The sequence below is a fragment of the Sulfuricurvum sp. genome (assembly GCF_041651515.1).
In the GTDB taxonomy this organism is placed as follows: Bacteria; Campylobacterota; Campylobacteria; order Campylobacterales; family Sulfurimonadaceae; genus Sulfuricurvum.
Genome location: NZ_JBAZJF010000002.1, coordinates 115344 through 172382, shown reverse-complemented (window position 1 = coordinate 172382; position 57039 = coordinate 115344). Strand labels below are relative to the sequence as shown.

General features: G+C 44.7%; 62 protein-coding genes and 1 tRNA gene (2 of these 63 running past the window's edge). 41 read left to right on the top strand and 22 right to left on the bottom strand.

The window, feature by feature from the left end; translation table 11 throughout:
* The 3 genes in view from WC407_RS03990 to WC407_RS03980 are tightly spaced (at most 43 nt apart) and all read right to left on the bottom strand, a layout consistent with a single transcriptional unit that may run on beyond the window.
* On the bottom strand, window positions 1-542 hold the 5' portion of the coding sequence (locus WC407_RS03990) for a phosphatidate cytidylyltransferase (protein WP_373021281.1). It extends 217 nt beyond the left edge of the window; the window shows 542 of its 759 coding nt (coding positions 1-542); the start codon lies at window positions 540-542; its stop codon lies beyond the left edge, outside the window.
* A gap of 43 nt (window positions 543-585) precedes the next feature.
* Window positions 586-891 carry a hypothetical protein gene (locus tag WC407_RS03985; protein WP_373021279.1) on the bottom strand — a complete coding sequence of 102 codons (306 nt, stop codon included), beginning with the start codon at window positions 889-891 and terminating at the stop codon, window positions 586-588.
* A gap of 10 nt (window positions 892-901) precedes the next feature.
* Window positions 902-2227 (bottom strand): NFACT family protein, encoded by a 1326-nt coding sequence (locus tag WC407_RS03980; protein ID WP_373021277.1) that lies wholly within the window; start codon window positions 2225-2227, stop codon window positions 902-904.
* A 63-nt stretch (window positions 2228-2290) separates the two neighbouring features.
* Here WC407_RS03980 and WC407_RS03975 point away from each other — a divergent pair, with 63 nt between their 5' ends.
* From WC407_RS03975 to WC407_RS03875, 21 genes are all read left to right on the top strand, one after another.
* Complete coding sequence (locus WC407_RS03975) at window positions 2291-3868, top strand: methyl-accepting chemotaxis protein (protein ID WP_373021275.1); 1578 nt, start codon at window positions 2291-2293, stop codon at window positions 3866-3868.
* A 46-nt stretch (window positions 3869-3914) separates the two neighbouring features.
* Complete coding sequence (locus WC407_RS03970; RefSeq protein ID WP_373021273.1) at window positions 3915-4160, top strand: hypothetical protein; 246 nt, start codon at window positions 3915-3917, stop codon at window positions 4158-4160.
* Window positions 4118-6031 (top strand): TonB-dependent receptor plug domain-containing protein, encoded by a 1914-nt coding sequence (locus WC407_RS03965; protein WP_373021270.1) that lies wholly within the window; start codon window positions 4118-4120, stop codon window positions 6029-6031. The genes WC407_RS03970 and WC407_RS03965 overlap by 43 nt, the downstream gene beginning before the upstream one ends.
* A 22-nt stretch (window positions 6032-6053) precedes the next feature.
* Complete coding sequence (locus WC407_RS03960; protein WP_373021269.1) at window positions 6054-6398, top strand: DUF4430 domain-containing protein; 345 nt, start codon at window positions 6054-6056, stop codon at window positions 6396-6398.
* Window positions 6389-7216 (top strand): ABC transporter substrate-binding protein, encoded by an 828-nt coding sequence (locus WC407_RS03955; protein ID WP_373021268.1) that lies wholly within the window; start codon window positions 6389-6391, stop codon window positions 7214-7216. The genes WC407_RS03960 and WC407_RS03955 overlap by 10 nt, the downstream gene beginning before the upstream one ends.
* Window positions 7200-7913 (top strand): ATP-binding cassette domain-containing protein, encoded by a 714-nt coding sequence (locus WC407_RS03950; RefSeq protein ID WP_373021267.1) that lies wholly within the window; start codon window positions 7200-7202, stop codon window positions 7911-7913. The genes WC407_RS03955 and WC407_RS03950 overlap by 17 nt, the downstream gene beginning before the upstream one ends.
* On the top strand, window positions 7897-8853 hold the full coding sequence (locus WC407_RS03945) for a FecCD family ABC transporter permease (protein ID WP_373021263.1): 957 nt from the start codon (window positions 7897-7899) through the stop codon (window positions 8851-8853). The genes WC407_RS03950 and WC407_RS03945 overlap by 17 nt, the downstream gene beginning before the upstream one ends.
* On the top strand, window positions 8853-9656 hold the full coding sequence (locus WC407_RS03940; RefSeq protein ID WP_373021262.1) for a phosphotransferase: 804 nt from the start codon (window positions 8853-8855) through the stop codon (window positions 9654-9656). Before WC407_RS03945 ends, WC407_RS03940 begins: the two co-directional genes overlap by 1 nt.
* Entirely contained in the window at window positions 9653-11347 is a 1695-nt protein-coding gene (cobT, locus tag WC407_RS03935; RefSeq protein WP_373021261.1) for a nicotinate mononucleotide-dependent phosphoribosyltransferase CobT, read from the top strand. Before WC407_RS03940 ends, cobT begins: the two co-directional genes overlap by 4 nt.
* Window positions 11344-11835: a bifunctional adenosylcobinamide kinase/adenosylcobinamide-phosphate guanylyltransferase gene (locus WC407_RS03930; RefSeq protein WP_373021259.1), complete on the top strand. Its 492-nt coding sequence runs from the start codon at window positions 11344-11346 to the stop codon at window positions 11833-11835. The genes cobT and WC407_RS03930 overlap by 4 nt, the downstream gene beginning before the upstream one ends.
* Window positions 11832-12839, top strand: a complete 1008-nt coding sequence (locus tag WC407_RS03925) for an aminotransferase class I/II-fold pyridoxal phosphate-dependent enzyme (protein WP_373021255.1) — start codon at window positions 11832-11834, stop codon at window positions 12837-12839. The genes WC407_RS03930 and WC407_RS03925 overlap by 4 nt, the downstream gene beginning before the upstream one ends.
* On the top strand, window positions 12824-13687 hold the full coding sequence (gene cbiB / locus WC407_RS03920; protein ID WP_373021253.1) for an adenosylcobinamide-phosphate synthase CbiB: 864 nt from the start codon (window positions 12824-12826) through the stop codon (window positions 13685-13687). The genes WC407_RS03925 and cbiB overlap by 16 nt, the downstream gene beginning before the upstream one ends.
* Window positions 13684-15024: a cobyric acid synthase gene (locus tag WC407_RS03915; RefSeq protein WP_373021252.1), complete on the top strand. Its 1341-nt coding sequence runs from the start codon at window positions 13684-13686 to the stop codon at window positions 15022-15024. The genes cbiB and WC407_RS03915 overlap by 4 nt, the downstream gene beginning before the upstream one ends.
* A complete protein-coding gene (locus WC407_RS03910) occupies window positions 15014-15454 on the top strand; it encodes a hypothetical protein (protein WP_373021251.1) in 441 nt (146 codons plus the stop codon). The genes WC407_RS03915 and WC407_RS03910 overlap by 11 nt, the downstream gene beginning before the upstream one ends.
* Window positions 15429-16175: an adenosylcobinamide-GDP ribazoletransferase gene (locus WC407_RS03905; RefSeq protein WP_373021250.1), complete on the top strand. Its 747-nt coding sequence runs from the start codon at window positions 15429-15431 to the stop codon at window positions 16173-16175. The genes WC407_RS03910 and WC407_RS03905 overlap by 26 nt, the downstream gene beginning before the upstream one ends.
* The gene (locus WC407_RS03900) at window positions 16166-16711 is read left to right on the top strand and encodes a histidine phosphatase family protein (protein WP_373021249.1); all 546 of its coding nucleotides are present in this window, start codon (window positions 16166-16168) and stop codon (window positions 16709-16711) included. Before WC407_RS03905 ends, WC407_RS03900 begins: the two co-directional genes overlap by 10 nt.
* Before the next feature lie 28 nt (window positions 16712-16739).
* A complete protein-coding gene (locus WC407_RS03895; RefSeq protein ID WP_373021248.1) occupies window positions 16740-18434 on the top strand; it encodes an autotransporter assembly complex family protein in 1695 nt (564 codons plus the stop codon).
* Window positions 18431-21259 carry a translocation/assembly module TamB domain-containing protein gene (locus tag WC407_RS03890; protein ID WP_373021247.1) on the top strand — a complete coding sequence of 943 codons (2829 nt, stop codon included), beginning with the start codon at window positions 18431-18433 and terminating at the stop codon, window positions 21257-21259. The genes WC407_RS03895 and WC407_RS03890 overlap by 4 nt, the downstream gene beginning before the upstream one ends.
* A gap of 73 nt (window positions 21260-21332) precedes the next feature.
* Window positions 21333-21767 (top strand): hemerythrin domain-containing protein, encoded by a 435-nt coding sequence (locus WC407_RS03885; protein ID WP_373021246.1) that lies wholly within the window; start codon window positions 21333-21335, stop codon window positions 21765-21767.
* On the top strand, window positions 21764-22003 hold the full coding sequence (locus WC407_RS03880) for a DUF2249 domain-containing protein (protein ID WP_373021245.1): 240 nt from the start codon (window positions 21764-21766) through the stop codon (window positions 22001-22003). Before WC407_RS03885 ends, WC407_RS03880 begins: the two co-directional genes overlap by 4 nt.
* A complete protein-coding gene (locus tag WC407_RS03875) occupies window positions 21996-23264 on the top strand; it encodes a hypothetical protein (protein ID WP_373021244.1) in 1269 nt (422 codons plus the stop codon). Before WC407_RS03880 ends, WC407_RS03875 begins: the two co-directional genes overlap by 8 nt.
* 64 nt (window positions 23265-23328) lie before the next feature.
* Here WC407_RS03875 and dinD read toward each other — a convergent pair whose 3' ends face one another.
* The 4 genes from dinD to WC407_RS03855 form a co-directional block, all read right to left on the bottom strand.
* On the bottom strand, window positions 23329-24183 hold the full coding sequence (gene dinD / locus WC407_RS03870; RefSeq protein WP_373021243.1) for a DNA damage-inducible protein D: 855 nt from the start codon (window positions 24181-24183) through the stop codon (window positions 23329-23331).
* Window positions 24184-24254: 71 nt separating this feature from the next.
* A complete protein-coding gene (locus WC407_RS03865) occupies window positions 24255-24482 on the bottom strand; it encodes a hypothetical protein (RefSeq protein WP_373021242.1) in 228 nt (75 codons plus the stop codon).
* Window positions 24479-24904 (bottom strand): hypothetical protein, encoded by a 426-nt coding sequence (locus WC407_RS03860; RefSeq protein ID WP_373021241.1) that lies wholly within the window; start codon window positions 24902-24904, stop codon window positions 24479-24481. The genes WC407_RS03865 and WC407_RS03860 overlap by 4 nt, the downstream gene beginning before the upstream one ends.
* A 69-nt stretch (window positions 24905-24973) precedes the next feature.
* On the bottom strand, window positions 24974-26383 hold the full coding sequence (locus tag WC407_RS03855; protein ID WP_373021240.1) for an SDR family oxidoreductase: 1410 nt from the start codon (window positions 26381-26383) through the stop codon (window positions 24974-24976).
* A gap of 106 nt (window positions 26384-26489) precedes the next feature.
* Between WC407_RS03855 and WC407_RS03850 the strand changes: the two genes are divergently transcribed.
* The 7 genes from WC407_RS03850 (at window position 26490) to WC407_RS03820 (ending at window position 33995) form a co-directional block, all read left to right on the top strand.
* Entirely contained in the window at window positions 26490-27740 is a 1251-nt protein-coding gene (locus WC407_RS03850) for an MgtC/SapB family protein (protein ID WP_373021239.1), read from the top strand.
* A gap of 34 nt (window positions 27741-27774) precedes the next feature.
* Window positions 27775-28788 carry a tRNA 2-selenouridine(34) synthase MnmH gene (gene mnmH, locus WC407_RS03845; protein ID WP_373021238.1) on the top strand — a complete coding sequence of 338 codons (1014 nt, stop codon included), beginning with the start codon at window positions 27775-27777 and terminating at the stop codon, window positions 28786-28788.
* An 85-nt stretch (window positions 28789-28873) separates the two neighbouring features.
* Window positions 28874-29908, top strand: coding sequence for a selenide, water dikinase SelD (gene selD / locus WC407_RS03840; protein WP_373021584.1), 1035 nt, complete (start codon window positions 28874-28876; stop codon window positions 29906-29908).
* A gap of 4 nt (window positions 29909-29912) precedes the next feature.
* Window positions 29913-31004, top strand: coding sequence for a transglutaminase-like domain-containing protein (locus WC407_RS03835; RefSeq protein WP_373021237.1), 1092 nt, complete (start codon window positions 29913-29915; stop codon window positions 31002-31004).
* Window positions 31001-31612, top strand: coding sequence for a mercuric transporter MerT family protein (locus tag WC407_RS03830; RefSeq protein WP_373021236.1), 612 nt, complete (start codon window positions 31001-31003; stop codon window positions 31610-31612). Before WC407_RS03835 ends, WC407_RS03830 begins: the two co-directional genes overlap by 4 nt.
* Window positions 31600-31857 carry a heavy metal-associated domain-containing protein gene (locus WC407_RS03825; RefSeq protein ID WP_373021235.1) on the top strand — a complete coding sequence of 86 codons (258 nt, stop codon included), beginning with the start codon at window positions 31600-31602 and terminating at the stop codon, window positions 31855-31857. The genes WC407_RS03830 and WC407_RS03825 overlap by 13 nt, the downstream gene beginning before the upstream one ends.
* A 272-nt stretch (window positions 31858-32129) precedes the next feature.
* The gene (locus tag WC407_RS03820) at window positions 32130-33995 is read left to right on the top strand and encodes an EAL domain-containing protein (RefSeq protein ID WP_373021233.1); all 1866 of its coding nucleotides are present in this window, start codon (window positions 32130-32132) and stop codon (window positions 33993-33995) included.
* 347 nt (window positions 33996-34342) lie between these two features.
* Here WC407_RS03820 and WC407_RS03815 read toward each other — a convergent pair whose 3' ends face one another.
* The 3 genes from WC407_RS03815 to rpmB all read right to left on the bottom strand — a co-directional run bounded on the left by WC407_RS03815 (window position 34343) and on the right by rpmB (window position 36860).
* Window positions 34343-35272 carry a ribose-phosphate pyrophosphokinase gene (locus tag WC407_RS03815; RefSeq protein ID WP_373021232.1) on the bottom strand — a complete coding sequence of 310 codons (930 nt, stop codon included), beginning with the start codon at window positions 35270-35272 and terminating at the stop codon, window positions 34343-34345.
* A 67-nt stretch (window positions 35273-35339) separates the two neighbouring features.
* Window positions 35340-36527: a bifunctional glutamate N-acetyltransferase/amino-acid acetyltransferase ArgJ gene (argJ, locus tag WC407_RS03810; protein ID WP_373021231.1), complete on the bottom strand. Its 1188-nt coding sequence runs from the start codon at window positions 36525-36527 to the stop codon at window positions 35340-35342.
* Window positions 36528-36671: 144 nt separating this feature from the next.
* On the bottom strand, window positions 36672-36860 hold the full coding sequence (gene rpmB, locus WC407_RS03805) for a 50S ribosomal protein L28 (RefSeq protein WP_015652778.1): 189 nt from the start codon (window positions 36858-36860) through the stop codon (window positions 36672-36674).
* A gap of 143 nt (window positions 36861-37003) precedes the next feature.
* Here rpmB and WC407_RS03800 point away from each other — a divergent pair, with 143 nt between their 5' ends.
* Genes WC407_RS03800 through WC407_RS03780 form a run of 5 tightly spaced genes read left to right on the top strand, consistent with a single transcriptional unit; the run spans window position 37004 to window position 41254 of the window.
* Window positions 37004-37810, top strand: coding sequence for an HDOD domain-containing protein (locus WC407_RS03800; protein WP_373021230.1), 807 nt, complete (start codon window positions 37004-37006; stop codon window positions 37808-37810).
* Window positions 37794-39188, top strand: coding sequence for a chemotaxis protein CheX (locus tag WC407_RS03795; RefSeq protein ID WP_373021229.1), 1395 nt, complete (start codon window positions 37794-37796; stop codon window positions 39186-39188). Before WC407_RS03800 ends, WC407_RS03795 begins: the two co-directional genes overlap by 17 nt.
* Window positions 39189-39228: 40 nt before the next feature.
* Complete coding sequence (gene rpe / locus WC407_RS03790; protein ID WP_373021228.1) at window positions 39229-39870, top strand: ribulose-phosphate 3-epimerase; 642 nt, start codon at window positions 39229-39231, stop codon at window positions 39868-39870.
* A complete protein-coding gene (locus WC407_RS03785) occupies window positions 39867-40454 on the top strand; it encodes a phosphoribosylanthranilate isomerase (protein ID WP_373021227.1) in 588 nt (195 codons plus the stop codon). The genes rpe and WC407_RS03785 overlap by 4 nt, the downstream gene beginning before the upstream one ends.
* Complete coding sequence (locus tag WC407_RS03780; protein WP_373021226.1) at window positions 40451-41254, top strand: 3'-5' exonuclease; 804 nt, start codon at window positions 40451-40453, stop codon at window positions 41252-41254. Before WC407_RS03785 ends, WC407_RS03780 begins: the two co-directional genes overlap by 4 nt.
* Window positions 41255-41257: 3 nt before the next feature.
* Here WC407_RS03780 and accA read toward each other — a convergent pair whose 3' ends face one another.
* The 5 genes from accA to gpmI form a co-directional block, all read right to left on the bottom strand.
* Complete coding sequence (accA, locus tag WC407_RS03775) at window positions 41258-42193, bottom strand: acetyl-CoA carboxylase carboxyl transferase subunit alpha (protein ID WP_373021225.1); 936 nt, start codon at window positions 42191-42193, stop codon at window positions 41258-41260.
* A 10-nt stretch (window positions 42194-42203) separates the two neighbouring features.
* Window positions 42204-43427: a beta-ketoacyl-ACP synthase II gene (locus tag WC407_RS03770; protein ID WP_373021224.1), complete on the bottom strand. Its 1224-nt coding sequence runs from the start codon at window positions 43425-43427 to the stop codon at window positions 42204-42206.
* 87 nt (window positions 43428-43514) lie between these two features.
* Window positions 43515-43745 carry an acyl carrier protein gene (gene acpP / locus WC407_RS03765; protein ID WP_295069001.1) on the bottom strand — a complete coding sequence of 77 codons (231 nt, stop codon included), beginning with the start codon at window positions 43743-43745 and terminating at the stop codon, window positions 43515-43517.
* An 81-nt stretch (window positions 43746-43826) separates the two neighbouring features.
* Window positions 43827-44570, bottom strand: coding sequence for a 3-oxoacyl-ACP reductase FabG (fabG, locus tag WC407_RS03760; protein ID WP_373021223.1), 744 nt, complete (start codon window positions 44568-44570; stop codon window positions 43827-43829).
* A gap of 9 nt (window positions 44571-44579) precedes the next feature.
* Window positions 44580-46055 (bottom strand): 2,3-bisphosphoglycerate-independent phosphoglycerate mutase, encoded by a 1476-nt coding sequence (gpmI, locus tag WC407_RS03755; RefSeq protein ID WP_373021222.1) that lies wholly within the window; start codon window positions 46053-46055, stop codon window positions 44580-44582.
* A gap of 86 nt (window positions 46056-46141) precedes the next feature.
* Between gpmI and mraY the strand changes: the two genes are divergently transcribed.
* From mraY to WC407_RS03740, 3 genes are all read left to right on the top strand, one after another.
* A complete protein-coding gene (gene mraY, locus WC407_RS03750; protein WP_373021221.1) occupies window positions 46142-47200 on the top strand; it encodes a phospho-N-acetylmuramoyl-pentapeptide-transferase in 1059 nt (352 codons plus the stop codon).
* Window positions 47200-48408, top strand: a complete 1209-nt coding sequence (gene murD, locus WC407_RS03745; protein WP_373021220.1) for a UDP-N-acetylmuramoyl-L-alanine--D-glutamate ligase — start codon at window positions 47200-47202, stop codon at window positions 48406-48408. The genes mraY and murD overlap by 1 nt, the downstream gene beginning before the upstream one ends.
* A 55-nt stretch (window positions 48409-48463) precedes the next feature.
* A tRNA-Phe gene (locus WC407_RS03740) sits at window positions 48464-48539 on the top strand.
* Window positions 48540-48680: 141 nt separating this feature from the next.
* Here WC407_RS03740 and WC407_RS03735 read toward each other — a convergent pair.
* A complete protein-coding gene (locus tag WC407_RS03735; RefSeq protein WP_373021219.1) occupies window positions 48681-50057 on the bottom strand; it encodes a diguanylate cyclase in 1377 nt (458 codons plus the stop codon).
* Between the two features lie 139 nt (window positions 50058-50196).
* Here WC407_RS03735 and WC407_RS03730 point away from each other — a divergent pair, with 139 nt between their 5' ends.
* Window positions 50197-50463, top strand: coding sequence for a hypothetical protein (locus WC407_RS03730; RefSeq protein ID WP_373021218.1), 267 nt, complete (start codon window positions 50197-50199; stop codon window positions 50461-50463).
* Here WC407_RS03730 and WC407_RS03725 read toward each other — a convergent pair whose 3' ends face one another.
* Window positions 50464-51339, bottom strand: coding sequence for a hypothetical protein (locus tag WC407_RS03725; protein WP_373021217.1), 876 nt, complete (start codon window positions 51337-51339; stop codon window positions 50464-50466).
* 165 nt (window positions 51340-51504) lie between these two features.
* Here WC407_RS03725 and WC407_RS03720 point away from each other — a divergent pair, with 165 nt between their 5' ends.
* Window positions 51505-51966: a glycine zipper 2TM domain-containing protein gene (locus tag WC407_RS03720; RefSeq protein WP_373021216.1), complete on the top strand. Its 462-nt coding sequence runs from the start codon at window positions 51505-51507 to the stop codon at window positions 51964-51966.
* Between the two features lie 18 nt (window positions 51967-51984).
* Here the strand turns inward: WC407_RS03720 and WC407_RS03715 are convergent, their stop codons facing one another.
* From WC407_RS03715 to WC407_RS03705, 3 genes are read right to left on the bottom strand one after another with little or no spacing between them, the layout of a single operon-like run.
* Complete coding sequence (locus WC407_RS03715; protein WP_373021215.1) at window positions 51985-52152, bottom strand: hypothetical protein; 168 nt, start codon at window positions 52150-52152, stop codon at window positions 51985-51987.
* 24 nt (window positions 52153-52176) lie between these two features.
* Window positions 52177-52398, bottom strand: a complete 222-nt coding sequence (locus WC407_RS03710) for a hypothetical protein (RefSeq protein ID WP_373021214.1) — start codon at window positions 52396-52398, stop codon at window positions 52177-52179.
* Between the two features lie 29 nt (window positions 52399-52427).
* A complete protein-coding gene (locus WC407_RS03705; RefSeq protein WP_373021213.1) occupies window positions 52428-53072 on the bottom strand; it encodes a ParA family protein in 645 nt (214 codons plus the stop codon).
* Window positions 53073-53220: 148 nt separating this feature from the next.
* On the opposite strand from WC407_RS03705, the gene WC407_RS03700 reads away from it, so the two are divergent.
* Complete coding sequence (locus tag WC407_RS03700) at window positions 53221-53625, top strand: hypothetical protein (RefSeq protein ID WP_373021212.1); 405 nt, start codon at window positions 53221-53223, stop codon at window positions 53623-53625.
* A 9-nt stretch (window positions 53626-53634) separates the two neighbouring features.
* Window positions 53635-53949: a hypothetical protein gene (locus WC407_RS03695; protein ID WP_373021211.1), complete on the top strand. Its 315-nt coding sequence runs from the start codon at window positions 53635-53637 to the stop codon at window positions 53947-53949.
* Between the two features lie 17 nt (window positions 53950-53966).
* On the opposite strand, the gene WC407_RS03690 is transcribed toward WC407_RS03695, so the two are convergent.
* Window positions 53967-55034: an AI-2E family transporter gene (locus WC407_RS03690; protein ID WP_373021210.1), complete on the bottom strand. Its 1068-nt coding sequence runs from the start codon at window positions 55032-55034 to the stop codon at window positions 53967-53969.
* Window positions 55035-55045: 11 nt separating this feature from the next.
* Entirely contained in the window at window positions 55046-56809 is a 1764-nt protein-coding gene (locus WC407_RS03685; RefSeq protein ID WP_373021209.1) for an ABC transporter ATP-binding protein, read from the bottom strand.
* 162 nt (window positions 56810-56971) lie between these two features.
* Between WC407_RS03685 and WC407_RS03680 the strand changes: the two genes are divergently transcribed.
* On the top strand, window positions 56972-57039 hold the 5' end (the start) of the coding sequence (locus WC407_RS03680) for a peroxiredoxin (protein WP_373021208.1). Its footprint extends 529 nt past the window's final position; the window shows 68 of its 597 coding nt (coding positions 1-68); it begins with the start codon at window positions 56972-56974; the stop codon falls past the right edge of the window.

Here is a 57039-nt window from a genome sequence, read left to right as displayed (position 1 = left end):
CCGATAAAAAAGCCTGCAGCCGTTGCAACCAAAATACCGCCATAAACCCCTTCACGGGTTTTACTCGGAGAGGAAACGCTAAAAGGGGTTTTTCCCATACTGCGCCCAACAACATAAGCACCGATATCCGCCGAAGCAACCACAACCACTAGCCACAACAATCCTGTAATTCCGTATTCTTGATAAATCCCAAGCATATACAGCATTCCGGCACTCGGATAGATAAATGGCAAAAAGTTCTTCCACGGAATATTTTGCGTATACGCAACGGCAGCGGCAAAGACAAGACCTGCAATAATCAATAGATCATCCCCATAAGGATACACCGCTGCAGCCAGCCAAAGAATAGCAGCATACGCATACAACGAGTTATTATTAATCCCGAACAGCCTTGTCGCTTCATAAAACGCTATGAGGTAGACAACCCCCATCACCAGCCATAAAAGCCAGAAATTATTGATAAGCCCTACCGTAAGGGCTATCGACGCTAAAATTATCGCCGTAACGATACGCTGTTTAAGTGAGTTTTTTGCGGTTTGCATTATGTGTCAACCAATGGTTTTAAAATAGCGCGATTATACCCTATCAGACTTTAATATCGAGAAGGTGAACCGGCTTAACTTTTTTAGGAGGTTCTGGCTCATCCTCTTTTTTACTACGACGTTCTTCTTGCTCTGATTGTTCTTTTGTATGTTCCCGATCCGGATCAACGCGTTGGGTCTCTTCGGTCGGACGAACGTCTTGAATCTCTTTTTTCTCTTCACTGGCCACATTGGCAGCGGCAAGAGCTTGCAATTCAAAGCGGTTCAGTAAGACGTTCTTTTCACTGGCTACACTCGCCATTTGCTGGTTCGCATAAATAGCACCGCCGATAGGACCAATATCCGCCATAACAGTTCCTTTATCCTTTGTTGACACCTAACGTATTATAATGAGTATAAAGAACATTTGCCCCTTCTACTATTTTAACTTCTCTTCGTGGGGTATAATCGACCAAATAAGCCCCTTTTTCAAATACGGAAAAATCGACACACAGTTTTGCTGCCACTTCCAGCAATTTATCCGGCAATTGTTGTTTATCGGTCGTAATAATAACGTGTGCTGAGGGGCGGTCTTTTAAGTGCATCCATATATCTCGGGCTTTGGCATTGCGAAGCAACTCGATATTCCCTTTTTCGCTTTTTCCCAAAGAAACCTTGACCCCTTCAATCCAAAATTCGGCAATCGTATCCGATGTTTTGCTTTTCAACCCTCCGATTTTTTTAGGAAACAGCAGAGCGATTTCCTCCGGGGTAGAGGCCTCTTTTACCGTTTGAATAAAAAGCTCGATATGATGAATTTTTTCTTCAAGATTATCGCGTTCTTTATGCAGTCCTACCCCTTTTTGTTTCGCTTTTTTAGAACGTTTGAAAAAATATTGGGCAATGGATGCTCCATTGGAATACCCTTCAGGCAGAGCAACCGTGATGAGAGTACCGTCAAAATCTTCGAGCTTTGCTTCCCGCTCATACGGCACAATCCGGTCCAATTGAGCCAAAATAAGGTGTCCCAGATGTCGTGTGTATTCCGCTTCCGCTATCAGCGCGTCTTCCTTTTCCAGCAACGACAAATGGTGACGCAGTTTTTCACTCCGTTTTTGAAGCAAAAGTGTTTTTTCATCTTTTAGCCGTTCCAATTTTTCATTCGCGTTTCGATAATGCTCTGCCACTAAAAATGCTTCCACGTCCTCAATCGGATAATGTTTAGGTATATAAGGTGGAGGCGGTGGGTTGGTAAGACGCTGACCGACGCGGACGGTTCGGCTCGAGACATCACCGTCAATATGACGAAGCGCTTCCAGAACCGTTTCATCTTTATCCAACAAGATGGCATTGGTGTATTTACCGGTAAATTCCAGTTGTAAAACAGTAGTTTCAGACTTATAGGAGCCGTTCGTTGTTGTCACTATTCGGATGATTTTATCATTATTATGAAGCGTGATCGATTGGATGGAGGATCGATTGAGCCTTTTGGCCAAAAGTACATCAAACGGAGCCTGATACATTTTCCCCCGTGTTGCCTCAGCGTCAATCGTAATCAACGGATCCCCGCGCCGCATATCAAAATTCCAGCTGTTTTCACGATCGAAAACAATACGCAACGCAGTATCACTTAAACGGTATATTGACCCTATTTGTGTGAACCGCTGCATATACTGAACAATCTGTTTTAAATAAGAATGTCTCATATTTTACCTCCGTTTTAGAAAAAGAAAACTACAATGATGACACACTACCAATGGGATTCAATTATGAATATTTTTAATACAATAAAAGCCAAGTTTATCGTTAATTTGATTGCTGCCGTAGGAGCCATCTTAATAAGCGTCATTGTAGCATACTTCATTGCGGTCGGCTCGATCAAAGAGATTATGACGAGTGATCTTACTACCGTAGCCGATGCGTTAGAAAAAAATGTGAATTATATTTCTAAACTTGAGCCTAAAGGGTATGAAGACCAGGGGTTCAAAGATGAGATCAAAAAGATTAAAATCGGTAAAAGCGGTTACGTTTACTTCATTAATGCCGAGGGCGTTATGACCATTCATCCAAAACCTGAAGATGAAGGGCAAAATAAATCGGGACACGATTATGTCGATCACATCCGTGCCGATAAAGCGGGAGGAATCTATGAGTACGTTTCTGCTACTACAGGGCAAGATAAAATTGCCGCTTACCGTTATATCCCGGCTTGGGATATGTGGGTCATTCCCGGAATCAACAAAGCCGATTACTTCGATGAGCTCAAAGCAAGCTTTTTTAAATGGTTTCTTCTCCTCGGAAGTGTTCTTGCCGGCGTATTGATAGCTATTAATTATATTTCAGGAACCAGTATTCTCAAACCTCTTGAAGAACTTGATAAAGTCTCTTCGGATCTTGCTCACGGGAACGGTGATCTTACAAAACGTCTTCCGATCCTTAATAAACATGATGAGATCGGTATGGCGAGTGACTATCTCAACAGTTTTATCGAAAAAATCCAAACGACTATCAATGATACCAAGCAGATTACGACTTCTGCCGTGGGTTCTACCACAACATTAAATACAGCAGCAACCAATCTCTCAGCGCAATCTGAAAAAACCAATGCAATCGCCCAAACGACCAATGCAACCGCTGCAGAAATTGGGGCAACGCTCCAACAAAGTGTAAATATGGCCAAAATAACCCTTGAAAACAGCCAATCTACAGAAAAAGAGCTTAGTAATGTCCGCACTATCGCTAACGCCATCACCCATGAAGTTCATAATACCACCCAAATGAGCAATGACCTATCAGAACGTTTTGCACAACTCTCCAGCGATGCTGCCAGTGTTAGCGGAGTACTTAGTATCATTTCAGATATCGCAGATCAAACCAATCTCCTTGCGCTCAATGCCGCCATCGAGGCAGCGCGCGCAGGTGAACATGGACGCGGATTTGCCGTAGTTGCCGATGAAGTACGTAAACTTGCGGAACGAACTCAAAAAAGTTTGACTGAGATTAACTCTACAATCTCTATCGTCATCCAATCCATTTCTGATTCATCCGATATGATGAATACAAACAGCGATAACATCGAACGCCTGGCCGAACGCAGTGAAGAGATCGATGTTAAAATTGATTCTGCTTCAACGGCATTGCGTGCTAATGTCGATGCGAGCCGACAAAGTGTTAACGAAGCGGAAACAATGGCCCGTAAAATTCAAGAGATCATCGCCAAGGTTTCTGAGATGTCAAATCTTTCACAAAGCAATCAAGAAGAGATCAAACAAATCTCTCAAATCACAGGTGAACTTTATCATGCTGCAGCAAATCTCAACACTCAATTGGGGCAGTTTAAATCCTAAACCTCTTTTTTTGCTATAATTCCTTAAAAAAAGAGGAAAGATAGCGATGCATGCACCTAAGGGATTCGGTAAAACCTACTTTTCCCTTGCCGCTATTCAAGCCTATGCTTCAGCAATCCGCCAAATCCAAATCATCCATAAAATTGCATGGATTTGTCCGACGCATCCTATTCACACCTACTCAACTGTCTCACCTCCGTCGAATATCCTGACCTCATCGATTATTACTATTATGACTCAAGGATATTTATGTTTAAACCAACCCTCGTCGTCGCCCTCTGCGCGACCCTAGTCGCCTCATTAGGGGCTGAAGAGCTAACGCTTGCGCCTATAGCCGTCACATCCAACCTCTATGAGCATAATGAACTGGATGCTCCCTACTCTGCCGAAGTGTATACGGCTAAAGATATTGAGAAGTCCCGTACCACAAACATCTACGATTTTTTCAATCAACAAACCTCTCTTATTACTGCACCGAGCTATGGAAATCCCTTTTCTCAAAAATTGGATGTCCACGGTTACGGAATCGGAGATGGTTATCAAAATATCGTCGTCACCCTCAATGGACAACGGCTCAATAATATTGACATGGTGCCTCAACTTCTTAGCGCTATCCCCCTTAGCAGTATTGAACGGATTGAAATCCTAAAAGGCTCAGGTGCTGTTGCTTACGGAGATGGAGCGAATGCCGCCGTTATTAACATCATTACCAAAGAAGAAAACTATAACGAGCTGGGGGTTTATGCCGGTAATTATCATACTCTCGGTGAATCTATGTACCTCTCTTCTGCCAAAGAGCGTTACTCGTATGCGCTCCATCTGGATCATTCCGATACAGACGGAACACGTGTAATTGATAACTACGGCAATCATGACACTCGAAAAAATACTAACGGCGGCGTTGAACTCACCTATCGTCCCACAGATACGCTCCAACTCCATGGAGGTGCACAATTTTCGACGTATGATACTCTCTATGGCGGTCCACTAACACTGGCGCAATACCATGATGATCCGACACAAAAAGGGTCATCTTCTGCCACCCATCAAACGTATCGTTCCAATGTCATTAACGGCGGTCTTATTTATACGATCAATTCAAACTATTCCGTCGAATTGGACAGTTCGCATGAGAACAAACACTCCGATTACATTACTTATAACTTTATTTCAAATTATCGCAATGATAACGTTCGTTCTCAAATTAACTACAATAACGACGTTTTCAAAGCAAAGCTGGGCGTTACCGGCACATGGGGAGAGCGTCAGGGATCTACCAATACTATCTCTAAAGATAATAAAGCTCTGTATCTGTCAACAGAGCTTCATGTAAACAACCACACGTTTACAGCGGGCGGACGGTATGAAAAAGTTGCATACACCTATCAGGACGCAACCAACACGTTAGCCCAAGATAATGCATTATATGCCATAGAACTTGGATACAGTTTTATTTTCACACCCAAACAATCGGTATTTGCCCATTATGCACATGCCTTCCAAGCTCCCGATATCGACCGTTTTTTTAACTATGACGGTACCTTCAACGGATTTATTCAACCCATGAAAACCGATACGTATACCATCGGGTACAACAACATTTCTTCTGCCAATAAGTTCAAGGCTTCCCTTTATTACGTAAATTTATCCAATGAAATTTACTATTACTCCGATCCGTTCTTTATCAATTCCGCCAATACCAATATTGATAAATCCCATAAATACGGCATCGATCTTTCAGATCAATTAAAAATCAACGATCAGTGGAATCTGTACGCCAACTATAACTACGTCCAAGCCTTTATCGATCAAGAACAGTTCAACGGGGAAAACTATGCCGGGAAGAAACTCCCCGGTGTCTCGGATCATAATGTCAAAGCGACCGTTTCCTATTTGCCAAATGTCAATACGACGGTATCGTTGACCCAGTTATATCGTTCACAAGCATACGCTTTAAATGATTTCAACAATTATTTTGCTCAAAGAGAACAGCCTTTCCGCTCTACCAACCTTTCGGTGACGTATACAAAAGGCAATTATGAAATGTTCGCTAAAATCAATAATTTATTTGATAAATCAAACGGTATTTGGATAAAAGACAATACGATCTATCCTGTCGATTTCACAACGACATTCACAGCAGGATTGAAATATATTTTTTAAATGCACTAAAGGCACTCTTTCAATGAAACCACTTTTTGTATTGGCTCTTTTTGTCCTTACCCTCTTTGCCGAAGATATGGTCGTGACAATCCGTTACAATAATGGTATGCCCGATAAAGTCGTCCAAACGACGTATACACCGGGGGCAAGCGCACTTTCCGTCTTACAGCAGGTCAGTGCCGTCCAAACCAGTAAAACGAGAAAGTATCTTTTTGTTCGATCCATTGACGGAGTACAATCCCAAATCGGCACATTCGGATGGTTTTATACGATCGACGAAAAACCGGTCAATACAACAGCCCAAAACACACTCTTAAAAGATACCAAAACTATGATGTGGGTTTATAAGGTTGAGGCATGCTATTAAGATTTTTTGCTCTCATAGTGCTGTGCAGCCAACTCTATGCAAACGAAAGAATCATTGCATTAAGCCCCGCCATCAATGAAACACTCTTCGCCCTCGGGGCGGGAAATGAAGTGATCGCCAATACTGAGTATTGCAATTATCCTCCGGAATCTAAGACTCGACCCAAAGTGGGGGGATATTTTTCCCCTTCATTGGAGAAAATACTTTCGCTCCGTCCAAGCATAGTAATGCTGCAGGAGAATAATGCTCCCTTAGGAGAAAAACTTCGCGCCTTAGGGATAAAAACTATCGTACTTAAAATCGACACGTACCCCTCTATACGCGAATCGATCTTCACCATCGCCCGATATGTGCACAAAGAAGAGGGAGGGAAACGCATCGTGAACGAACTCGATCAAAAACTCCATGCCCTCAAAGGGATTGTAAAAGATCAAAAAATTTTGATGGTGTTCGGTCACAATACCGATCTCTCCAAACCTCTGTTCGTCTCAGGGCAGAATCTCTATTTTGATGATATCATCCGCTGCAGCGGCAACCAAAATGCATTGCAAAGCAAACGCAAAGGGCAACCGGTTTTGAATCTCGAAAATATTATTGCCCTTAATCCCGATATCATTATTCTCCTTGCCCCGAATACACATGAACTGGGTCTGAGCAAAGAGGTTCTCATCCGTCCGTGGCTGAATCTCCCGATCAATGCGGTTACGCACCAAAATATTTATGTGGAAGACAAAGAGTATTCCAGCAATCCAAGCCAACGGTTGGGATTGTTTTTAGACGATATACGAGGAATGCTCATCCATGCTCAGCGTCACTAATCTCTCTCTCCAAATTTTAAAACACGTTAGTTTTACGTTAGCCGACAATAATCATTTGACAATATTAGGAAATAACGGGAGCGGAAAAACAACCCTTGCCAAAGCGATCTGCAATCTGATCTACAACGATACAATCACCCTTGAGGGGAAAAGAATCGGGGAACTCTCACCCAAAGAGCGAGCGAAAGGGATCAATTTTATCCCCGCCAAATTAAATATTTACGATGAATACCTCACGGTATCGGAGTATCTGAAACTTAATGTTATCGATAAAAACTCCGCCGATCATCTCGATACGGTATTAAAGCTTTTAGGGATTGAGCACCTAAAAGAGTGCCGATGCCACAAACTCAGCAGCGGAGAATCGGCATTACTCCTCATCGGCGGAGCCATGATCCACCATGCACGCTACACGATCCTCGACGAACCGACCGCCAATCTCGATCAGGCCAAAAAGATCAACGTGTATCAATTGCTCAAAAACAGCCCCTATTTTCAGAATAAGATCATTATTACCCACGATCTGAATCTTGCCTACAAGCTCGGATATACCATTTTATATTTAGAGGAAGGGGAAGTCCGGTTTTTTGGAGAGTGTAAAGAGTTCTTTGAAAAAGATCATTTGAAATTGTGCTTCGCAAATACAATAAAAAATCTTGAGGGAAATTTTGTGGTGAACTATGATGAAACGCTTTAGCCTCCTCCTCTCCGTAGCGATTCTGATAGCTTCCCCTTTCTTTGGGCAGATCGCGTTGAACCTTCAGGATATCCTCCATCCGGACTCATCCTCACACATGCTTTTCTGGGAACTTCGTATCCCCAGAGTTCTTATCGCATTTTTCAGCGGTGCGATCTTGAGTTTGGCAGGATTGGTGTTCCAAAGCCTCTTTCGCAACCCCCTTACAACCCCATTTACCCTAGGAGTAGCCAGCGGAGCGACACTGGGTACAGCCATTGCAATCGTCTTTTTATCGGAAATGGTATTCTGGCAATATGCACTTAGCTTTGCCGGTGCCCTTTTAACGGTGTTGATATTGTTTCTAATCTCCCGCTCGCTCAAATCAACCCAAACCCATTCGCTCCTCCTCGTCGGGATCGCCCTCTCTTTTTTCTATTCGGCCGCATTAATGGTTCTCTTCTTCCTGAGCGATTTTCAGCAAAGCTACTCCATTGTCCGTTTTACGATGGGGAGCTTGAGCATTATCGGCTTTGATCCGCTCTATCCGGTCTCGGCAGCTTCGATTTTGTTGCTGGGAAGTATCCGCTATTATAGAGCGGAGCTAAAAATTCTTCTCGCCTCGCTCGATTTTGCGTTTTTAAAAGGGATAGATGTCAACCGCGTAACGATGATGCTGTTGCTTATAACATCGTTAGCGGTCGCCGTTTGTGTCAGCGTCGTAGGGCCGATCGGATTTGTGGGGCTGATCGTCCCCCATATCATCAAAACGATCTATCGGCAAAGCAGCGATAAACTCATCCTCCCTACCTTCTTTTACGGCGGGGTCTTTTTGGTCTTATGTGATCTGATTTCGCGAAATATCGGTGCCTCTTCAGATATCCCCATCGGCGTTATCACCTCATTTTTGGGCGGACCCTTCTTTATCTATTTGATTATCCGTCGAAACAGGGGAAATTGATGGGGATCAAAACGCTAATTACCCTTGATGAGCTTTCCGCCGTATTCCCCTGCTCGGTATTGATCCCTTCCGAGCACGGAGTCAGCGACAGTGTCTATTTTACCGATCGAGGTGTCCTTAAAATTTTTGAGACGGCTTCACTCTCATCAATTCAGGAACAAAGGACTCTACTCCTCGCCCTCTCGGAGCTCCCTATCACACGGCCGATCAGCGATATTTTTTTCCTCCGCGAAAAACCGTGCGCACTCTATGAAACCCTCCCCGGCAAAAGTCCGGAGAGTGCCGAAAAGACTCATATTATTCAAATCGCCGATTTTATGAACCGTTTTCATGCTCAAAGTGCCGGACGCAACTCCTCTAATACCCGATTATATGAACCCTCACGGCTCCAATCGCTAATCGCTCAAACAAACTATCCGGTATTTCAAATACTCTTCGACAGCATAGATTTGGAGCTTTCCAACGACGGAGTCATCCACGGCGATCTGTTTTTGGACAACGCACTTTTTGACAATGACGCGCTCAGCGGTGTTTTGGATTTTACCGAGGCATGCGAAGGGGATTTCCTGTTTGACTTGGCGGTAGTAGCCGCCTCGTGGTGTTTGGATCAAACACCTGATCGCTCGAAAATCGATCTTTTACTCCGATACTATGACCGTAATATATACTGGGAAGAGTTTGCTCCGTATATGAAGTATGCATTGCTCTATTACGCCACGACCCGTTATCTGAACGGCCGAAACTATCAAAGCCTCCTCCAAAAAATTCGTCTCGTAGACACACTCCAAAAAGGATTTGCATGAATTTCACTCCGCAGGATGCCGGACTGCTCCAATCGATCATCTCCGCACGCCGCGACGTCAGAGGGAACCGCTACATCAACAAACCGATTCCTCCGGAGATTCTGGAGGCTATTTTGCACGCAGCGAATTGCGCCCCATCGGTCGGATTTTCACAGCCGTGGGAGTTTATCATTATCGACGATTCATCACTTCGCCAAAAAGTGTATGCGGAGTTTGAAAAAGAGAATACCAAAGCCAAAAAAATTTTTCGTGACAACACCCTCTACCCGACGCTTAAACTGGAGGGGATCACAGAGGCAGAGTACAATATTGCCGTCCTCTACAAAAAGCCCTCTAAAGCGATTTTAGGACAAACTACCCAAAGAAAAGTTGGGGAATACAGCGTCGTCTGCGCCATACAAAATTTATGGCTGATGGCACGTGCCTATAACATCGGGGTGGGGTGGGTCAGTATTCTCAAACCCAAAAAAATAAAAAAGATTCTTGATATCTCTTCGGAGTATAAACTGGTAGCCTACCTCACGATAGGATATGTGAACGAATTTTTAGACGAACCGGAACTCCAACGGCTGAACTGGGAGAGCAAAAAACAACTGAGCGATATTATCACGACAAGGAGAGAGAAGATGAGCATTAAACCGATTTTAGGTACCAGCAATTTTGCCGAGTTTTTACAGGGGAAAAAGGGGACATTTCTTCTCAGCCTCAGCAACACCAAAACGGCCAATATCCCAGGGATCACACAGGCGGGAATTCCCGGACTCATCCATCTTACTCCGACGCTGGACGCCGAGTTTCTCTGCACCGGAGAGGTACGGAGCCTGGAAAATATCGCTACGACCCCGAAAGGGGTTCCAACACCGGGTCTAATCACCCGCGCCGTCCATCTGCTCCATCCGTTCAGTGACATCGGCTTACTCGATCTCGGACTGGAAGTCAAACCTGCTATTACTAATTTTCCCCTCTATGATTTTGGAATCTCCCCCAGCGGCTCGATCGCAGAGGGTGCAAATATCCCTGCTATGGAACTGTTTGAAAAAGGGATGGCATTCGGCCAAGAATACAGCACGCCAAGCGACTATATCCTCTTAGGAGAATCGGTTCCCGCAGGAACGACCACCGCCCTCGCAACAGCGTTGGCCCTCGGATACAATGTCCATGAAAAGTTCAGCAGCAGTTTCAAAAATGCCCCCGACAACATGAAGCGTGGTGTCGTCGATCAAGCACTCTCCCGCTGTGAGGGGTTAGACGACATATTCGATAAACTCGCACAGGTGAGCGACAATATGCTCATTTTCAATGCCGGATTTGTCCTGGGACTTCAAAAGCGCAATATCAAAACCGTCCTCGCCGGCGGAACCCAGATGGCGGCGCTGTTACTCATTATCAACTCTGTGCTCCATCACACAAAAGAATCGATTGGCGGCGGCAATCTCGCCCTCTGTACGACCAAATGGGTCTACGAAGATCAAAACTCGGACATCAAAGGGTTGCTGGAGATGCTCGATTTCCCCATCAGCGCTTATTACGCCGATTTTGATTTCTCATTATCTTCCCATCCTGCCCTCAAACTCTACGATGACGGAGAGGCCAAAGAGGGGGTCGGTGCCGGAGGGGCATTGATGTATGCTATATTAAACGGCCTTACCAAAGAGCAAATCACCCGCCAAGTGGAGAGTTTTTTAGGATGAAAATACTCTATTTCGGGGGGCAGAAATCGGGGAAAAGTACGCTGGCCGAGGCCAAAGCACTTGCCATAGCAACCCAAAAACCGTACTACCTTGCCACCTACGACCACAGTTTCGGCGATGAAGAGATGGGGAATCGTATCGACAGACACCGCAATGCGCGCGGAGAAAACTTTATCACCCTCGAAGAGAGCCGTGATTTAGCCCATGTGATTCAGCCTCACCACACCTACCTCGTCGACTGTATCTCGATGTGGCTGCTCAACCGCCTCGATGAGAGCGAAGAAGCACTGGTCGAAGAGATCGAAGCACTGGGAGGCGTAGATGCTAACATCGTGTTTGTCCTCAACGACGTCGGATCAGGGGTAATCCCGAATGATCCAATCAGTCGCCGTTACGTCGATCTCAGCGGCATCATCGGTCAAACGTTGGCTAGGTTTTGTGACGAAGTGTATGAGGTGAAACTGGGACTGGAGAAGCGGCTCAAATGACGACTTATGGACACGGCGGGGATGTGAACGGCTTTGCACAGCGCTGTGGATGCGCTCCCGAAGAGGTGGTTGATCTCTCCTCCAACATCAACTTCATCACCCCCTCAGTCGATTTCAGCTCCGTACCCCTCAATGCTTATCCGACGTATGAGAGGCTAACGGAGGCGTTAGCTGAGTATTACCGTGTGAATCCCGATGAGATGGAACTGTTCAACGGAGGCTCTTCGGCGATTTTCTCCCTTCTCCGATTTTTCGATAATCCGACCTGCACGATCTACTCCCCCGCCTATCTTGAGTACAGAAAAGCCTCACACCTTTACGGAAAAAAGATCGCCCTTATCGACCGTTTTGAAGCGATGGATACGGAAGTCGAGGAGAACTCCCTCGTCATCTTCGTCAACCCTTCCACTCCCGACGGACATTATTACGAGATCGATGTGCTGATAGAGAAATGGAGTGCCAAAAACTGCACGATCCTCATCGACGAATCGTTTCTGGAGTTTTGCGGCGGGGAGTCGGCAACCCGCTACCTCCAAACCTATGACAAACTCTATGTTTTAAAATCACAGACGAAGTTTTACGGATGCGCCGGGATAAGGGTCGGGATCATCCTCTCCACGCGCGACAATATCCGCGCGCTCAGGGAAAAAGAACCTCTGTGGAAAATCTCGGCGCTCGACAGCCATTTTCTCATCACCGCTTTGGCTGATGAGCCGTTTCGCATCCTCTCGCATGAGCAAAACCGCCAAGCTAAAGAGTATCTTGCCGTCATCCTCGGTAGCTCCCCACTTTTTGAACAGGTATTTGAGAGCGATGCGAACTTTTTCCTCGTCCATCTTGCTTCGATGAGTGCAACTGAGTTTCAGGAGAAACTTCTTCCGCATCGCATCATGGTGCGGGACTGTTCCAATTTTGACTTTTTGGATGAACGGTATGTCCGTATTGCAGTAAAAGACATAAAGTCATTAATGCGGTTTGAGGGGGCGTTATGTTCTCTGAGATAGCCCTTATCGCCTACCTAACCGACCGCATTTTCGGCGAATTTACATTTATCCGTCACCCCGTAGTCCTCATGGGCGATTTCATCACCACCTTTGAAAAGCGGTTTTATCACGACAGTATCCTGCGCGGATTTTGGCTCGTGTTTTGGTTGTTAGCGGCGGTGTTAGCACTCGTCTATCCGATCTCGATGATCGAAAATCCGTGGATTTTGGGGATCATCGCTTCCACGGGGATCGCGGGGAAAATGCTTTATGAGAGTGTCCGAAATGTCCTGAATGAGCCGCAATCGATCCGCTATCTGGTGAGCCGTGACACCGAAAATCTGAGCGAGAACGATATCCGCAAAGCCGCCATCGAGACCTATGCCGAAAATCTCAGCGACGGAGTGATCGCCCCGCTGTTTTATCTGTTAGCCTTCGGTTTGGTCGGGCTGTTTCTCTACAAAGCGGTCAATACCCTCGATTCGATGGTGGGGTATCGGAACGAAAAATATGAGAAGTTCGGCAAAGTGAGCGCGCGTTTAGACGACATCGCCAACTATATCCCCTCACGCATTACGGCGGTACTGATACTGACCCTTTTCGGCAAACTCGGAAAGCTCACACAAACATGGCATTACGGTGCATTACACGAAAGCCCCAACGCGGGATATCCGATTGCGGCGATGGCACTCTCACTCGATCTTTCTCTCGGAGGACCCACACCGTATTTCGGAAAGATCAAAAACAAGCCCTATTTCGGAGAGGGGGAACAGGAGATTACGCCGCTGGATGTGCAACGTGCATTAACCCTTCAGTGGAAACTCGATACTCTTGTGATACTAGTATTAGCGGCGGGAGTTTTGGCATGAGATCGATCTCTATTTTCGGCACCTCGTCCGATGCGGGGAAATCGACCCTGACGTTTGTGATCGGGCGGCTCCTGCAAGAGCGGGGGATCAACGTCGGAGTGTTCAAAGCCCAAAACGTCTCCAACAACTCCCGCGTCTGTGATGACGGAAACGAAATCGCTATCGCTCAGCATTTTCAGGCGGAGGTGCTGGCTCTTCCGACGAGCTACCACCTCAACCCGATCCTTCTCAAATCAGGGCACGGAAACAGCGCCTCACTGATCGTAAAGGGGCACGTCGTGGAAGACAAAGAGGTGCGGGAATACTACCGCGACCTAGATCTCCTAAAACCCGCCGTCGATGAATGTTTCGAATATTTGAGCGAGCAGTACGAATGTGTCGTCTGCGAGGGGGCGGGGAGTCCCGTAGAGCTGAACCTGATGGACAAAGACCTCTCCAATATCTACATCGCGCAAAAATATAACACGAAGATCATTCTCGTCGCCGACATCGAAAAGGGGGGCGTGTTCGCCTCCATCTGGGGGGTTTATAACCTCCTCCCCGAATCCTTGCGCGCCAATGTCATCGGAGTAATCGTCAACAAATTTCGCGGAGACAGAACCCTCTTCGACGAAGGGGTGAGTATCATCGAAGAACGCTTCGGGATCCCCGTCCTCGGCGTCCTCCCCTATCTACCTCTTAACCTCGGATTCGAAGACTCCCAAAGCCTCAAAAACTTTGTCCAGAACAAACCCCACCCCGCAAAGAAGATCGGGATCATCAACTACCCTACGATGAGCAACTACAACGATTTCGAACCCCTCATCGCCGATGAGACAATCTTCGTCGAGTTTATCACCTCCAATGTGGCGCTGGAGAGTTTTGATCTCATCATCCTCCCCGGAAGCAAACGGGTGATCGAGGATTTGCGGTGGCTGAAAAAAACGGGGCTGTTTGAGGCACTTAAAGCACGTCAAAAAGAGATTCTGGGAATTTGCGGCGGGTATCAGATGATGTTCGAGAGCATCATCGATGAGGGGTGCGTCGAGACGGCGAAACCGAGTCGCGAGAACGGACTCGGGTTTATCGACGACGTTATCGTATTTCAGAAAGAGAAAGTGCTCAAAAAGGGTGTGTACGAAATTTTCGGAAAAACAGTGCAAGGATTTGAAATCCATCACGGGGTGAGTGCGAAATATCCGCTTGTCTATGAGAAAGATCACATCAAAGGGACGTTCGTCCACGGCCTTTTCGACGATGAGAAATTTGAAATCTATAAAAAAACAACGATTGATTCGTTTATCGCGACGATGAGAGACGAGATCGATACGGAGAGGATATTAGCAAATGTCGTATAAAAAATGGTTTGACGCCCACGGCTTAAAACACGCCGCAATCATGGAAAAACTGACCCGCCTCAGCGACGACGAAGTGATAGAATACTTCCGATTTGACAACATGGTCGCAAACGAGCCGGATTTCTGTCCCCTCTACGCCGACAATAAAAAATGCCACGATACCCCGGAGCTCAACTGTTATCTGTGCGCCTGCCCCAATTTCCGCTTCAACGATCAGGGGTTTACGAGTGAAAGGGAAAAAACCCTTTTCAGCACCTGCTCGATAGAGAGTCCCGACGGGGACCGCTACGTCAGCGAGTCCGCCATCCACCAAAACTGCGCCGGATGCATCGTCCCCCACAGGGAGAGTTATATCCGCAAAGTGTATGACCGAAACTGGTTCAAAATCATGAAAGAGGTGCCGTGTGAAACAAATCTATCTGGGAATTAAATTTGCCCTGAGCTACTTTACGGTTCTTCCTATACGCTTTGAGACAGACGATGATTTATCCCATCCCAACGTCCTCGCCGCCATGCTCTACACCCTCCCTCTCGTCGGGGTTATTCTCGCAGGACTCACTGTCGGTGTGTTTTGCTCCCTCGAATCGCTTCACTGGCTCGGAGCGATAATCGCCGCTGCCGCCTACATGGGGATGTACGGATTTATCCATACCGAAGCGGTGATAGACGTCGCCGATGCCGTGTATGCCGCCCATAGCGGAAAAGATCCCTACCAAGTTATCAAAGAGCCGACCGTCGGAGCAATGGGGGTACTTTACGGGGTAAGCTTTCTCCTCCTCAAAATAGCCGCATTATCGTTTCTGCTGATGCACCATCTCTTCTTCCCCTTTATCGCCATTGCCATGACAAGCCGGATCGCTTTGCTCATCCTGATCAAACATCACGACTTTCGCTCGTCGTTTGTCTCGCAGCTCCACAACAGCCTCCACGTCCGCCCCCTTATGGTGCTCATCGGAGTGTACGGAGCGGTTGGGTTTTACACCCTCTCGTGGCCGTTTCTCTCCCTCTTTTTTATCGGCATCGGCACTTCCATCCTCCTCTGCGCCTTCGCCAAAAAATCGCTCGGATTCATCAATGGAGATGTATTAGGAATGGCACTGGAGGGGGTTGAGCTGATCTTGATCCTTGCGGTGTTGCTGGCATGGAACTGACCCTCCTTCGCCACGCGCCGCCCACTCCCGCGTATCACGGCAGATACATCGGCCACACCGACATCAGGATCGATGAAGCCCTTTTCGAACACGATAAAATCAAGCATCTGATCCATCAGCAGTATGACCGCGTCTACTCCTCCGATCTCGTGCGTTGCACCGCTACATTACAGCAGATGGGATTCGATCACTTCATCACCGATACACGCCTGCGCGAAGTACGCTTCAAATCCTCCATCGAGGGGAAAAACTTTGCCGAGATCGAAGCAATGGAAGATTTTGATCCCGCCTCTTTGGATTCGCAAGAGAGGTGGCACCGTACCGTCTGCGATGAACCGCTCGAAGCCTTTCGAGGAAGGATACAAAGCTTTTTGGACGAACTCCCGAAAAATGAGAGAATTTTGATCTGTAGCCATGCCGGAACTATAACCATGCTCATGTCACTGTTAAACCCTGAAATAGTCCCCTCGTCCCTTGGGTACCTCGATCATGTCGTCCTCTCTTATCCGCAACCATCATTCCCCTTTTTAGGGTAAAATACACCCTATACTCAAAGGAGCGGCAATGCGGTATACCCTGTTCATCCTATTGCTTGCTCCCCTACTTTTTAGCGCCCCACTTCCTCTGCGTTTCATCGGCAACACACAGATAAAAGATGACGATCTTTATTCGGCGCTGAGTCTTCGCAAACCGTATGCCATCGAAGTGTGGGAGAAACCCCCTGCTATCGAACCGATAGCCCTGTCGCAAAGTGTAGCGGCACTGACTAGCTTTTACCGTACCAAAGGTTTCTACCACGCAAGACTCTCCTCCGAAACAACCAAAGAGGCCATTATCATCACGATTCAAGAGAACGATCCCATAACAATCGGCGATGTCAAGATCAACAGCCCCCTGAATATCGACTCGATCGTCACGCTCCATACCGATGATCGGTTTGATCAGGAAAAATTTTCAGATTCCAAAGCCCGGGTCAAAAAGCGCTACGGCGAAGCGGGATACTGCAATGCGGAGTTTAATTCCAAAGCATGGGTCGATATCCAAAGCGACAAAGCCTACCTGCTGTTTGAAGCGACTCCAAATGAACCGTGTACCTTCGGAGCTATCGCCACCGAATCGACGCCTAACATTGACGGTGCTATTCCGGCTTCAATGCTCCTGTTTAAAGAGGGTGACCCCTATAATCTTAATAAAATACGCCAAAGCTACGAAACACTGTATTCCCAAGAATCCATTACCCGTGCCGTAATCAACGACAACGAGCGCAACGGCAGTATCGTCCCCATCACGCTCAACATCGAAGAGACCGAATTCCCGATCCGTTTTACCGCCGGTTTAGGGTACAGCAGTGATCAAGGGGTTACCGCTCAGACAGGGATAAAACACCGCAATCTTTTTGGCAATCTCAAAACTCTCGCATTCGATGCGCGCTATTCGCAAATTTCGCAGGAAGCTACCGGTACCTTCACGATGCCTCTGTCCAACCGTGAAGTACTGGGAGCGGCAGTCGGCTATAAAAATGAGCTGTTTGACGGATATGCCACAAAAAGTACCTACGAAAAAATAACCGCTAAATACCAAGGATCTCCCTCTTCGGCGATGGTAGGGGTTTTATTCGATCATGTCCAAACCTACGATTCTCAGGATATCTCCACATTTCCGCAGAGTCTCCTCTTTATCACCTCTCCGCTCGGCGAACTCAACTATGATACCCGCGACAAACCGCTCGACCCTACCAAAGGGGTATGGCTGAACGCCAAAGTGACGGGGTCTGTCCGCTCCTCCGCCTTATCGGATGCAACCTATTTTAAACCTCTCCTTTCGGCAGCCTATATCCACAGTATCGATACCCAAGTATTCGCGACAAAGATCAAATGGGGGACGTTACGGGTTTATGATGGCGAGGTCCCCTCCTCGTACCGTTTTTATGCCGGGGGGATGAACTCGAACCGTGCCTATTCCTATCGGGGACTGGGACCCAAAAACAGTGCCGGCGATCCAATCGGATTCTCCTCATTGGTTGAGGGGACGGTCGAATACCGTTTCCCGATATACGGAGAGATTCGGGGGGTTATGTTTACCGATCTCACCTTCGCGTCCCAGCACATCATCCCAGATTACGCTCATGAAGCCTACTGGGGAGTCGGGGGAGGGCTTCGTTACGTTACCCCTATCGGGCCGATCGCCCTCGATGTCGGCGTCGATCCGAACGACACAACCCAGTACGCTATCCACTTTCGTATCGGAGAGCTCTTTTGAAGCCGACCAAACAACAATGGCTCCGATGGGGAAAACACCTTTTTGTGACGCTTCACTTTCTCCTCATCACCGTCATACTCCTTTCGTCAATCACGATGTATATCGCTTTTCGTCCGGACGGATTGGAACTGCTCCGCACCTATCTGCTTAAACCGCTCGGAGTCCATTACCGCTCATCGGATGGTTCATTGATCGACGGATTCACCCTCCACGACCTCCGCAGCAAAAAAATGGAAGCCAAAACACTCACACTCACCTACAGCTTGAGCAAAATGCTCGAAGGAAAGCATATCGTTGACTCTCTCCGTGTTGACGGTCTGCGCCTCCATTTAGATGATTTCCTGAATGCGGATAAGACACCGTGGCCGTTTCCGACGTTTGCGCTGAAGAAGGTCGTTATCACCAATCTTCAGCTCATCAGCGTCTATCCGATCGAGATCGATTTGGAGGGGAAAAACGGCAGTTACGACGGAGAGTTTCTCTCCTTTGCGTCGATCCGTGCCACCGTGCAGTCGCGTTACGCCAGTGCAGCGGTGGAAGGGGAGGTGAATAACAACGCCATCAAAGGATTTGCCCTCCTCTATCCAAATGCGGCGGAACTTGCCCTCAATGTAGGGAAATTTACCGACCTTCCCAGAACATTGTCCGTCCGTATTGATGAACTCTCCGCTAAAGAGGCCAAACTCTCCACGAACATTGCCTCTCTCATTCTGAAGCAAGAGCCCCTCACCCGAGCGGAGAAGATCAAACTCCGTTTTGACTATCGCTACGACAACGGCTATTTCGATACCGATGCCGACTATACGTTACGCCGCGGCAGCGATTCCATGCAAACGCGCCAGCAGCTCCGCTACACCGTAGAGGGGAGAAAGACGGCAACCCGTTTTGACGGCACCCTCACCTCATCGCATCCGCTCCCCTCCCATAATCTCCACGGTGAGCTGAACGACGATGCGGATGGGCTGAGCGGTCATCTCTCTGTGGATAAGGGGAATCTCCATTTTTCAAGCGATGATTATGACCGTTATCGATGGGACATTGATGCATCAAGCAAAAATTTGTCTTTTCTACCCATGCTCCCTTCCGCATTACAAACTTCACCCGTAAAAATCAAAGCCCACGGAGACTACTTCCACTCCCGATCCTTATGGGAAGGTTCAGGACGACTGGAACACAATCACGGCACGTTTGAGGGGAAATTTGTGGTTCAAAACACCCGCCGCAGCCTGGAGGGGAATCTCACCCTCTCCCCCGATGCCCCTACCTGGAAAAACTGGAGCTATAAACCTCCCGAGCATCTAGCCCTTACGCTGATTCAAAAGAAAGGGCAAAATACCCTTCATCTCTCAGGAGACGCCTTTGAACTCTTCGTGCAAGGGGATACCTATGGGCTGCAAGGATCGGGAAATTATCTGGGGAACTATTTTGATCTTAAAGCGGCGATGGGCAATGCGAAACAGGAGCTATGGATCGATGCGGTAACCCCTTCGCTGTTTGCCGCCGTCTCTAAGTTCAAACCGATTGAATTGCACCCGAATGAATACTATGACGCCGAAGTACGCTCCACAACCCACATTACCCTAACCAATACACTCCATATCCACAGCGATATTACCGTTCCGTGGTATGCAGCGGTACTCGACTCCCAACGTGCTTTTGGCGGAACGGACGGGCATATGAGTGTCAATTATAATGATGGAAATATCACGGTTGATCATTACCGATTTGAGATAGCCAATCATTTTATTCATACCGACAAACCCTCCAAATTTCATCTTGGCCGTGCAGGGGAACTTATCATCGACGAAGTATGGGTCTATGATACGCTGCTCCTCACCGGAACAATCTTTCCCGAGGATCTGCGCGCATCGTTGCGGCTTCAATCCGATCGCTTTAGCTACAAAGGTCCCGAGGGTGATGCCCACATGGCGGCGAATCTCTCTTTTGAACGTGATGTGAACGGCAGCCAAAGTCTCACCGGCCAAATCAATATCCTTGATGCAACCATCACCTATTTGCCGCTACAGCAATTCAAAGTTATGGACGACGATATCATTATTATCCAAGATGTGCGACCTCCGGGGACAACAAAGCTCTCAATGAATATCCATATCGGATCCCGCCAGCCGATCCGATATCTGACCAAAGAGCTCGACATCTCATTTATACCGGATATTACCCTGTGGAAAGAATCCCTCGGACCGGTAGAGATATTGGGGATGGTGAGTATTCCGGAGGGGAAAGCCAAAACAGGGGGAAAACTTTTTACGATCAAACCGAGTGAAATCTATTTTGGGGGAAATATCCCTATTAACCCCTATCTTAATCTCACCATTGAACATGAGGTTGATTATAAAAAGATTTTCATTTATGTCACCCATACCCTCGAATCCCCTATATTTTTGTTCAGTTCCGATCCGGTTATGAGCCAAAATGATATTATGAGCTATATCCTCTTCGGAGGTCCGGCCAACACTGCCCTGGGGGATAATTCTACCGGTACCGTCCGTGCCGATGCCACAAATTTCATGCTCGGTGCAGGGCTCAAAGGGCTTATCAACGGTGCGACAAAAATTCAAATTGATACCATGAATATCCTCTCTACCCCCGGAGGGGGGATGGGATTTGAGGTCGGGGCACGGCTCAATAAAGATTTACGGATTCTCTATAAAAACGATACCGTTTCAAGTGTTCTGCTCCAATACACGATCAACAAATGGCTCCGTCTAGATGCAGACGTACACGAACTTGGACAAGGGATCAAAGCCGTTTATGTCAAAGATTTTCGCGATATTTTTCCCCACAATGAAGTGAAGAAGAAATAAATCTTGATTTCAGTCAAGATGATTCTTTCTCCTCTCTTCTATACTTTCGCTATTATTGTTTAAAGGATTTTTGATGATACTTGAATTTATGCGTGACGATCACCGCTCATGCGACCATTTGTATACCGATGCGGAAGCAGCACTGTTAGCCAAAGAGGTGCAAAAAGCACAAGAAGCGTTTGAAGCGTTTGCCCAAGCAACCCTCCACCATTTCGATATGGAAGAGAAAGAGCTTTTTTTAACGTTTGAAAAACGGACGGGAATGATGGGGGGACCGACGCAGATGATGCGCTACGAACATCAACAGCTTCGCAGTCTGATTGAATCAATGCGTCTTGCGCTTCGTGAAAACCGTCACAGCGATTTTTTCGGTATCGGCGAGTCGATGATGATCATGCTTCAACAGCACAATATGAAAGAGGAACAAATGCTCTATCCGATGATCGACCGCACATTAGGTGATGATGGAGCACTGATGGTACAAACCCTGCAAGACATGGCGCGATGATTCTTCTCGATACCCGTGAACTTGACCACCCTATTCCGCTTGAAAGGGCTATCGAAGCCTTTAAACAACTCACGGAAGGGGAAGTCATTCACATGATCCATCGGCGCGAACCGATTCCGCTGTTTGAGATCATCCTCAAAAACGGCGGTCATTATCTCTCTTACGAAGAGGAGAAAATATGGCATATCTACATCACCCGTGACTCGAATCTAGATTTGGAGGTTTACCGTGTTTAATGCTGGATTATCACTCGAGCAAGCTCCTCCGATTTCTGTCGTATTGCGCTTTTTCCTAACCGTCCCATTTTTCGGACTTCTCTTAAGTGCCCTCATGATTTTTGCCCCGATGGAACTACTTACCCCGAGCCATCCCCTCTCCCTCGCAGCTATCCATCTAATCCTCTTAGGGGTCATTACCATGAGTATGATCGGTGCGCTGTTTCAGATGCAAAGCGTCCTCGGAGGTCGCCCAATCCCCTCTCCGATGGGAAATGCCCTCATAATTCACACCTTTTTGGTTATCGGGATCCTCTCTCTTGCGGGAGCTTTCATCTTTTCCCTCTCAGCCCTCTTTGTTATCGCCGCCGTAATGCTGGGTGCAGCGATCATCTATACGGCCAATATTATCCTCCCGCTCCTCTTCGGCGGTATCACCCACGATACCCTGCGAGGAATGCGAGTAGCCCTTATCTCTCTTGCGGTAACGGCGATCTTGGGAATCGTTATGGCAACGTCATATGCCAACGACTCTTTTTCCCCTCTGCATGATGCGATCCGTACCTCCCACTACTCGCTGGGACTGATCGGCTGGATCGGAGCCCTTATCATCGCCGTTGCCTTTCAGGTCGTCGAGATGTTTTACGTCACGACCCCCTATAGCCAGTGGTGCAAACGCAACGGTTTTCGGATCATCGCCGCCGCACTCACTCTTAAAATACTTTGGCTCTTTTTAGCTTTACCGTATGTTTGGGTGTTTGACGGAGCGTTAGCAGCATTGCTCACCGGATTTGCGGTCACAACCATACGTAGACTGAGGGAGCGCAAACGTCGTGTTAGTGATGTGAGCATTTGGTTTTGGGGGAGCGGGATCGCTCTCCTGCAAACAGCTCTAATTGCACACATCGCTTACTTATGGAATGGCAACATGATGATTGAGTCGGTTGCGCTGATCGCGTTCTCCCTCTTTGCCCTCTCTATTATACTCGGGATGATGGGGAAAATCGTCCCTTTTTTGGTGTGGTTCCATCTCAGCTCCAAAGGCTTTATGGATGCCCCGATCATGTCGAACGTTATCCGAGCCAATCGTCTTAAAGCCATTTTTTGGCTTTTTATTCCGACTGCAGTGTTTGCACTCGCCGCACCGTTCTACCCTACCGCCCTACGTATCGCAGGTCTAACTTCTGCAATCTTGTTTGCACTGGTGTTCGTCAATCTCCTCGGTGCCCTCAAACTCTACCGACATACATTGGCTCACGGTACACGCTTCGAGCAAGTGTAATTGATAGTGGCATTGAAGATATTGGGAACTTCACTGTGCTTACATGCATTCTTCGACTTCTGCATCACTTTTTCTCTTTCGGAAGTGCACTCTCTTTGATCAGCTTTTTCTCATCCGATTTTACTTTACGTTCAAGTTTTTTCAAATCCTCGGCTCTTGGCAGTTCTTCAGGTTTTATACCTCTCTCGACCAAAAGTCCTCTGATACTCGCATTATTTTGAATATGCTCATTTGTTATAGAGTTTTCACCGTGCAAGTTATTTTCTTTAACATTATGATTTGTAATTTCCGTCGCAAGATTTTTAGCTGTGATTGTGATCGTCGGGAGAAAATCAGCTAATGAGCGATTATCAGATACTTCGAGTTTATCTTTCATTGCTTGAGTTGCATATCCTCCGAATAATGCACTATCCCCTTTTGAGCGTATTCGCGCAAATCCTTTGTCATCAACACCGCGTTCATAGATATTTTTTGAGAGTTCCGTTTCAGATTCCCGCAGTTTTGCTCTGGCTTGAAGGCGGTCTTCCAGTTCCAGCCGTTGTTCTAAAATCTCTTGTTTGCGAGTTTGAATGGCAAAATAGGTTTGGGCAAAAGCGATTTGTTCTTTTCGGCTGTCACCATTCTGGGCTATAAGATAACACGCATAGCGAGTAAGCATAATATCTTCGATTTGTCTTGGAGCATTTGAACCAATAGTGACCATTTTCGTGACGTCACGAAAATGCTCTGTTACTTCAATACCGGATATTTCACATGCTGTTTTAGCCTTATTTAGAACATTTACAAAATTTTCCCATCGATCATACCCAAGCGATTTTTGTAAATCCCTCGCATACCAATATTCGGTTCGTCCATCATCTAAGATATTAGAAATAGCGTTAAATTCACTCTGTAACGTTGCTATTATCTCTTTTTTCATCGCGCACCCTTTCTCTTTTGCTTCATTCTACCCCGTCGCTCAAAAATAAGAGTAAATATGGCAGGGTGAGATCATTTGAACTTTTTAAAAATATTTTTCAGCTCATTTTCTATATCTAATTTAACTTTTTCTATGCCTTTACTCTTCGCAATTTCAATCAAACTGCCATAATCATTTTCTGCATCACAATTTTGACATTTGATTAAATCACCTGATTTATATTCAACACATGTATCACCTTCAAGCCCTACATCACAAAATAAACACGTCAATGAAACAGTAAAATTTTCCTCAATCATTTATATCCTTTGAACTTTAATATCAACGTAACTATACCTATGGATGCAGTAATAACTAATCCAATGAATGTTGCCAATCCTTTGTGATCTTCAATAGCATCAGATATTTTTTTTAATATTTTTCTATTTCGACGCTGTTCTTCTTTAGCTCTTAAAGAATTAATAACACCAACCCCTTTAGATGTAATTTGCATCCCTCCAAATTCTTCTGCATTCATATATGTATATTTAATATACTCATGAGAAATTAATTTTTTTAAGATAATGGCTTTATTATCTACATTCAATGTAATATTATATTTACTTTCTATTGTTCGTAGTGTTTCATCATCGAAACTGATTCTAATTAATGTAGATTTCAAACCATGAAATTCCATTTCATCAACAAAATAATTGAGAATTGACTGTTCTTCTTTTGTCATATTTCTCCTTTGATAAATTTTTCAACTATAACTTAATCTATCTATATAGAGAAAAAATATAGCAATTTGTCATTTTTTTGCCTTCTGCATTAAATTCTTCGCCATCCCTCTGAAAATAAACAGATGAAAGGGGAGCATCGCATACCAATAGAGCCTCCCCTTAAGTCCGTGCGGATAAAAATAGGCAGTTTGATATAATTTGTCCTCTTTAATCAAAAATTCAAGCCACGCTTTCCCAGGCAATTTCATCTGAGCAAACAGCAATAACCTCTCGTTCTCTTTGAGATCGACCACCTTCCAAAAATCGACACTGTCGCCGATCCGAAGATTCTGAGGGTCTCGTCTTCCGCGTGATAGTCCATACCCCCCGAAAAGCTTGTCGATAGTCCCTCGCACTTTCCACAGCATCTCATACCCAAACCATCCGTTATCTCCTCCGATAGAGCAAACCGTGGCAAATATTTGCGATTTGCTTATCCCATTAAGAGAGAGAATCTGCCGATCAGTAAAAACGGCATTGGCCAGTGCAGAGTGATCGGTCTCCCATGCTTCGCCCGATGCGTCCGACCACCGACTGAGTATTTGGGTGTGTTTTATCTCTTCGACGGCTGCTTTGACCGCATCATCATACGTCATCGGATGAATCGTCGGAAAAAGATTGGCGGCGTTATCGTTTTTTTTCAACACTTCGCTTTTTAACCCCTCAATAAGTGCCGAAGCGACAGAGTAAGGGACGGGAGTCATCAGAGTCAGCCAGTAAGAGGAAAGTTTCGGCGAAAAAAAGGGGACGGGTATTAGAATCCGTTTCAATCCTACGGCACGCGCATATCCGAGGAGGAGATTTTTATAGCTCATTGTTTCGCTTCCAATGTCAATGATACTGCTTTCCTGAGAATCTAGTTTTGATGCCTGCGTCAGATATTCAATCACATCGCGCTCCGAGCTGGGCTGGCAAAGGGTATTGACCCATTTTGGAGTTATCATAAAGGGGAGTTTTTCCACCAGATTTCGGATGATCTCAAAACTCGCCGATCCCGAACCGATGATCACCCCCGCACGAAACCATAAGGTCTGAATACGCTCTGGCTCGGAACTCAGGATTTCTCCTGTCTCAAGCCGACTCATCAAGTGCTCGCTTGCACTCTCTTTTTCTCCGAGACCGCCGAGATAGATGATCCGCTTCACCCCGTTTTTAATACACGCTTCAAGAAAATTATGCGCACTCTTTTGATCCAATTCACGATAGTTGTCTGATCCCATGGAGTGGATCAGATAGTATGCGACATCAATTCCGCAGAGTGCTTTGTCAAGACTCTCCGTATCAAAAGTATTTCCCTCGGCTACCTCTACATTCGGCAGCTGAATAACACTTTCCTTCCGTTTTACAAACAGTCGCAAGTACATATCATCCTCTTTGAGAAGGCGATGTTTTAACCGTCTGCCGATATATCCCGTAGCCCCTGTCAATAATATCTTCATGTAAATACCTTTTCTTATCTAAACCTATTGTACCCGATCTTCCATCGTCTGTACAACAAGAATGCGCTATAATAATTTCATCTTCATTTCACAAAAGAGATATCTCATGGATCCGTTATTTATTCAAAACAGCATCCTTTCTCTCGTATTGGGCTTTCTGATCGGATTGCAGCGTGAAATGCACACGATTTATTCCCATAAATCCCAAGATTTCGGTGGAGCCAGAACCTTCTCGATGATTGCCCTTTTCGGCTATCTCGCATCGTGGTTCACCACATTTAGCCCCTACTTTTTTCTCGTTGCCGCACTCGTGATGGGAGTATTGCTCATCGCCGCCTATATCGTCAACAGTATTTCAGCAACTGAAAAAGGATCCACAACCGAATTTGCTGCCTTGGTGACGTTTCTCCTTGGGGGTATGCTCCATTTTACCCTCCCCCTCTTCGCAGTATTCATTACGATGTTAGTGCTGTTTGTCCTCAATATCAAAGACAAAATCCAGGAGTACGAACAAACAATTACCAAACAAGACCTCAGCGCCGCCATCTTATTTATGGTTATGACCTTTGTGATCCTCCCGATCCTCCCCAATAAAGCCATCGATCCGATGGGGTTGGTAAATCTCTATAACATCTGGGTTATGGTGGTTTTAGTCGCAGGGATCTCTTTCTTCGGTTACATTGCTATCCGTCTTTTGGGAACAACTCACGGAATCGGGGTAGCAGGCCTATTCGGTGGCCTTGTCTCCTCGACGGCGGTGGCGATGAGTATGGCGCGTAGGGCGCACCAAGACGGATTTTTAGCCAAGAATTTAGCGATAGGAATTGCCCTCGCCTCCTCTATGATGCTTATCCGTGCCGGTATTGAGATGTGGGTCATTAACCCCGCACTTACCTATGCTTTCATCCTCCCTATTGCCGTCGGATCGCTCTGCGGATTTGGCTATATAGGCATGCTCTATCTCACATCCAAACGGGAAAATATCCCTCAGAATATTGAGTTCAAAAATCCCTTTGATCTCAAAGAAGCCCTTTTGATGGGGTTGATATTCGGTGCCACTCTCGCCACGATTAAACTCTCCAATCTCTATCTTGGAAACATGGGGGTTTATGCCGTTGCATCCCTCTCCGGAATTGCCGATGTTGATGCAATCGTTTTATCCCTCTCATCCTTGGCTAAAAACGGGTTAAACCCGACTACAGCGCATTACGCCATTATGATTGCTCTCATTACCAACACCATCGCCAAGATGGGATTAGTTCTCTTTCTGGGGAAGCTAGAGCTGTTCCGATTTGTCTTTATCTACTATCTTATTTCTATCGGTACCTTCACGGTCACGGCACTTTTGATCCTCTAATGGGGCTGTTAGCCGATAAATGCTAGAATTTTAAATGATACAAACCATACCAATTGAAACCTTTTTAGACTCCTCAGAAATCTATGATCTCATCATCGATGCGCGAAGCCCGCACGAATACGGTGAATCCCATATTCCGTTTGCGAAAAATTTTTACGCACTGAATGATGCAGAGCATCATGAAATCGGTACAATTTACAAACAAATATCCCCTTTTGAAGCACGGGTTAGGGGAGCTTCGTATGTCTGCCTCAACGCGGCGCGTCATATTCACGATATCTATCCGGCCTTCACCCCAAACTCCAGAATCGCCATCTATTGCGCACGCGGCGGTATGCGCTCCTCGTCACTCGGAACGATCTTTTCCAACATCGGATATCGGATCGACCGTGTTATCGGGGGATACAAATCGTATCGAAAATTTGTAACCGAATATTTGGAGAATATCCCTCCTCTCAATTTTATTACCCTTTCGGGAAATACGGGATGCGGTAAAAGTGATCTGCTCAATGAATTGGACAATGTGATCGATCTTGAAAAAATGGCGAACCACTACGGTTCGGTCTTCGGCGATGTCAACGGTACCCAACCGAGCCAAAAAGAGTTTCAAAATCGACTGACCCATGCCCTTATGACGTTAAATTCACAAAACAGCGCTTTTATTGAAGCGGAGAGTAAACGGATCGGAAAAATCATGTTGCCCAATACACTGTACCGACAGATGGAATCGGGATTTCGTATCGAGATCACAGCCCCTCTTGAACAGCGAATAGAACGGATCATGCGGATGTACGACACGATGGATGAGCACTTTTTCATGGAGCGGATGGAGCGCATCTCCCCTTATATCAGCCGTGACGACAAAGCCTCCAGTATTTGCGCGTTTGAGAATGGCGATCTTGCGAAAGTGTCTGAGATATTACTGACACAGTATTACGATAAGGTCTACAAAATTACCATCAAACCAAACATAAGCATTTGCAACGATGACCTCTCCAAAACACTCGAAATTTTAAAATCAGTGCAATCGGAGCAAAAAATATGCTAAAAAAAATCTGCCTCGAAGAGGCAAGCTTTAGTGCCATAGCAGCTAGCGTAGGCAAGGGGATTTTATTCCCTTGGCGTTCAAAAAAATGAACAACAGCGCTAAACTTACCAAATTCGTTCGAGCTTCGGGATGCGCCGCCAAACTCTCCCCCGGATCGCTTGAAAATGTCACTTGTCATCTGAAATCGTTTCACAAAGATTTGCTTGTCGGATTTGAGGGGAATGAGGATGCGGGGGTTTACCGGATCAATAACGACTTAGCCATGGTGCAGACGGTCGATTTTATCACCCCTGTGGTGGATGACCCCTTCATCTACGGTCAAATCGCAGCGGCCAACTCTTTGAGCGACGTATTTGCGATGGGGGGCGATGCCAAGACTGCCCTCAACCTCGTCGGATTTGACGGCAAAAACCACCCCACCGAAGTGCTCACCGAGATTCTACGCGGCGGGCAGAGCAAAGCACAAGAGTGCGGTGCCGTTATCGTCGGCGGGCACACGATCGAAACCCCTGAGATGCTTTACGGTCTCTCATGCACCGGATTTGTCCATCCGGATAAAATCCTCCGCAACAATACGGTACAGGAGGGAGATTTGATCGTCCTCACCAAACCTCTGGGACTGGGGATTCTGATCACCGCGATCAAAGCTGACCTCTTGGACGAGCCAACCGTGCTAAAAGTGGCAGAGACGATGCGCACCCTCAACTACAAAGCCTCGCTCATCGCACGGGAGTTTGACGCCCATGCGTGTACCGATGTGACGGGATTCGGCTTTTTAGGCCACTTGGCGGAGATGGGTGGAGGAGCTAAAACGATCGAAGTGGATGCAAATGCTATCCCATTTTTTCCCGAAGCACTTCCGATGGCTTCGATGGGGATCATCCCTGCGGGAAGCTATGCCAACAAAGAGTATCTTGAATCCAAAGTACACTTCAAACGTCGCATCGGAGCGGATATGGAAATGATCCTTTTTGATGCGCAGACCTCCGGGGGGCTTTTAATTGCGGCAACCCCTGAAAATGCCCAAAAGATTACCGAGCGGTGTCTAAATGAAGGGATACCGGCCTCACTTGTCGCACAGGTTGTCGCCAAAACCGATACCGATATTATTGTAGGATAAGAGCATGCACCGACGCGAATTCATAAAAACAACAGCTATAACAGGGGCAATTTGCCTTACCCCTTCTTTTCTCACCGCTTCCTCAACGTCTCCTCTCAAAGAGGGACTTGCGGTATATGAACTCCGTTGGAAATTTGATCTTTCCCACCATAGCGGTAAAGAATGTGCCCTATGGGTTCCCCTCCCCTCCAATATCAACGGATTTCAGCGCCTTATCGAGATTGGAGATTCAACCGAGGCAGAGACTCATTTCGAGAGCGACCACAACCGTTACACCGCCCGTACCTTTTATGCCCATTGGGAAAAAAGTGCTGTGAATAAAACCGTCTCATTGACGATGAAAATAGCCTTAAAAGATCGTCAATGCGACTTTCGCCCTAAACGAATTTGCTCCGATGAAATAGAAAAGGCCAACGTATTTTTAGCTCCTAGCGCCCATATCCCTACCGACGGAGCCGTTGCCAAAGTTGCCAAAAACATTGTTGGCACGGAAAAAGACCCCCTCAAAAAAGCCCGAAAAATTTACGACTGGATTATTGCCAACGGCTATCGTGATGAGAGTGTTCAAGGGTGTGGTGTCGGAAGCCCAAACGCTATGCTCTCCCAGCTCGAGCGAGAGGGACGGATGGGAGGCAAATGCCTCGATATGTCTGCTTTGACGGTTGCGCTGATGCGCGCATCGCAGATCCCTGCACGGGAAGTGTTGGGTATTCGTGTCGGGGCTTCACGTCTCTCTCCTGCATTCGGAGCGGGCGAAGATATTACCAAAGCGCAACACTGCAAAGTGGAATTTTTTATCCCGAGTATGGGGTGGATACCGTGCGACCCCGCCGACATCACCAAACTGGTACTTAAAGAGGGGATTGAGAAAACTTCTCCCCGTGCCCTCGAACTCGCAGACAAATTCTTCGGCTTTTGGGAGAACAACTGGATGGCGTTCAATCACGCCCGCGACTTTGACCTCTACCCCGCCAATACCCAAGGCACCCTCGACTCGTTCGGCTATCCGTACGGCGAAGCGGACGGTGAATACCTTGATCCCTTTGACCCTTCTGCGTATCGTTATACGATCCGCTCCGCAAAAGTGCCTCTATGATCCTTGACTGCCGTGATATGGATTGCCCTCGTCCCGTACTGGAGACAAAAAAGGCGCTGGACGCACTTCCTGCGGATGCAACCCTCACCGTAGAAGTCAACACCCTCAGCGGACGGGAAAACTGCAAACGCTTCGCCCTCTCCCAACACTGCACCTTTACCGAAGAGACTCTGAATGATGGAGCGACACGCCTCATCATCATCAAGGGCAACGGATACGTCGAGCGTCCCGAAGAGGAAAATCCTCTGGATGCCCTGATGGAGCAGGAGCGACGCAGTGCCGTATTTGTCCTCTCAGGGGCACTCATCACAGCGCTTCTCTCTGCCTCGTGCTGCATCGTTCCGACCCTTTTTATGGTGTTCGGAATCTCCTTTGCCGGAATCATTAATGTAACTGCACTTGAGAGTTATCGATGGATTTTTACCTCAGCGGCAGTCGTGATGCTGAGCATCGGTTTTTACCAAATGGTGATCAAAAAAAAGATCGAATGCGATTGCGAGCCGAGCCTCACATCCAAAATCCTATTGGTACTGTTTTGGGGATTGTTTCTCTTTAGCCTTACCGCCCTTTTCTATCCCTACTATGAGGGGTTCATATGGGGCGAATAACGCTCAGTTTGTTCCTGTTAGCTACCTTTGCATCCGCGCAGGTATGGACACTTCATATCGGAGGAATGCACTGCATCGCGTGCACACTCGCAGTCAAAAAAGCGTTACTCTGTGTACCGGGGGTCACAGAGGCTAAAGTTAATTTCAAAAATGAAGAAGCTAAAGTAACGGCCGATGAGAGTATCAGCCTTCGCAGAATGCAAGATGCTGTAGCGCAGACAGGCTATACGGCAACACAGAAATAAGAAGAGTCTCAAAGGTTTATTTGCATAATAACCACGCGGTAGTCACAAAATATTCCGTTCTAACTCTGCCGCACAAAAATACGTAGATGCTCAATTAAACATTTCAAGTACAATTGCATATTATAATACTTCCAATAGTGCTCTTTTAAATACAATTCAGATTGGTCACCCACTAAATGTCTTCCAAAACAACCTATACAAAAATCGCGGCGAAAATCATTTTCATTACGATGCTCATAACCCTCACGTTTGCTTTCATATACGGAGAGTATATGAAAAGAGAAGCCATTTCCAATCTCGCCCACGTAGATGCTAAAAAGACCAGCATGCTGGTCTTTGAAACCCTCTATTCCGCTATGCAGCGAGGATGGGACAAGAATGACTTGCGAGAGATTATCGATCGTCTAAACAGTGTTGATAAAAATATGAAAGTCAATGTTTACCGAAGCGAGATAGTTGCGCAGAAATTTGGAGAAATAGAAAAAGACAAGATCGCCCGAGAATCAAATCCGGCCATATCAAAAGCGCTTAAAGGGGAAGAGAGATTAGATATCTCAGACTCCAATTTTATCGAGTACTATTATCCGGTTGCCGCCAAAAGCAACTGTCTAAAATGTCATACCAATGCAACAGTAGGTGACGTATTAGGGGTTATTGATGTCTCCTATCCCATCAATGATCTAAAAGTTTCTCTCAATCAAATGATCAACTTTTTTATCGTTTTTATCATCGTATTTTCACTTATCATCTATTTGGCGATATTTATAGAGCTCAAACAGTATTTGATTAAACCCATTAAAAATTTCTCTAACGTGATTAAAAACATCACCTCCTCTCATGATATGAAAAAACGGGTAGATGTAAACGATAATATAGAAGAGATTGATTCCATCAAAAATATTTTCAACAGCATGCTCGACTCCATTGAATACCAATTTTATTTTGACACCTTAACCGGTTTGGAAAACAGAAGAAGACTGAGTGAAAAACTCGAAGAGAGACAAAACGCTTTTTTAATGATCATCAACATCGATGCGTTTCAAGAGATAAACGATCTCTACGGAGATCAAGCGGGGGATTGCATCTTAAAAGAGTTTGCCCTCTATCTAAAAGAGCTTATCCCCGAAAAAGACACCCTATACAGACTCCATTCGGATGAATTTGCCCACCTATGCACGCGGGGAATGGATTTGAATGAATTTAAGATTTTTGCCTCATTTCTGAATGAAAAAATTGCACAAAAGAGTTTTGCCATCGATGGAAAAAGCGAAGTAAGCCTAAGCGTGACGATGGGAATATCCTACGGTACGGAGCTGATGCTCGTTAATGCCGATATCGCCCTCAAACTTGCTAAAAAAAGCAAAAAGAATTTCTTGTTTTATGATGATACCATGGCGATGGCCAAGGAGTATGAAAGAAATTTCGAGTGGACCAAGCGGCTGAAAAAAGCGATTGAAGAAGATAGAATCGTCCCGTTATTTCAACCTATCGTCGATACAAAAACCCAAAAAATCGTCAAATATGAAGCCCTTATGCGGATGCTGGATCATCAAGGTTCCTACATAGCCCCAGTCCATTTTTTAGAGCTTGCCAAAAAGAATAAACTTTATCACCAATTGACCAAGATCATCATCGAAAAAACGTTTGAAAAATTCAAAGATTTACCGTATCTCGTATCCATTAATATCTCTGTCGAAGATATTTTAAACAAAGAGATCTACAGTTTTATTATTCACAAATTAAAAGAGAGTGCGATTGGTTCAAAAATCGTATTTGAGATTATAGAATCCGAAGGGATAGAAAATTTTGATCAGGTTTTAGAGTTTATTGAGGATGTAAAAAGATACGGTGCTAAAATTTCCATCGATGATTTCGGTACAGGATACTCGAATTTTGAGTATCTGATGAAACTAAAAGTCGACTACATAAAAATAGACGGCTCTATGATTAAAAATATTGACAGTGATCAAAACTCCCAAATGATTACGAAAACAATTGTAAATTTTGCAAAAAATATGAACATTCACACCGTTGCAGAGTTCGTCCACTCTAAAAATGTTTTTGAAAAAGTCAAAGATCTCAATGTGGATTTCTCTCAAGGTTACTATTTCGGAGAGCCTACCGATACAATAGAATAACGATTTTAGGAGAATTTGATATAGGTATGGCGGATATCTATGACATAGAATTTAAGCTTAAACAAAAACTACAAAAATTCGTAGCAGAGATCTTTTATGACTTTATTTGTATCTTAAGCTCTGATAAAAAGCAATACCCTTATTTAATAAATTCTATTGCACTATAAAGTTCTTAAAGAAGATTTGTAGAAATTTTATATTCTTCCTTAAATATAGTGAAAATTCCGAGATAAAATTTATTTTATCTCGGATGATTACTAATATCTTATAAAAAAATTTAGTACACTTCAGCATATTTTTTGTAGATTGATTTAAATCGAGTAGTTTATATTACTTATTTAGTTATATTAGCTGAAAAGGCTGTTAACGCTTTCGTTATGATACACGCGGCGAATAACTTCAGCGAAGAGCGGAGCAACGCTCAATACTTTGATTTTATCGCTTTGACCGCTCAATACCAATGTATTTGAAATGACCAATTCATCGAGTTCACCGTTGTTAATATTCTCATACGCGTTACCGCTGAGGACACCATGAGTTGCACACGCCATAACCGACGTAGCACCCCGTTTTTTCAATGCTGCAGCCGCTTTGACCATTGTTCCTGCGGTATCAACCATATCATCGATCATAATGATATCTTTACCGGCAACATCACCGATGATATTCATCACTTCGCTTTCATTCGCTTTTTCACGGCGTTTATCGACGATAACCATATCAAGTCCGAGCTTTTGGGCAAAATAACGGGCACGTGCTACACCGCCGATATCAGGAGATGCGATAACCGGATTGGCAAGATTTTTAGACGTAATGTACTCTTGAAAAATAATAGCTCCGTAAAGGTTATCGACGGGAATATCAAAAAATCCCTGGATTTGACCCGCATGTAAATCGATCGTAACCACACGGTCAATCCCTGCCGTTTCAAACATATCGGCAACCAATTTTGCAGTAATAGGGACACGAGGAGCCGCTTTACGGTCTTGACGTGCATAACCGAAATAAGGGACAACCGCTGTAATAGAACTCGCAGAAGAGCGTCGGAGAGCATCGGTCATAATCAACAATTCCATCAGATTGTCATTCGAAGGGGCACCCGTACTTTGGATAATAAAAACATCGCGTCCACGAACACTTTCAGAGATTTGAACGTTAATCTCTCCATCACTGAAACGCTTTACTGAAGCTTTGGAAAGGGGAACATCGAGCGTTCTGCACACTTCCGCTGCAAACTCGGTACATGCTGAACCGCTGAAAATTTTGTATCCGCGCATTGAGTTTATCCTGTTGCCGTTAAATTGGCGCGATTATAGCAACCTATGACTTTAGTAACGGTTAAAACTAGGTGCGATAATCCGCATTTATTTTGACATATTCATGTCCCAAATCACATCCGTATGCGGTAAATTCACCCTCTTGCAGCCCGATATCGCAATGGATCGTAAACGCCGATTTTTGCATGACTGCCGCCGCCAACGGCTCAAGTTCTTCGTTAAAAAGGAGTTCCCCTTTACGATAGACACACACATCATCAAACCAGATACTCAAAAACGCTTCATCACACATTACTCCACTTGCACCAACAGTTGAAGCGATACGTCCCCAATTTGGGTCTTGCCCAAACAGCGCAGTTTTCACCAAAAGAGAATTACTCAGAGCTTTAGCCGCTATCTCCGCCTCTTTGTGGTTGATTGCTCCCGTCACTTTATAGGTAACCAGCTTCGTCGCCCCCTCACCGTCTCGCACCATCTCTTTGGCTAAAAAAAGCATAATTGATTCCAATGCTCCCCGAAATGCTCCGGCATGGAATGCTCCGCTTGTCCCATTAGCCATCAACAGTACCGTATCATTGGTCGAGGTATCTCCATCCACACTCGCCGCATTAAAGGTCGTATGAACACACTCATCGAGGATACTCTGCATCGTCGCTTTATCCACTGCCGCATCCGTTGTAATAAAACAAAGCATCGTCGCCATAGCAGGATTAATCATCCCCGCACCCTTTGCCATTGCACCGATGCGAAACGACATACCGCCATCGAGTTTGATCTCAAATGCAATTCGCTTTGAAAAGGTATCCGTTGTCATAATGGCTTCGGAAGCGCTCACTCCATCGCGTCGGGTGAGATCAAAATTCATTGAGCCTTCAATAATTTTAGCTTTAGGGAGTCGCACACCAATCACTCCTGTCGAGCTCATAACCGGATCGATAATCTGAGGAAACTGTGTTTGCACAGCATTCAAAACCTCATCAATATCTAAAATCCCGGCACTTCCCGTCATGGCATTGGCATTTTTAGAGTTGATGAGGACAAAATTTCCCTCAAACTCTCCCTTAGCTCTGAAATGACGGATCGGAGCAGCTGTCATTTTATTGGTTGTAAATACCGATGCAATGGCACACAAAGAAGAAGAGTAGATAAATGCGATATCTTTCGCCCCCTCTTTTTTCAGCCCGATATGAATCCCGTCGGCAAAAAAACCTTTTGCCGCACATACACCGCCGTCAATACTGTTTATTGTGTACATAATGTAAAAACTCCCATGAAAAAAACATAATACGAATTATAAACACTCAAACCAAGGGGTATGTTGAAAGTAAGAAGAGAAATGATTTAAAAAAACTGAAGAGGGAGCGAACTCCCGGAAAAGCGCAGGCACGCCGTGCGAAAGTTACGAATCTTTTTTAAGAGTACGAAGCTCAGAAGCAGCGATGCGAAGTTTTTTAGTTGTACCGTCTTCAAGTGTTACACGAACAGTACGAAGGTTTGGTAAAAAACGGCGTTTAGTTCTGTTTTTCGCGTGAGAAACGTTGTTCCCGCTCATTGGGCCTTTACCGCTAATAGCACATTTTCTTGCCATTTGAGGCTCCTTGCGTAAATTTAGGTTGCGAATTCTATCTCAACCAACCCAAAGTTTACCTTAAGCAATCCAGAAATCTCCTCCTAAAGTTCCCTTTAACTAAGAAAGACTACAATAGACAAAAACATTGGATACTCTTACCCGTGATTACACCTGAAGAAGTTGCTTATTACATACAAAACATACCTCCGGCCCCTTCAGTAGTTCGGCAAACGCTCAATTATCTGAATGAAGACGATCTCACCAAAGCGGCTAAATGTGCTGAAACCGATCCCGCACTGAAACTTTATCTTAAAACGCTCATCAACCGTCCTATATACGGATTTCGGCAAGAAATGAGCGATCTTGCCCAAATTTTCGGAATTTTAGGGATATCGAGTACACAACAAATTCTCTATAACTACCTTTTATCGCTCCTTGTCCCCAAAGAATGGCTCCTCTTTACCCTTAGCAATCAAGCTTTTTATGATTTACAAGCCTCTTTAGGACGTAAATGGGAAACCATCTTAAAACATTTGGGACTTCATAACCGTGATACCGAAAGTAGCATTACTCTTCTGCCAGCCAGTATTATTGTCTGCGATGCCCTTTTTGGCACACACCGGAGTGAAGTGGATCAGCTACGAAGGGTAAAAGCGCTTGACTACAATACCATTTTGCAGCGTCTGAGTAAACAAAATCTGTTTGATCTGTGTACCGTGATCGCCGAAAAATGGGAAATATCTCCGGAAATTGCCCGCATCGTCCATGCTTCTTCAGGTTTAGACAGCGACATAACCGGAAATGAAAGAATTTTGGCACAATGGATGCATTTGCTGCTGTTTTATGAACTTTCTCAAAGTACCTATGTGAGTGCAGGACTTAATGAATTTATCGATTTCCAAATCGATTTTGTCCAGGATATTTATGAATCTTTTATGGAGGTAATCAGCGATGAGAGCAACTGTTAAAGGGCGCGTCGCTATTTTCCAGCCGCAAGGATTTTTGGATGGAAATAATGCCCCCTCATTTCTCACGATTGATGATATCAAAGCGACTGAGGCTCTCAATGTTGACATGCTTCTCGTTTCCCTTAAAAAAGTAATCTTTTTCAACAGAAACGGTCTCGACGTTTTTATTCGCCTGCTTCAGGATATACGAACCAAAAAACATATTACGGTCGGCCTATGCGATTATGATCATGTAAAATTTAAAACGATTAATAGTTTTTACGGCAATGCCCTTACCTTTTCTCTCTTCCGCACTGAAAAAATCGCTGAGCTCTTTGCTTCAAGCAATAAAAGCGATTCAAAAACCGTCTTGCTTTATAATGAGGACGCTTCCCAGCGCTCCGCAATGGCGATCGAACTTTTTGATTACGGCCATAATCCCATCATAGCCCAAAGCAAAAAAGAGTTTGATGAAAAGAAACAGACCGTTGATCTCTATTATGCGATTATTGAAGATACCTACCTTGGTATGTTCGGCCAAAAAATCGCTACCCGTGTAACCGGAAATGCGATTATTTATACGATTGCCAACTTTCTAGATGCAGAGATCGGGGATACATTCAATATAGCCTATCATAACAATTCTCTCAATGCCGGCTTTAGACTGTTTATTTTTGATGCCTATAAAGTCGTCTCCATGAATGTCCATGCCCTCAATTTTTTCACCAAACTTGCCTCTTCCGCCGCTGAATACAATGCAACGATCTGCTTTGTAGGGCTGACGTTTGAGAAAACACCCATCTCCTTTAAAAACGATCTCGAAGATGCCGGAATGATGTTTTTCGACAACATGGACGATATTCTTAAAAATAAAGAACTCATGCAAGAACTCGGCGGAAGCAGCAGTGCATCGACAAAGCAAACGCGTACTCTCACGAAAGCTTTAGTCAATGAGCTTCCCCGTTTTATCGATGCTACCGTCTCCACAATCACTATGATGACCAATGCTACCGCAATCAAAAATGCTCTTAACGTCCAGACGCTGGATATCAAAGAATCGAAAAATCAATTTGCCAGTTCAATTGGATTTTACGGTGATGTAGATGGTCTTATTATTCTCGTTTTCCCCAAAAATATTGCTAAAAAAGCGTGCGAACTTCTCATTGGAGAGGAGACGGACGATGAAGAGGCTATTTTGGACTCTCTTGCCGAATTTGTCAATATCATCGGTGGTCGGGCAAAATCGCTTTTGGGAGAACATAAACAACACGTTGACATCACGCTGCCTCGAACATATGGAGATATCGATTCCCTAATGCAAATAGCTCAACACAAAAAAGGGGTGCAAGTCGATTTGAGTTTTGAGGGCAGTAACTTTATCTTTTTCCTGACGAGATAATTTTTCGCTAAAATGTCAAAAAAATTACGAAGGCTTTATTATGCTCGTCGCTCCCAGTATCCTCTCCGCTGATTTCGGTAACTTAGCGCGTGATGTTCGTGCTATCTGTGATGCGGGATGCGATTTAGTGCATGTCGACGTGATGGATGGTCATTTTGTCCCCAATATGACCATCGGGCCGGTAGTCGTAAGTGCCATTGCGCAAGCCGCAACTAAACCTCTTGATATCCATCTTATGGTACAAAACAATACGTTTTTCGTTGATCTTTTTGCACCGCTCAAACCGCAATTCATCTCATTTCACATTGAAGAGGAAAAAAATCCTCATCGCCTGATTCAATATATCCGCTCACTCGGGATCAAGCCGGCCATCGTCCTCAATCCGCATACCCCTGCCGAATCAATCGAATATCTACTGGGTGATTTGGATATGGTTCTTGTGATGAGTGTCAATCCCGGCTTTGGAGGGCAAAAATTTATCCCTACCGTCATTGAAAAGATTCAACGGCTAAAGGCCCTTAGAGATCGGATAAATCCTGCATGTTTGATTGAAATAGACGGCGGAGTAGGAAGTTCTAACATAGAAGCACTCAAAGAAGCCGGTGTCGATGTCTGTGTTGCGGGAAGTTACGTATTTGGTGCTAACGATTATAAAACCGCCATTGATAGCCTTCGCGTATGAGAGTAAAAATCTGCGGTATTACCAATCTCGAAGATGCATTGATGGCGATTGAAGCCGGTGCGGATGCCCTTGGTTTTGTATTCTATCCTCAATCCCCACGCTATATCTCTCTCGACAATGCTAAAGCTATCATTGCCAACCTTCCCCCCTTTGTTGAGAAGGTTGCCCTTTTCGTCAATGAGAGTGCTGAATATATCCGATCCGTCTGCTTAGAAACCGGATGCACCTTGGCACAGATCCATTTTGACGTCACAGAGGATTTTTTTGAGCACTTGCACTTTCCCTCACTCAGAGTCATTCGTGCGCAACATCGTGAAGACGTATTGCAATATGCCGATCAATACCGCCTTATCGATGCTTTTTGCGAAGGGTACGGCGGCAGCGGAAAACGACTCAATATCGAATGGTTTGAAGGGATCGATTGTTCCAAAATCATCCTTGCCGGAGGGCTTGATCCTGATACTGTCGCATCACTTAAATCGTTTGGTTTTTACGGTGTGGATGTCAGTAGCGGTGTGGAGGCGTCCAAAGGGAAAAAATCTCCTGAGCTTACCAACGCTTTTATCGCACAGGCCAAAGCATGAAAGCATTTGAACCTAAAATTGTATCGCGCCTTGCTAAAGCGGGTATCCCCAAAGAGGAGTTTGAAGCGCTCCTCCCTCCTCCGAGTGATTTATCTCTGGAGCTGCTCAAAGCACGGGGGATGAATATTGTCCTAAACGGCAAGTATTACTGTTTTAGCACCTCGTTGACCTCGATTAGCGATACGTTGTTTTGTATCGTTGACATTGAGTCCAACGGTTCAAAACCGACTCGCCACCAGATTATCGAAATCGGTGCCGTTAAACTCCTAAACGGAAAGATTATCGATACCTACGAGAGTTTAGTCTACTGTCAGGAAATTCCAAAACAGATTCAAGAGATCACCGGAATCGGAACGGAACAAACCCTTAAAGCTCCTGGACTTGCCAAGGTTATGCATGAGTTCCATCTTTTTTTAGGGGATGCGGTTTTCGTAGGGCATGATGCTAAATTTGATTATAATTTTGTATCCGCGATGATGGAACGGGTAGGGTTGGAAGGGTTGTTAAACCGCTCACTCTGCACCATCGATCTTGCAGAGCGGACGATAGAGTCCGAACGATACGGTTTGGCCTATCTCAACGATCAATTAGAACTCTACAAAGAGGCAACCCATCATCGCGCTTTGTCCGATGCCATGACCACAACCAAGTTGCTAAAGCGTACATTACCGCTCATCCCAAAATCAATCAAAAATGCTGAAGAGTTGATTGCTTTTTCAAAAGAGGCGAAACGACTGAAACGACTCAAACCGAGTCCGAAAATAGTCGAAGAAAAATCGGAGGAAGAGGAGAGAGGATAATCTCTACTCCGAAAATCGGCCTACGCCGACCAGTCGGTTATAGCGCTGATCAAGCCGTTCCTCGTCACTTAACGTGCGAAGCTGGGTAAGCTGAGAGATAAAGTAGTTTTTTAATGCATCTGCAGCACCGGCTTTATCACGGTGGGCACCGATAAGGGGTTCATCCACGATATCATCGATCAAATCAAGCGATTTGAGATCGGCACTGGTGATTTTGAGCGCTTTCGTCGCCGCTTCTACTTTGGTCGGGTCGTTCCACAAAATAGCCGAGCACCCCTCAGGAGAGATGACGCTGAATACGGAGTAACGCATCATAGCAAGCTTATCTGCCACACCGATAGCAAGGGCTCCACCGCTCCCCCCTTCACCGATAACGACCGATACCGTGATCGTATTTAGGTTTGAGAGTTCTAGCAAATTTCGAGCAATCGCTTCACTTTGGTTGCGTTCTTCGGCTCCGAGACCGGGATAAGCACCCGGAGTGTCGATAAGCATCAGCAAAGGGATCTTGAATTTTTCGGCCATTTTTGCGGCACGTAATGCTTTTCGATACCCTTCAGGATTCGGCATACCAAAATTGCGTTTGAGTTTATTCTTGGTTCCGCGCCCTTTTTGTTCACCGATCACCATTACCCGCTCTTCACCGATATAACCGATATAGCAGATAATCGCAAGATCATCACGAAAATGACGGTCTCCGTGAATCTCATATTTTTTATCCAGTAAAAGATTGATGTAATCAAGTGCATAGGGACGATCTTGATGGCGTGCCAATTGCAGCTCTTGATAGGGAGATAGGTTCGTATAGGTTTTATGAACTTCTTTGTCCAAATCACCTTTGAGTATTTCTACTGCATGATGGTCATAACGAACCTCAGCGGCAATAATTTCCTCTTGGATTTGGCGAATGTTTTGTTCAAAATCTAAATAGGTAGCCAAGAAGAGACCCTTAGAGTTTTTTGAAAATCACGACACCGTTAGTGCCGCCAAATCCAAACGAGTTGCTCATAACAACATTAAGTTCTGCCTTGCGTGCTACATTCGGAACAATATCCAAATCACAATCCGGATCCGGTGTTTCATAGTTAATGGTCGGAGGGATGATTCCATCACGCATTGCCATAATACTGACAACTGCTTCAATACCACCGGCAGCGCCTAGACAATGTCCTGTTTGGCCTTTGGTCGAACTGATCGGAGGACAATTTTCAGCCCCTCCGAATGTTTCTTTTGTTGCCATCGTCTCATACCAGTCATTGTACTTGGTACTTGTACCGTGCGCATTGATATAATCAACCTTCGGATACCCTGCCATTTTCATCGCCGCTTTCATCGCACGAGCCGCACCCTCACCGCCGGGAGCCGGTGTCGTGATATGGTTAGCGTCACCGCTCTCGCCAAAACCGATAAGCTCCGCATAAATGTGAGCACCGCGTGCTACTGCACACTCATACTCTTCAAGTACCAATGCCGCAGCACCCTCACCCATAACAAACCCACTGCGATCCGCATCAAACGGACGAGACGATTTTTTAGGCTCGTCATTACGAGTAGAGAGCGCTTTCATAGATGCAAACCCGCCGATACCGACACCGCAGATTGCCGACTCAGCTGCGACAACGAGCATTCGATCCGCACCGCCGATCATAATGGTTTTTGCCGCTTCGCTGATTCCATGTGTCCCTGCGGCACACGCCGTTACACTTGAGAGATTCGGCCCTTTAAGCCCATGCTCAATAGAGACAAACCCGCCGAGCATATTAACAAGAGCTGAAGGGATAAAAAATGGGGAGATACGGCGAGGCCCTTTTGTCTCCAAAATAATCGAGTTAGCTTCAATCGCTGCCAAGCCGCCGATACCGGCCGCTGCACTGATACCGAAACGATCTTTGTCGATTTCAGGGTCAAGCTTGGCATCCGCCATCGCCTCTTGCGCCGCTTTGAGTCCGAAATGGATAAAACGGTCTGCTTTTTTGACCTCTTTAGGAGGCATTACCGTCTCAGGATCAAAACCTTTAACCTCGCCGGCAATCTGAACGCTGTGCTGTGACGCATCAAAAATAGTGATCATGTCGATCCCACATTCACCCTCACAAATTGCCTTAAAAGAGCTCTCTTTATCATGGCCTAACGCGTTGATCATCCCCATACCGGTTACTACTACTCGTTTCACATTTTCTCCTGCGTATCAATGGTCTTAACATCAGGCTTATCTAAGCCAAATATTAAAAGCACTAAAATATCAAGGCGTATGCCTTGATTAGTTTTTGCTTTGGATGTAGTTCATTACATCTTGAACGGTTTGAATTTTTTCCGCTTCATCATCTGGAATTTCGATATCGAATTTCTCTTCAAGAGCCATTACCAATTCAACAACGTCAAGGCTGTCAGCGCCAAGATCTTCTACAAATTTAGAATCCTCTTTAACTTCATCCGGGTTTACGCTAAGTTGCTCAACCACTACTTCTTTAATATCGTCCAAAAGTGCCATATTAGCTCCTGTTCCTATGAATAAAATCGTGAAATTATAGCATATTTAACTTAAGAGGCAAATTCTCCTCTGAAGCCCCTGCTACATGTACATTCCACCATTGACTTTTAACGTTTCCCCTGTGATATAACTCGCATGATCGCTCAATAAAAAGGCTGTTGCTTCGGCGACTTCCGACGCATTTCCGAATCGTGCCATCGGAATTTTTGCGGTAAATGCCGCTTTGATCTCTTCTTTAAGCTCATCCGTCATATCAGTCGCAATAAAACCCGGGGTGATACAGTTATAGCGAATTCCGCTGGTTGCCGCTTCAATCGCGAAACTTTTAGTCATTGCAATCATCCCCCCCTTCGATGCGGCGTAGTTGGTTTGTCCCGCATTGCCGGTTTCACCTACGATGGATGCCATATTGACGATGCTTCCGAATTTTTGTTTACGCATCGCTTTCATCGCTTCACGGCATCCGATAAACGCCGAGGTAAGATTTGCATCGATAACGCTCGTGAACTCTTCCGCTTTCATCCGCAATGCCAATTTATCGTTAGTGATCCCTGCATTATTCACCAGATACGAAAGTTCACCGTCCGCATCCACAATGGTTTTCACCGCATCCACGAATGCCGCTTCATCACTGACATCAAATCCGATGACGGCAGCAGTACCACCGGTAGCTTCAATCTCTGCTTTTACTGCATCCGCAGCACTCGCACCGCTTCGGTAGTTGATCCACACTTTTAACCCATAGCCGGCCAACACTTTTGCCACTTTTGCACCGATTCCTCGGCTTGATCCGGTTACTAATACGTTTTTTCCTGTAAATTTCATGATTATCCTTTATATAAGTGGTGAATCCATCTCTGATGGAATATCTAATCCCATCAGTTTTAATACCGTAGGGGCAATATTATTCAATGCCCCCGGATGAACCGCGCTGACCCCATTCGCCATCACAAAACACCACACTTTACCAACCGTATGATTAGTTAATGTATTGCCCGCATCATCCCGCATCTCTTCACAATTTCCATGATCGGACGTAATAACCAGCGCATAGTCATTATTCCGTGCCGCTGCAACAATACGCCCGAGCTGAACATCTACTGCCTCAACTCCTTGTACCGCCGCATCAAAATTGCCGGTATGCCCTACCATATCGCCGTTAGCAAAGTTGACCACAACAAAATCAATCCCCTCCTCGATAGCTTTTACTACCACATCACCCACTGCGGGAGCGCTCATCTGCGGCTGCATATCATACGTTTTCACTTGAGGACTGGGGATCAGTACCCGTGTTTCATTTTCATACGGCTCTTCGACACCGCCGTTAAAGAAGAAGGTAACGTGAGCGTATTTTTCCGTCTCTGCCGTATGAAGCTGACGAAGCCCTGTATGACTGATCACCTCGGCAAGCGTATTCGTCGGAGCATCTTTCGGAAATAATATCGGATAAGGAAAATTTTTATCGTATTGGGTCATCGTTGCCAAATGGGTCGGAATAAATTTGCGTGGAAATCCGAGGAATTCAGGATCACCGATTGCCGTTGTGAGTTCGCGCATCCGGTCACTTCGAAAATTGAGCATTAAGACTGCATCTCCGTCTTTAACCCCGCTATACCCTTCAAAAGCGCTTGGGGTGATAAATTCATCGGTCTCACCGGAGGCATAGGCATTCTCAATATAATCGGCAACACTCTGTTCACTCTTAGGGATCGCATTTACGATAGCCTCATACCCTTTTTCGACACGATCCCATCGATTGTCTCGATCCATCGCGAAAAAGCGTCCTCCTAGTGAAGCGATTTTGATATTATTCTTCCCATGCGCCAGTACCGTTTGCAAAAAAAGTTTTGCGGATGTCGGTGCGACATCCCGACCGTCGGTAATCAAATGGAGCCATACCTCTTTGCCTGCTTCGGATGCTATTTCTGCAACTCCCATCAAATGATCGATATGCGAATGGACACCGCCGTCACTCATTAGAGCTATTAAATGAATCTGTTTGCTGGTTTTGAGCAATGAGGAAAACACACTATTCTCTTCAAACGTCCCCTCTTCCAATGCAAGAGAGATTTTGACTAAATCCTGATACAACACCCGACCGCTGCCAATCGACATATGTCCCACTTCAGAATTACCCATTTGCCCCTCTGGAAGTCCCACACTCAGACCGAAAGTATCGATCAGAGAATGGGGAACTTCTCGAAAGAGAAAATCGTAAGTCGGTTTATGAGCATGATGGAATGCATTGTATTCTCGTTTAGCGGAATATCCGATCCCGTCGGTAATGACTAAAACGGTTTTTTTGCTCAAGTTGCCTCCTCGATTAATCAAACTTTTGGGGGATTATATTAAAATGTCACTTTCTTTACAATTTACGCTAGCAAAGAGTCTTATAAATGTTATATTGGTTTCATCATTCACTCGGCATCAATCTCTTTCAATACATTACTGTCCGTGCAGGAATTGCCTTTTTTATCGGCTTGCTTCTCACCCTCTTTTTTATGCCCCGTTTTATCGCTTGGGCACAGCGATCAGCCCGTGTTCAACCGATTAACGAATACGTCAGTGCTCATCAAGGTAAAGCTAAAACCCCTACAATGGGGGGAATTGTCTTTATTACCTCTACGATCATCGCATCTTTGTTGACTATTAATATCTTCAATCCGTATGCCATCGGCGGTCTTTTGACTCTCTTTTTTTATGGCTACATCGGATTCACTGATGACTGGGGAAAAATCAAAGGAGATAACAATCTTGCAGGCTTGAGTGCACGATCTAAACTTTTACTTCAACTCATGTTCGGGTTAGCTATCGGATTTTTTCTCATTTATGTTGCAAAACTTGAAACCGGATTCTATCTACCGTTCATTAAATCAAGTCTCTTTGACATGGGATATTTCAGTATCTTTTTCTGGGTTCTAGTCATCATCGCCACTTCCAACGCCGTCAACCTTACCGACGGGCTTGACGGACTCGCAACCGTCCCCTCGATCTTCGCCCTCCTCTCTTTGAGCGTCATTGTCTACGTTGTCGGTAATGCCGCCCTCTCCCATTACCTGCTGATGCCCAAGATTCCCGCGGGAGAAGTGGTCGTCATTGCCGCTGCCCTTATCGGTTCGCTGGTCGGATTCTTATGGTTTAACTGCCATCCGGCGCAAGTGTTCATGGGGGACAGCGGTTCGTTGACGTTGGGAGCCTTTATCGCCTATATGGCGATCATCGGGAAAAGTGAAATCCTCCTCATCCTAGTGGGTCTCATTTTCGTTATTGAAACCGTTTCCGTCATTTTGCAGGTCGGCAGCTACAAACTCCGCAAAAAACGGGTCTTTTTAATGGCACCGATTCATCACCATTTTGAGATGAAACAATGGGCAGAGAACAAAATCATCGTCCGATTTTGGATCATTGCGCTGCTTTCCAATATCCTCGCACTCATCACCCTAAAGATTCGCTAATGAAAAACTCCACTATCGCCTGTTTCGGATACGGCAAAACAACCCGCGCCATCGCTAAAGCGTATGGCCCTTGTACTTTTTTTGACGATAAAATAACCGTCCCTTCCACCGATGAAGAGGGAAATTTTCTCAAACCGATCAGCGAGTTCGATACCCGCGCCTTTACCCACGAAATTCCCTCTCCCGGATTTCCTCCGACCCATCCGCTCATCACCCAAGCGACCCATCTGATCAGCGAATACGATTTTTTTGCCCCAAAAATGCCTTTTTCGATCTGGATCAGCGGAACCAACGGCAAAACAACCACGACACAGATGATCGAACACCTCCTCTCTGACAAAGGGGCTATCAGCGGCGGAAATATCGGAACCCCTCTGGCCGATATGTCACCCGATGCCCCTATCTGGATATTGGAAACAAGCTCGTTTAGCATGCACTACACCAATGTGGCACGTCCTAATATCTATGCCCTCCTCCCGGTCACCCCTGATCATGTCAGCTGGCACGGAAGCATGCAGGCGTATTACGATGCGAAACTCAAACCTCTCTCAATGATGAAAGAGGGGGAAGCGGTACTCCTCCCTAAAATGTTTGCCGATGCACCCACCAACGGATTTAAAATTATTTACGAAGATGAAAAGGATCTCGCAAAATATTTTGGATTTGATGCCAGCAAGATCAAATTTAAAGGGGCATTTTTGATGGATGCGATGATCGCAATGGGGATTGATAAAATCCTCTATGACCGATGCGATTACGATCGTATCAACGCCTTTATCCTCGATCCGCACCGACAAGAGGAGTTCCGTGACGGCGCAGACCGTCTTTGGATCAACGATTCAAAAGCCACCAACATTGATGCCACACTAGCCGCATTGCGCACGTACAGCGATTACAAGGTCCATTTAGTGCTAGGAGGAGATGACAAAGGGGTAGAGCTAGAAGAGCTCTTCACCCCTCTTAAAAAGTACGATGTGACGGTATATGCTATCGGTTCGAATGCACTCCGGCTTCAAACGCTGTGCAAACAATACAATATCCCCTGCATCCTATGCAATACCCTCGATGTAGCGGTAGAGCAGATCAGCAAAAAACACAACCGCCATAGCGTCGCCATGCTCTCTCCAGCCGCCGCAAGCTTGGATCAATTTACCTCGTACGCGCACCGTGGAAATCTCTTTCGGGAGCTTGCAAAAGCGACGAAATAGACATTAAGCTTAGTTTTAAGCTTATGAGGCTATAATTTCGGCCTCACAAATATGTGGCCAATTAGCTCAGTCGGTAGAGCAAATGACTGAAAATCATTGTGTCCTTGGTTCGATTCCGAGATTGGCCACCACCTTCTAAATCCACACACTGCAAACAAGATCAAAACAGTTATTTTTATAAACATAAACTGCTCATTCAGCAATGATAATCACAAAAGTTGTCCTAATTATTTACTCAACCAAAGACTTACCCAAGAACTGGGCTTTTTGAGTTAAGCGTTATAAACCTCTACTCTGTTTCTCCCATTTTTCTTCGCTTCGTACAATGCCCCGTCCGCTTTTTCAAAAAGGGTTTTTTTAGTATCTTCGCTGGAAAGCTGTGCAACTCCAAAGCTCAAGGTTATCTCATTCTCGACATAACCAAAGGGATGTGACTGTATAAGCTTACGTAGATTCTCAGCTAAATTACATGCCCCAATTATTTCGGTAGAAGGAGTTAAAATGACAAACTCCTCACCACCCCATCGGGCAAAAACATCTCCATTTTTAATATTATCGGCGATCATTCTGACCAAATCGATTAAAATGATATCTCCGGCTTGATGGCCATAGGTGTCATTGACCAGTTTAAAATGGTCAACATCAAAGATTATCAGACTGAGCGGCAGATTGTTTTGCTTCGCATTGGCGATCTCTATGCTAAAAATACCTTCAAAATTTTCCCGATTGTTGATTCCGGTCAGATTATCTTTATACGCTTTTTCCTCCAATGTATTTGTCATTGAGTAGAGCTCATCCACCTTGTGTTTCATCGCCTTATTGATGTTTCGCAACTGTTGTTTAGTCTCTTCCAACTCTGTAATATCGTGTCGGATCGCTATGTACTCGACGACATCTCCATCCACATCCAATATCGGGATGACTGTAGTATCGACAATATACTGACTCCCGTCTTTTTTCATATTGGTAACCACACCATTCCAGCTTTTTTTTGCTTTGATGGTGTCCCATAAATCCTTAAACGCTTCTCTGGGCATATCCGGGTGTCTAATGATGTTGTGCGGTTTTCCGATAAGTTCATCCCGTGTGTATCCGGATATCTCACAAAACTTATCATTGACATAGGTTATAACCCCTTTGGGGTTTGTTTTTGAGACAATATTGCTCAGATCAACCGCTTTTTTATATTCGGTTAAAAGATTCGAGTTTTCACTTTTATAGTTCTGGTTACTGCTGATAATACTTTCAAAATTGGAGGCCAAGTCATTTCCCATTTGCAAAGTGAGAAAATCGATTTCACTTTGCAGAGCATAGGAGAGGTTCCCATTTTCAAAAATGACCTGTTCTATGGCATTTTTGAGTTTTATAATTAACGTAAAAAGATCCGCGATTGTCACATTATAATTGTTCAATAGCTGTAAAAAATCTATTTTTACCTGGCACTCCGAAACGGTTGCACGCCACTCAATAACGCTTATAAAACAATCACAAAACTGGTAAAAAAGATGGGTGTTTTTTTCAATAATAGGTAAAGAGTGTCTGTGAAGTACATTTTGTACCTCATTTTTATTCATCCATATTTTTATAACTTCATTTCTATGGACACGTAAAAAATAGGAAAACTCTTCACTATTTATAATTTTGATCATATACATTCACCTTTTTACTCTTCTTGTTTATATTATAACAACAATAATCTTTTTGTATGTCAAAAACCTCTATCAGTACGGAGTATTTTAAATAAACCTATTTAGGTATGATTGCAATACTATCATCTATTGGAAACTTATGAAATTTATTGCCGTTTTATTGCTCTTGATACTGATACCCCCAAATCTATTCTCTGAAAACAGAGAAAAAAAATGGATACCGATAGAGCCGATCAAGATAAATGATACGGTTAAAATAGAGCGTAATACATCCAAAATTCAGCCCATCAACAAATGGATTGAGAATGTCAAAGTTATTCAGCAATTGCTGGATAACAAGGGTAAAGAGGAGGACCCGGAAAATAAAAAAAACTGGTACTCTCTTGATAGTATGGAGAGTAATTAATTAAATGTGCAGATTCATATTATCGTACAAAACCATATCATCAAATCGGTGAGACCGAGTAATATTCGGTTTTACTTTTACAGGAATGGTATAGCTTGAGAAATCGGTAATATCGGCAAACTTCGCTTTAAATCCTACCGTAACACTGTAGGTGTTTTGTGAAATATTATTCGCATACTCGGTAGCAAAGTAACCGTAATTTATGGAATAGCCACTCGAAACATTATTCTGGCTATTGCTGTAAGAGTATCCCAGTTTAATATTATCGTCGGGATAATAGTTCAAACGGCTGCCGTAACTTTGCTCTTTTGTGGAAAGAGTTTGATAAAGCTGATTGCCGTTTAGAGAAACATCTATTGTCCCAATAGGTATCTCAGCCCGTTTTGCAATCTGGTAGTAGGTATTTTTAATCGTTTGATTGGCGATCTCACTTTGCGGATTTGTTTTGTTAGCGATCAGCTCAGTCACACTACTCCCTAATTCCAAGTCTATATCATTGTTAATCAGATAACCCGCCCCAAGTGCACCCGAATGCTGACTCACCCTCTCTAGTGTGGAATCGTAATTGTACAGATTTTGATTAAGGTAATTGATCCCGAATTTTACATATGATGAATCATTCAAAGGGTTTACTTTTATAATTGCAGCCGTTTTAACGGCGTCAGTAGATTGTTCGATTTTTAGTTTAACATTTTGAGAATTATAAAAAAGCCCCTTACCGTTATCGCTTGCTTGAAGCTGATTTGATTTGCTCTTTAGACTATATATAGAGATCAAATTGGTAGCATTTGTACTATTCGCATCCTCTAGAGTTGTAGCATTAAGGGAAATGCCTTCTAAAAAAAACAGAAGAATAATGACTAATATTCCACCCATTTTCCAATGCCTTTTGTATTAAATATTTTCGAACTATATATTTTAACAGCTTTGTAATAAATGAAATCCTACAACAAACCGGCATATCCAAAATCATTAGCTTCACAATCGGTTCACATAACTGTTCTATACTCATGCATACTATTTACATTGGAGAAACCTATTATGAAAAAAATTTTATTAGCTCTAGCACTTACGGCATCCTCAGCTCTCATGGCACAAGATGTTATGGGAGGATTAGTGGGAGGAGCTATCGGGGGAGTTATCGGAAATCAGTTTGGAGGTGGAAGCGGCAAAACTGCTGCTACCATAGGCGGTGCGGTACTTGGCACTATGATCGGAAGTAGCGATCAAAGAGGGTATACGGGCAATAATTATCGTCCATACAATACCTATTCGGGATATAACGGCTATACAACACGTGAGGTGTATCGGGAAGATCCCCAAGTTGTTTACACCCAATCTCGCGTGATCTATACTCAACCGCGTGTTGTTTATGTCAATCCCGCTCCCGTCTATTATGGATGGAACCATCGTGATCATGAGTGGCATGACCGTGATCGTGGAGGATATGAAGATCGCGACAACGGTTGGAGACGTGAGGGACGTGACTATGACCGACGCTAAAACAAATGGTGTATCACGTCAAAATATCAAATGCCGGAAATAGAGAAATCCGGCGAATATAATCGCTCCCAAAAATATCAATCGCCAAACGAATCCAACTACTTTTGAAAAAGAATATATCAAAATAATCAAGACGAGTCCTGCTCCGATCATTCCATACCATGTAAATAAATGTTCTATCATCATTTCACTCCTGTTTTTAAATTACTGTTACAGCAACCCATCTTTTTGCATTCTCTCTTGCAATGCAATCAAAATGTAAGCACTTACGGTTCCGCCGTGAAATTCACGGATTTTATCTTCCCACCCCACAGGGATGGTAATCAGTTTTTTCTTCTTCTCTTTGTCGTTTTTTATACTGTTTTCCCGCTCGCTCATAGCAGCGGAACTTTTAACTTTTTCGATGTTTTTTAAAAAGCTATTTTTCGCCATACCATATCCTTTATATATATTTTAGATATTTATCTTATATTTAAAATGGATTTTACTTCATCAAAAAGTTCATCCATTTCCTGATCGGCTTTACTAAATATCCGATACTCTTTGATACTTTTCCCCTCACCGACCGAATGGGCAATATCGACCCTTTGGCGTAACACAGAGGTAAGCAGTTCAAAGAAATCCGACATGCAGATAAACTCGACCAAATCACCAAATCGCTTCATTGCGGGATTGATATTATTAAACAAGACATGTGTTTTGATCATTTCACCCTGTATATCCGAAAGACTTTTGAGAATCTCTTCATACTTTTGCAACCCCATCAAATCAAACGGTTTATCGCTAACCGGCGTAATAAGCAAATCTGAGGCGATGATCGCTACACGATTGTAGGCACTGTCAAATCCTCCTGAGTCGATAATCGTTAAAATATCATCCGAATCGTTTTGAGCATATTCTGCCAACTCTTCAGCCGTATTGAAATGAAGCATTTTAATGGGAATCAGTCCTTGCTCTTGCCTCAAGGCATTGGTTACGGTAAGAGAGCGCTGTGTATCAAGGTCAATAATCCTTGTATCAATAATTTTCGAAAAATAAACCGCAAGATTCCACGCTACGGTTGATTTTCCTACGCCCCCTTTTTGGTGCGATAAAGTAAGTATCATAGATATACCTTATATATTTATAGAATATTGAAAGTATATATTTTAAACACTTAAAATAGACAAAACAAAGAATTACCTAAATAAAATATTGATTCACCATATTATCTAAAAGAAGAGTATAATTGGAATTATCGCGAAAGGAATGATTATGATCGAGCAACAGCTACTTACCTTATTTGTCGGTATCATCGCGATATGTATGATATTTATTACCGCTGTAATCGTTTATATCGGAATCAATTCGATCAAAACGATGAATAAAGTAAACGAGTTTATCGCTCATCTACAACATGAGCTTAGTTTCATCTCAGGCAAAGCAGTGGTAACGCTTCAAGACGTGAGTGAACTGTTGGGTCAGCTCAAAGGGGAAACTCGTTCTATCAGTGAAAAATCTTTAATGTCCCTGCACGAGTTGCATGGATTAATTGCATTTCTTCACGATGAAACGAAATCGCTCGCCTTGAAAGCCTCTAACGGCATTGCCAAAGTGACACTCGGAACACTCGCCATCGGCGCACTTTCCCAGTTTTTCAAGAAAAAACCCAACGAATAAGGACTAACAATGAATCAGCAAAACAATCTTCTCAGTTTCGTACTCGGTGCTGCCATCGGCGGTGCAGCTGCGTATTATGCGTATAAACACAAAGATGAGATTTTGGAAAAAATCAATGACATGGAAGACAACCTTCACTTTGACCAGCACGAATGGATTGAAAAAGCCAAAGATCAGCTCGATCATCTGACACACACATTCCAATCAGCTGTTCAACGCTATTCCCATTCTTCGAATGAAGAGACCAAAGAAGATGAAATCGCACGCCTTACTGAAGAGCTCAATGCTCTGCGCCAAGAGATGCAGGCACTCAAAGCACTCTAACGTTATTGCCCTCTCTTTTAAGGGAGGATAATTCGATTGGTTTTTCGCATTGTTCTGAGCGTTGTCACCGTGAAAGCGACGATAGCCGGTCCTAAAATCACTCCCCAAAACCCGAATGTTGCCAATCCTCCCACTATCGCAAAAAAGATCACGAACTCATTGATACGGCGTTTTCCGTGGCTGAGTGTTCGGTTTACGAAATTTAGAATTACCAGCTTAACAATGTTGTCGATAAAAAATGCCATCATTGCATACGAATAGAGCGATATAATGAGAACATTCATAATATTCCCTTGAAAATATTCATGTATAACGACAGGAATCCATACAAAGGCCGTACCCACAACCGGAATAATTGCCGCAATTCCAGTGAGAAATCCAAGCAATAGAGCATTATATCCCTCAAAAAAAGCGATGAAAATCCCAAATGCCAACCCTTGAGCGATCATAACCCCCACAAGCGTATAAAACACCACAGCTATCATGGTTGTCATCTCATCCAAAAATTCCCGCTTGATTGAGCGTTTTAGAGGAATAATCGGAAGAAGAAAAAGGGTAATACTGCGACCATACCACATCAAAAAGAAAAAGAAAATAACAATCATCGCCATCTCGCCGAGCATCGCCATAAACGTTTTTAAACCGTTCCCAAGCCAGCTTGCCAAAAATGCGATGATCTCATCTTTGTGTTGTTTAGACAGAGCAATCACATTGTCAAGAGGGTCTTTTAACCAAGAAAAATAGGTGGGTAGGTGACTGCTCAGCGAATCGACTTGATTGGTGAAGGTATGGATCAACTCCATCGTATTAGCCGGATGATCAAGGACTTGAAATAAGAATAAAGCAATGGGGACAAATATAATGAGGGCAAGTCCCAATGTTACAACTGCGGCAGAGGTTACCGAAGCAAAATTTCTCAATTGCTCGTATGTATCTATTTTGAGCTTAACAATTTGATACACAGGAGAAACCGCCATTGCTAAGAGCAATGCAACACAAAAGCCTTTTAAAAAAGGGGAAAACAACCATAAAATCAAAATGAATGCCCCAACTCCAATCCAACGTAAAAAATTATTTTGTCGCATTTGCGTATTCCTTATCCGTGTTGAGAGGTTATAAAACGCTTATAACTGCCATCTTGAGCTTCTAAAACTTCCCGTGTTCCCTCTTCAAGAATCACTCCGTTTTCAAGTACATAGATGTAGTCGGCACGCGTGACCGTGCTAAGACGATGAGCAATGATAATCACTGTCTTCTCGACTAAAAATGTCTCCAAAGCTTCAAACAGTGCATTTTCTGTGTGAACATCCAGTGCCGAAGTCGATTCATCGAATATGACCACTTTCGGATCGGCTAACACCATCCGCGCGATTGAGAGCCGCTGACGCTGTCCACCCGACAACCGGATACCGAATTTCCCTACCTGCGTCTCCAATCCCATGGGCAATGAAGATACGAACTCGGAAAGCTGTGCAATCTTTAATGCTTCAAAAATCGCCTCATCGCTGATCTTATCCCCCATCGTGAGATTAAATCGGAGTGTTTCGTTAAACATCAACGGCTGTTGCAAGACGACAAATACTTCATCGCGTACACGCGAAAATCCGATTTCGTTTACACTCACACCGTTATAAAGGATATCTCCTGATGTCGGCGGATAAAAACCGACCAACAGTTGTGATAGAGTACTTTTCCCGCTGCCGCTCGCACCGATGATTGCAACCGTACTTCCGGCTCTGATATCAAGATCGATTCCTTTTAATATGGGTTCCTTTTCATCGTATCCGAAGATGAGATCATGGGTCTTTATTGACAATGCTTTGGTCTTAGACAAAGCTTTCGTACTATTTAAAATCGGCTCAGTAGGAAGTTCTAAGAGCTCATTTAACCGAGCAAGAGCATTTTTAGCATTGGCAAAGCTGTATTGGAGTGATAAAAGATCCTGTACCGGAGTCATCATAAACCATAAATAGCCGAAAATTCCGAACATCAATCCGATAGAGAGGTCGGAGTATAAAACCATCACAAGCCCTAACGCGCGGAAAATCTCAAATCCACTCAAAAATAGGGTGTACGAATACCGCTCCCCCATCAGTGCTTTAATCCCGTATTCGCTCGCACTATGGCGTAAATGTTTCGATTGATCTATTGCATTATCAATAAATCGCTCCTCTTTGTTACTGGCACGAATTTGACCGAAGAGATCACACAGCTGCGTGAGGGTATCGGAAAGTTCTCCTATGGTGCGGTTTTGCTCTTTCTTCAGCGATCCGACCCGACCGGATATTTTACGGGTTACAATCATGATGACGGGTTGAAAAATAAGAATAAGAATTCCAAAAAGAGGATTAATCCAGATTAGTACTGCCGCTACTCCGATAAGGGTTGCAACGGAAACAATCAGTTTGGAAAGGGCACTTCCTAAAAATTGCTCGATCGTATCAATATCGGTGACCAGATGAGTAATCACTTTGCCGCTTCCCAGACGCTCATATGCACTCATCGAAACATGTTTAAGGTGTTCCAATGCGTGAACACGAATCGTGAAACTGAGTTCCTGAGAAAGGGTAATAAAAAACCGTTGAGAGACAACACTTAGAAGAAAAAATACAAACCGCAAGCTTATTGTCACGGCCAACACAATACCGATATAGAGGAGAGGTTCGTGTGCAGGAGTAAGCCAGTCTATTACTTGGGTAATTTTTCCCCCTTTTTTTAACAGTACCTCATCCACCATTAACGGAATCAGCAGAGGGATCGGAATCGAAATGAGAGTCGCGAGTACGGCAATAATATTTCCCCATAACAAAGAGCGTTTATAGCGAAGCATCATGGAGAAGAGATGTTTAAAGGTTATCATCTCACGATTATATCGAAAGCAAGCAATCTGTATGCAAGATCTATTCTAAATAATAAAAATTATCCTTTATATTTATAGGTTAACTTTGAGCCTCTCAGTTCAATTAATCTTTGTGTGTTACAATTTCTGCATATTACTCAATAAACCACGTAAGGAAATCACATGCTCGTAACCAAAAAAGCTCCTGACTTTACCGCTACTACCGTTCTAGGGAACAACCAAATCGTTGA

What these genes read in the sequence shown, in the direction of transcription:
- WC407_RS03985 (WP_373021279.1), bottom strand. Translation starts at nt 891, where the DNA reads ATGGCGGATATTGGTCCTATCGGCGGTGCTATTTATGCGAACCAGCAA.
- WC407_RS03980 (WP_373021277.1), bottom strand. Translation starts at nt 2,227, where the DNA reads ATGAGACATTCTTATTTAAAACAGATTGTTCAGTATATGCAGCGGTTC.
- WC407_RS03975 (WP_373021275.1), top strand. Translation starts at nt 2,291, where the DNA reads ATGAATATTTTTAATACAATAAAAGCCAAGTTTATCGTTAATTTGATT.
- WC407_RS03970 (WP_373021273.1), top strand. Translation starts at nt 3,915, where the DNA reads ATGCATGCACCTAAGGGATTCGGTAAAACCTACTTTTCCCTTGCCGCT.
- WC407_RS03965 (WP_373021270.1), top strand. Translation starts at nt 4,118, where the DNA reads ATGTTTAAACCAACCCTCGTCGTCGCCCTCTGCGCGACCCTAGTCGCC.
- WC407_RS03960 (WP_373021269.1), top strand. Translation starts at nt 6,054, where the DNA reads ATGAAACCACTTTTTGTATTGGCTCTTTTTGTCCTTACCCTCTTTGCC.
- WC407_RS03955 (WP_373021268.1), top strand. Translation starts at nt 6,389, where the DNA reads ATGCTATTAAGATTTTTTGCTCTCATAGTGCTGTGCAGCCAACTCTAT.
- WC407_RS03950 (WP_373021267.1), top strand. Translation starts at nt 7,200, where the DNA reads ATGCTCAGCGTCACTAATCTCTCTCTCCAAATTTTAAAACACGTTAGT.
- WC407_RS03945 (WP_373021263.1), top strand. Translation starts at nt 7,897, where the DNA reads ATGATGAAACGCTTTAGCCTCCTCCTCTCCGTAGCGATTCTGATAGCT.
- WC407_RS03940 (WP_373021262.1), top strand. Translation starts at nt 8,853, where the DNA reads ATGGGGATCAAAACGCTAATTACCCTTGATGAGCTTTCCGCCGTATTC.
- cobT (WP_373021261.1), top strand. Translation starts at nt 9,653, where the DNA reads ATGAATTTCACTCCGCAGGATGCCGGACTGCTCCAATCGATCATCTCC.
- WC407_RS03930 (WP_373021259.1), top strand. Translation starts at nt 11,344, where the DNA reads ATGAAAATACTCTATTTCGGGGGGCAGAAATCGGGGAAAAGTACGCTG.
- WC407_RS03925 (WP_373021255.1), top strand. Translation starts at nt 11,832, where the DNA reads ATGACGACTTATGGACACGGCGGGGATGTGAACGGCTTTGCACAGCGC.
- cbiB (WP_373021253.1), top strand. Translation starts at nt 12,824, where the DNA reads ATGTTCTCTGAGATAGCCCTTATCGCCTACCTAACCGACCGCATTTTC.
- WC407_RS03915 (WP_373021252.1), top strand. Translation starts at nt 13,684, where the DNA reads ATGAGATCGATCTCTATTTTCGGCACCTCGTCCGATGCGGGGAAATCG.
- WC407_RS03910 (WP_373021251.1), top strand. Translation starts at nt 15,014, where the DNA reads ATGTCGTATAAAAAATGGTTTGACGCCCACGGCTTAAAACACGCCGCA.
- WC407_RS03900 (WP_373021249.1), top strand. Translation starts at nt 16,166, where the DNA reads ATGGAACTGACCCTCCTTCGCCACGCGCCGCCCACTCCCGCGTATCAC.
- WC407_RS03895 (WP_373021248.1), top strand. Translation starts at nt 16,740, where the DNA reads ATGCGGTATACCCTGTTCATCCTATTGCTTGCTCCCCTACTTTTTAGC.
- WC407_RS03885 (WP_373021246.1), top strand. Translation starts at nt 21,333, where the DNA reads ATGATACTTGAATTTATGCGTGACGATCACCGCTCATGCGACCATTTG.
- WC407_RS03880 (WP_373021245.1), top strand. Translation starts at nt 21,764, where the DNA reads ATGATTCTTCTCGATACCCGTGAACTTGACCACCCTATTCCGCTTGAA.
- dinD (WP_373021243.1), bottom strand. Translation starts at nt 24,183, where the DNA reads ATGAAAAAAGAGATAATAGCAACGTTACAGAGTGAATTTAACGCTATT.
- WC407_RS03865 (WP_373021242.1), bottom strand. Translation starts at nt 24,482, where the DNA reads ATGATTGAGGAAAATTTTACTGTTTCATTGACGTGTTTATTTTGTGAT.
- WC407_RS03860 (WP_373021241.1), bottom strand. Translation starts at nt 24,904, where the DNA reads ATGACAAAAGAAGAACAGTCAATTCTCAATTATTTTGTTGATGAAATG.
- WC407_RS03855 (WP_373021240.1), bottom strand. Translation starts at nt 26,383, where the DNA reads ATGAAGATATTATTGACAGGGGCTACGGGATATATCGGCAGACGGTTA.
- WC407_RS03850 (WP_373021239.1), top strand. Translation starts at nt 26,490, where the DNA reads ATGGATCCGTTATTTATTCAAAACAGCATCCTTTCTCTCGTATTGGGC.
- mnmH (WP_373021238.1), top strand. Translation starts at nt 27,775, where the DNA reads ATGATACAAACCATACCAATTGAAACCTTTTTAGACTCCTCAGAAATC.
- selD (WP_373021584.1), top strand. Translation starts at nt 28,874, where the DNA reads ATGAACAACAGCGCTAAACTTACCAAATTCGTTCGAGCTTCGGGATGC.
- WC407_RS03835 (WP_373021237.1), top strand. Translation starts at nt 29,913, where the DNA reads ATGCACCGACGCGAATTCATAAAAACAACAGCTATAACAGGGGCAATT.
- WC407_RS03830 (WP_373021236.1), top strand. Translation starts at nt 31,001, where the DNA reads ATGATCCTTGACTGCCGTGATATGGATTGCCCTCGTCCCGTACTGGAG.
- WC407_RS03825 (WP_373021235.1), top strand. Translation starts at nt 31,600, where the DNA reads ATGGGGCGAATAACGCTCAGTTTGTTCCTGTTAGCTACCTTTGCATCC.
- WC407_RS03820 (WP_373021233.1), top strand. Translation starts at nt 32,130, where the DNA reads ATGAAAAGAGAAGCCATTTCCAATCTCGCCCACGTAGATGCTAAAAAG.
- WC407_RS03815 (WP_373021232.1), bottom strand. Translation starts at nt 35,272, where the DNA reads ATGCGCGGATACAAAATTTTCAGCGGTTCAGCATGTACCGAGTTTGCA.
- argJ (WP_373021231.1), bottom strand. Translation starts at nt 36,527, where the DNA reads ATGTACACAATAAACAGTATTGACGGCGGTGTATGTGCGGCAAAAGGT.
- rpmB (WP_015652778.1), bottom strand. Translation starts at nt 36,860, where the DNA reads ATGGCAAGAAAATGTGCTATTAGCGGTAAAGGCCCAATGAGCGGGAAC.
- WC407_RS03795 (WP_373021229.1), top strand. Translation starts at nt 37,794, where the DNA reads ATGAGAGCAACTGTTAAAGGGCGCGTCGCTATTTTCCAGCCGCAAGGA.
- rpe (WP_373021228.1), top strand. Translation starts at nt 39,229, where the DNA reads ATGCTCGTCGCTCCCAGTATCCTCTCCGCTGATTTCGGTAACTTAGCG.
- WC407_RS03785 (WP_373021227.1), top strand. Translation starts at nt 39,867, where the DNA reads ATGAGAGTAAAAATCTGCGGTATTACCAATCTCGAAGATGCATTGATG.
- WC407_RS03780 (WP_373021226.1), top strand. Translation starts at nt 40,451, where the DNA reads ATGAAAGCATTTGAACCTAAAATTGTATCGCGCCTTGCTAAAGCGGGT.
- acpP (WP_295069001.1), bottom strand. Translation starts at nt 43,745, where the DNA reads ATGGCACTTTTGGACGATATTAAAGAAGTAGTGGTTGAGCAACTTAGC.
- fabG (WP_373021223.1), bottom strand. Translation starts at nt 44,570, where the DNA reads ATGAAATTTACAGGAAAAAACGTATTAGTAACCGGATCAAGCCGAGGA.
- mraY (WP_373021221.1), top strand. Translation starts at nt 46,142, where the DNA reads ATGTTATATTGGTTTCATCATTCACTCGGCATCAATCTCTTTCAATAC.
- murD (WP_373021220.1), top strand. Translation starts at nt 47,200, where the DNA reads ATGAAAAACTCCACTATCGCCTGTTTCGGATACGGCAAAACAACCCGC.
- WC407_RS03735 (WP_373021219.1), bottom strand. Translation starts at nt 50,057, where the DNA reads ATGATCAAAATTATAAATAGTGAAGAGTTTTCCTATTTTTTACGTGTC.
- WC407_RS03730 (WP_373021218.1), top strand. Translation starts at nt 50,197, where the DNA reads ATGAAATTTATTGCCGTTTTATTGCTCTTGATACTGATACCCCCAAAT.
- WC407_RS03725 (WP_373021217.1), bottom strand. Translation starts at nt 51,339, where the DNA reads ATGGGTGGAATATTAGTCATTATTCTTCTGTTTTTTTTAGAAGGCATT.
- WC407_RS03720 (WP_373021216.1), top strand. Translation starts at nt 51,505, where the DNA reads ATGAAAAAAATTTTATTAGCTCTAGCACTTACGGCATCCTCAGCTCTC.
- WC407_RS03715 (WP_373021215.1), bottom strand. Translation starts at nt 52,152, where the DNA reads ATGATGATAGAACATTTATTTACATGGTATGGAATGATCGGAGCAGGA.
- WC407_RS03710 (WP_373021214.1), bottom strand. Translation starts at nt 52,398, where the DNA reads ATGGCGAAAAATAGCTTTTTAAAAAACATCGAAAAAGTTAAAAGTTCC.
- WC407_RS03705 (WP_373021213.1), bottom strand. Translation starts at nt 53,072, where the DNA reads ATGATACTTACTTTATCGCACCAAAAAGGGGGCGTAGGAAAATCAACC.
- WC407_RS03700 (WP_373021212.1), top strand. Translation starts at nt 53,221, where the DNA reads ATGATCGAGCAACAGCTACTTACCTTATTTGTCGGTATCATCGCGATA.
- WC407_RS03695 (WP_373021211.1), top strand. Translation starts at nt 53,635, where the DNA reads ATGAATCAGCAAAACAATCTTCTCAGTTTCGTACTCGGTGCTGCCATC.
- WC407_RS03690 (WP_373021210.1), bottom strand. Translation starts at nt 55,034, where the DNA reads ATGCGACAAAATAATTTTTTACGTTGGATTGGAGTTGGGGCATTCATT.
- WC407_RS03685 (WP_373021209.1), bottom strand. Translation starts at nt 56,809, where the DNA reads ATGATAACCTTTAAACATCTCTTCTCCATGATGCTTCGCTATAAACGC.